This window comes from Burkholderia sp. Leaf177 (assembly GCF_001424345.1).
Taxonomy (GTDB): domain Bacteria; phylum Pseudomonadota; class Gammaproteobacteria; order Burkholderiales; family Burkholderiaceae; genus Caballeronia.
The window spans coordinates 112,775-170,445 of sequence record NZ_LMPF01000023.1; the positions used below are offsets into that span (position 1 = coordinate 112,775).

Below are 57,671 nucleotides of genomic sequence, written 5' to 3' on the forward strand. Positions count from 1 at the left end.
GCAAGGCCGCACAGCAGCGAACAGACGGTGAAAGCTGCAATGCAGATGAGGAAATAACGCTTGCGTCCCAGCAGTTTCGAGAAAAACGCGGAGATCGGCAACACGATGCCGTTGGACACCAGATACGCCGTCAGCGTCCATGTTGCTTCGTCGTAGCTAGCCGACATGGCGCCTGAAATGTGCGGCAGCGCGACGTTGACAATGGTGGTATCGAGCACTTCCATGAACGCCGCGAGCGTGACCACAACCGCGATCAGCCACGGGTTGGACTTCGGCTTCCAGTCGGCGCGCTCGCTCATTTCAGCATCACCTTCGGTACGACGGAAAGACCGAGCGGCAATGGCAAGTCGGGTTGCATGCCGTTATCGATCACGATTTTCACCGGCACGCGCTGCACGATCTTCACGAAGTTTCCCGTCGCGTTTTCAGCGGGAAATGCCGAGAAACGCGAGCCGCTGCCAAGCTGGATGCTGTCCACGTGACCGTGCAGTTTCAGGTCGGGATAAGCATCGACGGCCACGTCCACGGCGTCGCCCGGACGCATGCGCTCGAGTTGCGATTCCTTGAAGTTCGCGGTGATCCAGACGGTCGTGGTCACGAGCGAAAAGATCGATGTGCCCGCTTGCAGGAAGCTTCCGTATTGCACGTTGCGCTTCGTGACCCAGCCATCGGCGGGCGCTCGCAACTCCGTGTACGAGAGATTGAGCGCGGCTGCCTCAACCTGCGCTTCGGCTTGATGAACCTGTTCGCGGCGTTCGTCGACCGTAGCCTGCGCCTGGCTGATCTGCTGCGGCACGAGACTCGCGGTCTTGACCTGCGCGCGAGCTTGCGCCACGTTGGCGGCTGCGCTTTGTTGCTGCGCGGTCGCGGTATCGATGTTTTGCTGCGACGTTGCGCGCACGTCCACCGAACGCTGGCGCTCATAAGCCGCGCGGCTTTGCGTCAAGTTGGCTTGCGCCGATTGTTCCTGCGCCTTGGCTTGCGTCAATTGCGCCGGGAACTGCACCCGCGCGATAGCGAGCTGCACTTGCGCCGCGTTGAGCTGGGCCTTCGCCAGGCCAAGCTGCGCGTTGGCCTGATCGAGTTGCGCCTGATAGTCGCGAGGATCGATCTTGATCAGGAGGTCATTCTTATGGACGAACTTGTTGTCGCCCAGATTCATGACCACGACATAACCCGAGACCTTCGGCGCGATGGTGACCGCATCGCCGTCGGTATAGGCGTCGTCCGTGCTGACTTGATTACGGGTCGCGAACCACCAGATCAGCCCCGCGATAATGATAAGAATGACGATGACAGCCAGAATGATGAGCGGCTTTTTCCCGGGGCCTTTCTTCTTGCCATCCTTCTTTTCCGTGTCGTCGCCCTGCTTTTTATCGTTGCCGGATTTGTCCTTCGCGTCTTCGTTTTTATCGGCGGGATGCTCGGCGTCGTGGTCGGGTTTTTCGTCTTGATCAGGCATCAGGCTTCTCTCACTCGTTCAAACCTGAAGCGCGCAGGAGCAACTCCTCACGCCAGGCAAGAGGTCGACGGAATGGGTACTGTGCGCTGAAGATGTTCAGCCAAGTGGATCAGCGCCAAGCGCAGTGCAGTAGCAAACCTTATGCCTCGGCGGTGCGCATGCGACGCCTAATGCCACGAGCGTTCGAGATTACAGATAGTAAGCAGACCTGCGTGGTGCATCAAAGCGCCGACAAATGCGCGATCAGCGGATAGTGATCCGACGCAACGCGCGCCAATGCGCTTTTATGCACCTCGACCTTCACGAGACGCTCGCCCGGATGCACCCAGATCCGGTCTAGCGCGAACAATGGATATCGTGTGGGAAAGGTCTTCGGCGAACTTGCACGATAAAAATGCGAGACCAACCGACGCAGCGTGCGCCCATAAATAAACCATTCGTTGAGATCGCCCAGAAGAATGACGGGCAACTCGGGCGTATCGAAACGTTGCAACACTTGCTCCACTTGCGCGCGTCTTTCACTCGATGCCAGCCCGAGATGCGTCGCCACGACCCGCCACGTTTCCCCGCCGCAATCGATATCCGCATCCAGCGCGCCGCGCGGCTCGCGGCTCTTGAACGAAAGGTCGAGCGTGCGCACTGCGCGCACCGGAAAGCGCGTCAGCACGGCATTGCCGTAGCGCCGCGCGGGGGTATCGAGTGTGGGACCTTCCACCGCATGAAGGCCGGTAAGACGCTGGAGCAGCGTGAGCACGTCGGGTGAATCGCTGCCGCCTAAAGGCACTTCCTGGAGCGCGAAAATATCGGCGTCGATTTCGGCAAGCACGGCCGCGATCCGTTCCGGCGCGAGTTTGCCGTCCACGCCGACCGCGCCGTGCACGTTGTAAGTCGCGATCCGCAGGCCGCGTGTAGCGAGCGATGCCGAAGGCGGTTCGATACGAACCTCATGCATCGATGTCATTGACTCACCTCGCGTTGCGCTTCTTTCGGCGCTTCGACTTCCACATCCACAACGCGTTCATGCGGCGGCTGCACTGCGCGTTTGCGCTGGCGCTCGCCTTCCTCAGCGCGTTCCTTACGGCCGAGAAAGCGCTGCAACAGCACCGATATCGCCACGAGCGTCACGCCTATTCCGATCAGCACGCCAAACGACATGGCTGTCGGATGCTGCAGCGATGCCACCAGTTGATGCGCGAAGGCGACTGTCAGCAAGATTCCCGGCCCCATGCCGATCAACGTGCCGAGCATGAAATCCCGCAAGCCGATCATCGAAGCGCCGGCAACCAGATTCACGATAGTGAACGGCGCAACCGGCAAGATGCGCAGGATGACGACGGCGACCAGTCCGCGCTTCGCAACGCGCTCGCTGAGCTTGTTCACGCGCGCGCCGGCCACGCGGCGCACCACGTCGCGGCCAAGCCATTCGCCGAGCAAGTACGTGACGGCCGCCGCTACAAGCGTTCCAACGAGCGCATAGAAACTGCCCCAAGCGGCGCCGAAAACGAGGCCAGTGGTTGCGATCAGCAAAGTGACGGGTATCGATACAACCGCGGCAAGCACATACGCAAGCAGGATCCACAGCGGCGCAAGCGGCAGCGTATCGATACGACGCGTCTGGCGCGCGAGCGCCGCTAGGTTGAGATAGTCGCCGAGCGGCGTCCAGTGCCAGGCCGCGGCGAACCCTACGATCAGCAGCGCCAGAACGCCGAGCAACGCGAACCTTCCAATCAGCCGATGCGGTTTTTCCACCGGCACGAACTGTCCGACAAGTTGCTCGGCCTCGACCGGCTTCTCCGGATCGATCAACGCTTCCGGCGGCACCAGCCGGTCGACATCCGGCGTGACAGTCGGGTTCAAGCGCTCCAGCGTCCTGTGTTCGGCGGCGTCTTTCATCAGCGCCGCGATTGCGTCGTTCATGCCGTGGCGTGCGCCGAGTTCGCCCTCCAGTTCGCCGATCTCGCAGCCGAGATGTTCGGCGAGCAGCGAATTGCGCATGCGGGCAAGCGCGGCCTGGATGCGTGGATTACCGTTGGCATCGATCGCAATGTTGCATTCGGTGTCGAGCACCATCGAGCGGTTGTTGAGATTCGCCGATCCGACCAGCAACAAGTTGTCATCGACGATCATCAGCTTGCTATGCACATTCACGCAGCCCGAATCCAGCCCCGGCACGCTCGGCGACATCAAGCGGTATCGGTCGTGCGCATCGGCTTCCTTTAGCATCCGGTGCAGCCGCGCGCGCAACACGCCCATCGTCATTTCCTGGAGCCAGCCGCTTTGCATGCGCGGCGCGACGATGGTGATATCGGGACCATCGGGCTTTTCGAGCATCGCCTTCAACGCCCCGCCGATAGAACCCGCCGTGAAATATTGGTTCTCTATATAGATGCTGCGTTGCGCGCACCCGATGGCATCGAGATATTGCTGGCGGATTTGCTGCACGGCTGGCCGGCCGCTGAACGCGGGCTCGGTCAACGAAATCGCCACGTCCACATTCTCCAGATCGACCGCGCGCGACGGCGGCCATGGATCGCTGTCCGACATCGCCCGATGCGAGCGGATCGCAAACCGCCGCCCGCAAGCGCGCTGCCAGCGCTCGCGCGCGAGCAGGCCCATGGCGCGCGCGGCGTCGCCGTCGAACATCGTGTGGACGTCGTGAAACGGTTGATATGGCTCGCTGTTTGCGTCGCGACGCAAGGGGTCATCGGCATCGTGTCGCGGCGTGTCCCAGCGCGAACGCGTGAGATCCAGACCGCCGACAAACGCGAGCTTGTCGTCGATCACCACGACTTTCTGATGATGCGAGCCGCCCATTGGATGCTTGCCGTCCATCTGAAAAGCGACCCGCCGATGCGAACGCCAACCCATCTTGTAGACCGGCAGCCACTCACGCTCGAACGCATAAAGCATCGCGAAATCCCACGCGAGAATGTAGATGCGCAGCCGTTTATGCGTTGCCGCGACGTCGTGCAGGAAATCGCCGAGAGCATCGGCGTATCCGTCGTCGTTGCCTTCCGGCGTCAGTTTCATGCGGCTGTCGATATCCCAGCCGAGGATAAAAACCGTGCGCTGCGCGCGCGTGATCGCTTCGCGCAGCACGCGGAAGTAATCCGAGCCATCGATCAACAAGCTGAATCGATCGGCATGGCGAACGCTGTCGCAATTGTGGCCGGGCTGAGAAAACGCGGATGAATCGCTGGAGAGAGGGTCGGGGCGCATCGAAAGTTTTTTGCAAGCACCGTGCCCGGCATTGCACTGCGGCAAGAAGAGCGCCGAATTCTTAAGCACCGTATAGGAAATGATCCGCAAATCTGTACCGGTACTGTACCGATCCATTCTCATAAACTGGCGCAATTGATCTCGAAATTTTGCCCGACCAGGAAATGCCATGCATCTCGATGCCGCTTTGATGACCGCGCTGCCCGCCGCCCTCCTGTTCGCACTCGTGACGTCCATCACGCCTGGCCCGAACAACACCATGCTGCTGGCATCCGGCGTGAACTTCGGACTGCGTCGCACCATGCCGCATGTGTTCGGCATCAGCGCGGGCGTGGCCATCCTGATGATCCTGGCGGGTCTCGGCGTGGCGCAGGCGCTCGCGCATTTCACCTGGGCTTACACGTTGCTCGAAACGCTGAGCGTGGCGTATCTGTTGTATCTAGCGTGGAAGATTGCGACGTCATCGGCGGTGCAAGTACGCGACGGCGAGCGCCGCCCCATGCGTTTCATTGAAGCCGCCGCGTTCCAGTGGATCAACCCGAAGGCATGGATGATGGTCCTGACAGCCGCAACCACCATCCACTTGCACTCCAGCATTTCGATGAACGCCGTGCTCATGGCGCTGGTATTCATCGTGGTCGGGATGCCTTGCATCATCTTGTGGGCCGCGTTCGGTACGTCCATGCGCAATCTGCTCACCAACCCGCGCTGGCTGCGCGTCTTCAACTGGACCATGGCCGCGTTGCTCGTGCTGTCGCTTTATCCGATTCTTGAACGCGCATTTGTGTAGAGCGTGTAATCAGCGAGCCACACGTTGCAGCAACAGATTCCCGTTTCATTTTCAATATTAGGAATCAGCCTATTTTGTCTTAGGCGGCGCATACTGAACCTGCCTGCCGCCGCGCAAAATATGCAGCCTCATTGCAACTTTAGCCGTTCATAGCGGCAAGACTTGCGCCCATTCCGCCGTACCGGGGGATCGACAGGCATGTACGAAGCTTGCTTCCCGATCAACTCGCGCCCTGTTGGCGCGGCTTTGAAATCTCCCAAGGAGTCGCCATGTCTGGAGCTAACCGCCCGTCCGGTCCCGCAACACGCAAGTCCCTCGACCTCGCCGATCAAATTGAACGCGATGAACTCGAGAACAACCTGCCGGACGCGCTAAACAACGTCGACGAAGACGATCTCGACGACGAACCCGACACCGGCACGTCCCGCCGATAACACGCCCCAGCCACTTTACGCGCCCTGACCGGCGCGCCGCATCCGCCGCACTTGCGCAACGCAGTGCGGCTTTTTTGTACTTTTTTGTTCATGCTGCCCTTTTTATTGTTGTGAAGCGCTTTTGGGCACGAGGGTTGCTCTACCTTCGGCGCTGCAGGACACAGCGGCATTTCAAGCAATCAAAGCGGCCGGGCGTCAAGCCAGCACGCAAACCAATCCGATAAATCGACCCTTTGGAGGGCTTCATGCTTCGATACGCTGTCATCTTTTTCATCATCGCGATCATCGCGGCGTTTTTTGGCTTCGGCGGTATCGCTAGTGGCGCAACCGAGATCGCGAAGATCCTGTTCTTCATCTTCATCGTGATCTTCCTGGCAACGCTGCTGCTCGGCGTATTCAGGCGATGAAACCCCGGTGCCGCTGAATGCAGCGGCATCGTCGGGAATAAAAAAGCGCGAGCATGCTCGCGCTTTTTTTATGTGTTGGTGCTTGGGCAAGCACCTTCCGCTCATGCTTTAAACCGCCCTTTCATGCCTGCCAACGCCGGTTATCGGATCAATGAACGACGACCTGAATGTCTTGCTGAGCGAGCAATTCAGCGTGGGCACCCGAATGCTCATAGACGTTGTAAGTAACACCGCTCACCTGCGCAGTGCCGTGCTGCTGCCATTCGCCGTCAGCAAGCCCGGCGACATGTGCATTCGACAGATCGACAGTGTCGCCTTCCTTCCCATTGACAATCAGTTGCTGCTTGCCGTCCTTGTGGAAAAGATCTTGTTCGCCGGCGTTGAGCACATCGGCGAGCGAAAGTTTGAGGATGGCGTGCTGGCTTACACCGCTACTTGCTTCACCGTTTAGCGGCTTCGACTCGATTGGTTTGGCCGCGAACGAAGTCAGATCGATGATGCCGTGATCGCTCGTAACATGGAAAGCACTTGAAGCCTCGGTTGTACCCTCGCCTGGTGTCACCGCATGTACCGACGTTTCGTGTCCTGCTACGTTTGCAGTGTCGCTGTGATCGAGCACATCCGATATATGCATGCCCGACTTGAGTACCGGGGTTTCAATCAAGAACAGGAAGTGCTTGGACGTTGCACCCGGAACGCCAGCGCGGGTCAGTTCAATAGCGCTCAAATTATGCACATCTGCGCTCAAGGCCGCGGCTGGATGGACTGTCCAGTTTCCGTAACCGTCCACGTAGCTGCTGCCAATGAGCGTCGAGCCATCGTACACATTGACAAGATGACCCGGCTGACCGCTGCCGCTGATGACCGGCCGCGTCACGTCGGTGGTTCCGCCCGGTGCAATCAAAGACCCAAGCCCGTCTGAAACTCCGGTGATCGCAGGGGCTCCAGGCGTAGATGTGTCGATCGTGAACCAGTACAGCGATTTGGCCCAAGAGCTTTCCGTTCCCGCCGCGTTGGTCGCCATTGCACGAAAGCCTGGATAAGTACCGTCGGACATGATGGCGTCTGGCCGGACTGCCCATGTGCCATCAGCACCAACAACTGTTGAACCGACAACGGCCATACCCTGCAACAAGCTAATGACTTCGCCGGGCTGGCCCGTGCCAAACACTGTCGGACGAGAATCGTCGATGACGCTGAACCCCGCTACCAGACCCTGGACGGGCCCAACGTGATCCAGCATTCCCAGGATCACAGGAGCGGAGGGTGTCGAAGTATCGATGGTCAGCGCCACATGATTCGACTCCGCGCTATGCGCTCCAGCCGTATTTGTTTCGATGGCGTAGAAATCATGCCGGCCATCAACGAGTTCGTCGGGGGTTGTAACCGACCACTGACCCGAAACGTCGACTACCGCTGTGCCGATGAGATGCGTACCGTCGTACAACGAGATTGTGTCGCCTGATTTTCCCGTACCGCTCACGCTGGGTGCTGTGTCATACGTCGCGCCACCAATCGGAACAGCGTCGCCGTCCGAAGTCGCGATATGAGTCACAACCGGCGCCGGCAATGTTGCTGCACTAATTGCCACGTGCACAAGCGCTGACGAAGCCCCGAAGTTTCCCAAGGTATCGTGCGCAATAGCGGCGAATGAGTGCGAGCCGGTCTTGATATCCGCTACCGTAGCGAGTTCCCAATAGCCATTGCTGTCCGCCAGCGTCGATCCAAGTGGCCGGATACCGTCATATACCTCCACGATATTGCCCGCGTCCGCCGTCCCGGTGATTACAGGCTTCGTGCTGTTCGCTACGCCGCCGCTTGTTGCAGTTCCGACGGAAGTGATGACAGCGGTAGAAGGTTCGTAAGTTTGTAGTGTCATTTTTTGCCTTTTTATTTGCTTATGTGGGAAGCGTGGACCTGCCCCTACACGCTTGCTGGCAACTAAACACCGGTCAATATGGCGCTTGCTGCCAAATCCAGTTTGTCGGCAAAAGATGAAACTAACTACACGATTATTCCTAAATGCGAAACAGTCTTACAGATATGCCGTCGACTGGCCTCTTTAGAACTGAATTCCCGTCCGCAGGAAAGTTCTATCTCGAAATCGAATTTCATGAACTACAAAGTGAAGCCTTCCGTCGTTTGCTGGATTGCAAACATCAGCTCTCTTTCCACCTCCCAACAAACTCCCACAACGCGTCGTCCGTCGAATACGGCACGTTGAATCGAAACCACTCGCTTGCGGCATCGGCGGGACGGAAATAAGAGCCCGGAGCCAGCCAGATGCCGTCTTCCAGCGCCTGCGTCGCGAGCTCACTCGCCTGCGCCGGTTCAACCGGCAACCGCGCCCACAAAAACAGTCCGGCGCGCGGTCTGCAAAACACCTCGAGCCCCAGTGCATCCATGCGCTCCTCCACGCATAAATGCGCGTCCTTCAACTTCTCGGTCACCGCCTCCACGTGCCGCGCGTAGCGTCCTTCAGTCAGCACCTTCTCGACGATCCGCTCCGTTGCCGCCGATGATGTCAGCCCGACAGCCATCTTCGTGCGCGCAAGCTCGCGCAGCACATCGCGCTCGGCGATCACGTAACCGCAGCGCAGCCCCGGCGTGATCGTCTTCGAAAAACCGCCTATATAAAGGACACGGTTCAGCCCTTCCATCGCGGCCAAAAGCGGTGCGCCGGGAGGCGCGAGCTCGCGGCTGACATCGTCTTCCACGACCCACAAGCCGTGGCGCTCGGCAATCTGCAGCAGGCGAAAAGCTGCGGCCATGCCGAAGGTGGCGCCGGTCGGATTTTGCAGCGTCGTGTTGACGAAGATCGCCTTGGGCTTGTGTTCGAGCACGAGCTGCTCGAACACGTCGGTATCGATACCCGCCGGCGTGCGCGGAACGCCCAACACAGTCAGCCCGGAAAGCCGCAGGATCTGAAGCAGATTGCAATACCCCGGATCTTCGACCACGACCCTGTCGCCAGGACGCAAAAGGGTGCGCACGATCAGATCCAGCGCTTGCGTGGCGCCCGCGGTCAACAACACATTGGCAGCAGGGTCCGCCGGCAAACCGTGACGATCGAGCTGCTCGGCGATGCGTTCGCGTAGCGGCGCGAAACCATACGGATGCCCGTAGTCCGCCATGCGCGCGGCCGGCACGCGGCTCACCGATCGCAACGCGTGATGCAAGCCGCTTTCGTTCACCCACTCGTTCGGCAACCAGCCGCAACCGGCTTTGATGGGCACGGAATGATCCGCGAATACGTCCGACAACAACCACGTCGCGGTGAGACTCGGCGGCTGCCACGTCACGCTGCGCCGGGGCGCGGCAGCCGTGCGCGCCGCCACCCGGTAACCGGAGCCGCGCCGCGCGACCACGAGTCCCATCGACACAAGGCGTCCATATGCCTCGGTTACTGTGAACGTGCTGAGGCGTTCGGTCTGCGCGAGTTGGCGCACCGATGGCAGCAGCGCGCCGGCGCGCAACGTCTGCTGCTCGATCGCGTCGGAAAACGCGTTGACGAGTTGCTCGACGAGCGTCGCCTGCGTCCGGCCACGGTCCAATTGAAGTTCGATCATGAGTCGCGGAAAAGAGGATGATCAGATAAGTGCGCGTCCAGAGCAGTCTGCCGCATGCGCCGACGCTCGGCCGATACAGTTCTTGCCATTCTGCCAGCACAGTTCTTCACGCGACAGGACAACTGTCTATGCCGCGCGTTTTTATCGAGGAATACATTGCGTGTTCTAACAGGAGATTTCACATGACTTCGCGCCCCGTCATCGACGACCTTTCGTCGTTCTGGATGCCTTTTACCGCCAACCGGCAATTCAAAGCCGCGCCGCGCCTGATCGAAGGCGCGAAGGGCATGTACTACAAATCAACCGATGGCCGTGAAATCCTCGACGGGTGCGCCGGCCTGTGGTGCGTGAATGCGGGCCATTGCCGCGATGAAATCGTCGCCGCCATCCAGCAACAGGCCGCCACACTCGACTTCGCGCCGACGTTCCAGATGGGCCACCCGCTCGCGTTCGAGGCGGCCACGAAAGTCGCGGCGATCATGCCCGAGGGACTCGACCGGATCTTCTTCACGAACTCGGGTTCCGAATCCGTCGATACCGCGCTGAAAATCGCGCTTGCTTATCACCGTGCGCGCGGCGAAGGCCAGCGTACGAAGCTGATCGGCCGCGAGCGCGGTTATCACGGCGTGGGTTTCGGCGGCATTTCGGTGGGCGGAATCGGGCCGAACCGCAAGACATTCTCCGGCGCGTTGCTTCCGGGCGTGGATCATCTGCCGCATACGCACGCGCCCGATCACAACGCGTTTTCGAAGGGCCAGCCGGCGTGGGGCGCGCATCTCGCCGAAGAACTCGAACGTATCGTTGCGCTGCACGATGCATCGACGATCGCGGCGGTGATCGTGGAGCCGCTCGCGGGATCGACGGGCGTGCTCGTGCCGCCGCAAGGCTATCTGCAGAAGCTGCGCGAGATTTGCACGAAGCACGGCATCCTGCTCATATTCGATGAAGTCATCACGGGTTTCGGCCGTCTCGGCAAGGCGACGGCCGCTGAATTCTTCGGCGTGACGCCGGACCTGATGACGCTCGCCAAAGCCATCAACAACGCCAGCATTCCGATGGGCGCCGTGGCCGCGCATCGGAATGTGCACGACACCGTCGTCAACGCGGGCGCGGTGAATGGCATCGAGTTGTTCCATGGCTACACCTACTCCGCGCATCCGATGGCCGCAGCCGCCGCCATCGCCACGCTCGACCTGTATGCACGCGATCAATTGTTCGAGCGCGCGGCATCGAAGGCCGGGAAGTTCGAAGCTGCGGCCCATGCGTTACGCGATGCACCGCACGTGAAGGACGTCCGCAATCTCGGGCTGGTCGCGGGTATCGAGCTGGAATCCCGCGATGGCGCACCGGGCGCGCGCGCGTACGAAGCGTTCGTGAAATGTTTCGAAGCGGGTGTTTTGGTGCGATACACCAGCGATATTCTCGCGTTCTCGCCGCCGCTGATTATTGAAGACAATCAGATCGACCAGATCTTCAGCACGGTTCGCAAGGTGCTCGAAACGGTGAAGTAACGCGGCTTGCACGACAGCAGAAAGGCCGTTCCGGCGATGATCGGAACGGCCTTTTTCTTACCGAGAGTACCTCGCTTTAGCGTGCGTGACGTGCTGCGCCCGCCTTCGATGACGCCGTTTTACGCCGCGTGGCCCAGCCCTTTTTCGCCGATGCCGACCGGTCAGCCGCCGAACGCCGGCTCGCGCTTGCGTGCGTCTGCCGCGACAGCGCAGCGTGCGAAGCGGCCTTCGTGCCTTCACGCTTGAGCACGCGCGTGGACGTGGCCGAACGCTTCGCCTTCGACTCCGTGCTCGCGCTTCGTTTTGTCTTGTGCTGACCTGCTTGCGTATCCTTCGCGGCTTTCTTGCGCGTGGCTTCCGACGCCGTACCCTTCTTCGGCGCTTTCGCCTTCACACCCGATCTGCGCGCCTCCGACAAGCCAATCGCAATGGCTTGCTTCGCCGACCTCGCGCCATGCTTGCCTTCGCGCACGTGATCGATCTGCTCCTTCACGAACGCGCCGGCTTGCGTGCTCGACGACTTGCCAGCGCGTTTCGCCGCACGCGCTTGTTCGATGGTTTTCTTCTCCGGCATGATGAACTCCTTTGAAAACACCTCGTTGGTCCGACACGCTGAGCTTTGCAATGCTTATGCCAACGCAGTGGTCATATGGCCGCGAGATGGGCCACGCAATCCGCGTAAGCTATATGTTAGATTGATGGGTCATCAAATTTGAATCATTAAGGAGAGCCAATGTTGAAGAAAACAGGTATTGCGATCGCAACCGTACTCGCCCTCGCAGCAAGCAGCGCAGCCGTGGCGCACGATCAGCCGGGCGCGGACTGGATATCGAAGGACGCTGCCATTGCCAAGGTCAAGGCGCTTGGTTACGACGCAGTCCGCCTCGAAGCCGACGACGGACATTGGGAAGGCGAAGCCACCAAGCAAGGCCAGTTCTATGACATCCACGTCGATCCGCATTCCGGCGCACTGACAAAAAACCAGCTTAAGCCATGAGTCTGTTGTAGTAATTACAGGTCCGTGTGCACGGAGCGCTCGTCCAGACCCAACCGTTCCTTGAGACCTTCCCAGCCTTTGGGCGTGACCTGAACGGCGCGCGATGCCTTCACGCGCCGCATCCATTCCATCGAACAAAAACGGCTCATCAGGGCAACACCCAACGGCCCCGCAAGATGATGCCGACGCTCCGTCCAGTCGAGACATTGCCGCGCAAGTCCTCGCCGCGTTGCCTTGAGCGCGAGCACGTCCAGCCCCAACTCGCCGAACCATTCGATGCCATCCGGCGTGACTTCAAATTGTTTGTCCTCCGCCGTCACGATCAGCGCGCGCTCCTGCAATGCACGCGTCACAGCCACACCGAGGCTGCCGGCTAGATGGTCGTAACAGCATCGCGCGAACTGCAATTGTTTTGCGGGTTCGTCCCGCGGCATCCGGCGTATCGCGCCCGCGGGCGAAATCGATGCAAGGTTTTCGAGCGCCAGCGCGACGTGCGATCCGGCGAGCCTGTAATAGCGATGCCGTCCTTCCGTTTCCACCGCCACCAATCCGCCTTCGAGCAGCTTGGCAAGATGCGAGCTGGCCGTTTGCGCCGTCACGCCGGCCGCATGTGCAAGTTCGCCGGCTGGAAGCACGCGGCCGTCGGCGAGAGACATCAGCATAGTGGCGCGCGTCGGGTCCGAAATAAGAAACGCCGCCGATGAAACCGCGGGAAAACGAGACATGAAACCCTCCAGATGACCTCGCCATGATAGTCGCGCCGCGCGTCCGGATGCTTCGATACGCACCGAAGCTTCCAAGGCGATCGCAAATTTACACTGGCGTTCCCGTTTTCCCTGGAATGTCCGCCGTGTCCGATCATCAGGCGCTTCAGCGCCGCGTGCTTGCCGCGACCAGCATCAGTTATATCGTCGTGATTCTGGATACATCGATTGTCAATGTTGCGCTGGGAAGCATCGCGAACGCGCTTTCCACCGATACAGAAGGCCTTCAGTGGGTCGTCAACGCGTACACGCTCACGTTCGCGAGCCTGCTTCTTACAGGCGGCGCGCTGGGGGATCGTCTTGGCGCGCGCAACGTCTATTTCGCGGGGCTGGCGTTGTTCACGCTGTCGTCCGCGTTTTGCGGCGCCGCGCCCAGCCTTGCTTCGTTGACGCTCGCGCGGGTCGCGCAAGGCGTTGGCGCGTCGATGCTCGTGCCCTGCTCGCTCATGCTGATCAACCGCGCCTATCCTGATGCCGGCGAACGCAGCCGGGCGATCGGGTTATGGGCAGGCTTCGGCGGCGCGGCAATGGCGGGTGGGCCGCTCGTGGGCGGTATTCTGATCCATGCGTTCGGCTGGCGAAGCATTTTCCTGGCGAACGTTCCAGTCGGTCTGATCGGCGTGTGGCTGACGTCGCGAATAGCGCGCGATAAACACAAACCGGTTACCCGCCATATCGATCTAGCGGGTCAGGCAAGCGCCATTGTTGCGTTATGTTTGCTGATTGCGGTGCTGATAGAAGGCGCGTCTTTGGGATGGCGCTCGCCTTGGATTATTGGTGGCATCACCGCTGGCTCACTATCGGCGTTGGCCTTCATCGCGATAGAAGCAAGGCGAGCTCATCCGATGCTTCCTTTATCATTATTCAGGAATCCGACGTTTTCCAGCGCGGCCTTCATTTCGATGATTTCTGCCATGACCTTCTATGGCCTTCTCTTCACATTAAGCCTTTATTTCCAGCATATTCGCGCATATTCGCCGCTTTTTACGGGCCTCGCATTTTTGCCGTTGACCGCCCTCGTGACTATCGGAAGCATGTCGGCGGCGCGCGTTGTCCGAAGGTTCGGTGTGCGCGGGCCTGTCTGCATCGCACTCGGAATTTATGCAGGGGGCTTTTTGTGCATGTTGGGATCGATGGGTAATTCGCCGTATTGGGTGATCGCGCTTCCCATGCCCGCAATCGGATTCTGCGCCGGCATGATCACGCCGCTGGCCACGACCGCGCTGATGAATACCGTCGATAAAACCCGCGCCGGCATCGCGGCCGGCGTCCTGAATTCGGCACGGCAAACGGGCGCGGCGCTCGGCGTTGCGCTGTTCGGCGCCATGCTTGCCGCAAACCGCCAGTTTGAAAATGGCATGCGGATGGGTTTATGCGTGGCAGCGCTTGCATCCGCATTCGCCGCAGCGGTCTGGTGGCATGCGTCGAGAGGAAATGAAGAACGGGCGCAGCGAATGCAACGGCGCGATTCTTGTTAATGTGACGACTCCGTTCAAGCCAATTCATCGCACATGACCTCGATCACCTTGCGCGCCGCAACCGCAGCCGATTTCAATGCATCGTCCGAAAAGGTCGCCCGCCGTTTGATCGGCGCGATTTTGAGCGTCGATGGCGTCGGTGGCCGGATCGTGGAAACGGAAGCCTATGATCGCGAGGACCCGGCATCGCATAGTTTTTCCGGACCCACGCCGCGCAACGCCGTGATGTTCGGGGCGCCCGCGTACGCCTATGTGTATCGGTCGTATGGGATTCACTGGTGCCTGAACTTCGTGTGCCGGGAAGCCGGACATGGCGCGGGAGTGCTGATTCGCGCAATCGAACCGCTGACCGGACTCGATGCCATGCGGCAACGGCGTGGCGTGGAACCCACGAAACTCCTTTGCTCGGGACCGGGCCGCGTGGCGCAGGCGCTTGGCATCACGCACAAGAACAACGCGATGTCGCTGCTCGAAGCGCCGTTTTACATCGAAATGCCGGACGAAGAATATCCGCTGGTCACGGGACCACGTATTGGAATCACGAAAGCGATGGACGTGCCCTGGCGTTTTGGCCTTGCCGGATCGAAATTCTTCAGCAAACCCTTTCCAAAAGATGCGAAAGACGCAAACGACGCCACAAAGTAAAAGGGCTGCCAAACCTCGGCAGCCCAAATCATTCTTATAGTCGTTTTATAAATAACAGCAGCGAGCCGGCAGTCACCCCGTCAAAAAAACGGTCCTCGGGACTACTGGCGCCGCTCCCGTCAAGCAGCCTGTGCAATCAGGCTTTCTGTGCGCGGCTGTAGCATCGCCGCGTTTTCGAGCACCGTCGGTTCCGGCACTTCATTGGTCGATACCACACTCAACTCCACCAGCGCGGTCTGCTCGCTCGCCTGTCTGGCGGCCGCCGCTTTTTTGGTCTTCCCCGCGCGTGACGGCGGCTGGCAGGCCCCGCACACCACGTTTTCTTGCAAATCATGTTTGTGCGCAATGAACTTTCCAGTGCAGCGGCAGCATTTGGTCAACTGCAGCATGCCTGCATCGAAAAAGCGCACAAGGGTCCAGGCCCGCGTTAAATCGAGTACCGCCTCGACATCGCTATTCCTGCAATGTTCGAGATACAGCCGATACCCCTTGGTCAGTGCATCGAGGTGCGAGCAACCGGCTTCTTTCTTCAGGAACACATACGTGTTGTAGAAAAGCGAAGCATGGATGTTCGCGAGCCACGTCATATACCAGTCCGCCGAGAAAGGCAGCATGCCCTTCGGTGGCGAAACGCCCTTCACTTCGCGATACAACCGGATCATCCGGTCACGCGAGAGTGTCAGTTCACTTTCGAGCACCTGCATCCGCGCCCCGAGTTCGATCAGTGCGATCGCGCGGAAAACTTCTTGTGCATCTTCGGTGAGGCTCTTCTTAAGCATGGCGCGCTCTCGTGCTTAGACGAACTGTTCTGCTGGCTGGCCAGCCAGCAAGATGGCTGCGTGCGTCGGCGCAATATCCGCATGTTTCGCGGGCGCCGTCAGTGCAGTCAGCATGGCGTGATCGTTGAAGCGGAAGAAACACAGCAACTGGTCTGAAGACGCCAGTTTGACGACCTGTGCGAGCGTGAGCCCGGACAGTAGGTCGGCGAGTTCCTTTGACAACCCGAGTCGAAACATCCCGATGGCACGGTCGTCACGCAGCATGCGCTGCGCAAGCATGATGTACGACAAGTTGATTTCTCGAATCGAATCCAGCGTTTCGCGACCGTTCATGATGTTCCTGCGTTCGATATAAACCCCGAGCACCGTGCCGAATTTTTACCGGCTTATCTTTGCCTAGCCAAACGTTTGTTCTGTCGGGCTACATTCAAACTTGTTTCAGCGAGTTACATCTTGTAACAACACTGTGAAACGGATTGTAAGTAGCGTGCATCGGGAAATCAAGCGCATCTCAATAATAATTTTCCGTAAAACAACACTGACGATCGGTACTTATTTCTTAAGTTTGTAACAGGAAAAAGTGACCGGATTTTCGCGTCGTTTTTGCAGCGCTTCTTTTGACAGATAAATTGCTTGTCGATTGATTTTGTTAAGGAAAAAACGCACGACCCATTGAAGCGGTTGACAAGGTTTCACATTTAACAGGTTTATGTTTAGGGAGACTTTGTTACAACTTGCCGCCGAATCTTTGGAAAGCGCTGTCAGGAAAACCCGCATACCGCTTCTGTCGATCGGCTTACAAATCTTTAGTCGGGATTAACGTAAAAAAATTACCGAATCGGCTATGGGCGCACTTGTTACGAGGGGTTTGTAACAAGCCTCGAGCGTTTGGCGTATATGCGTTGTCGTTGAGGCCAAGCTTGATCGGGGCGAATGGCGGGCGCGTGAAGCGCCCGCGCGAATGAAACAATCGGCGATCTCAGCGCTGCGGAACACCTTCGCGCCATTCGCTCCAGTGCGTGGCAATGTCCTGAACCAGAGGATTGCCGGCTCGGTACAGATTTTCGATAGCCGGCGAAAAACCGCCTTGCGCGGCATAGTTCAGGAGGTTATCGGAGGCAGATTGGCCCTCGTACGGCCGGTCGAAATCCGAACCTGCGCGCACGGCGGCCACGCGGTTCAAATCCACCTTATGCGCGCTCGCCGCCCGTTTCAGCGCTTCGTACGTCGCGTTGTCCTCCTGTTGCGTCGTGCAATAGGTGCCTTTGCCATCGGTGAGCAATTTGGTCCAGTCACGGGCGCGCTCACCAATATATTTCCCTGACCACCACGTATCGCCCGCGAGCGTGTCGCACTGGATCACCTTTGGTGGCCGGTTGGCCGGCGCATAGTTGAATTTCGCGCGCGCGGCCTGCGCTTCGGCGCTATCGGATAGAACCACGTTCTTCGATAACGCAAACGCCGCATCGGCGAGCGCCGGGTTCAACTGGAACACTTCGGTCCTGTAATCGAGCGGCGGCTTTTCGCTCGGACTTTTCGTATTGATGCCGAGAAAACCGCTCGGCCAGCTATCCGGCTTTTCGCGGGCATCGAGTTCCCATTGAATGCCGAAGTCGACCAGATACTTGGCCCACGCCGCCGAGCCGACCGTACCCTGGATCGGATCGATGCCGGCAATGCCCGCGATCATGAAATACGTACGGCGTAGATCGAATTTATCGGAGAACGTGAGCGCCATCAGCGACGCCGCCGCGTTCGTGTGCCCCATGCCCGTGGTCATCACGCAGATCTCCTGGCGGTTGCAATGAACGACCGGATAGTCCGGCGAAAGACCCGGCACGCGGATCGTCTTCCAGGGACCGAGCTTGTCGAGCCATACCTGGCCCTCGGGCCCGAACATGGAGACGATCATGACCTTTACGTCCTGCCCTCCGCGATCGTTGCTGCTGCGAAAGTCATCGGAATCCTGCGCAAACGTTGACGCGCACGCGCTGAAGGCGAGCGTTGCGGCGACGGCGGTCAGACTCGATGTGGGAATGCGCACGCGCAGGCGCTTGGAGATGCGGGAGGAAGGCGAGGAAGGCAAGACAGGAAGATTTGATTTCATCTGGGCGGCACCGTAAGTGGAGGTGGAAACACAAGGTGAAACGCGAGGTGAATCGTGGAGGCTAATGATGATTGCAACTGGTGAAAGCACAAAGCGCGTGCCCGGTAAGACTATGTAAGGATCACGCGCTGACCGCATTATAGAAGCGCCGCGCGCGATACAAATTGCGGCAAGTACCAATTTCGCACTACCCTGCAGGGCATCGTCCACGCGCTCAAAGGATCTTCATGCAGGCAACCGCGGCTTCAAGAATGATCGATGCGTTCCATGCGAGCCATGTGGAAGAACGGCAAGAGGTCGAGATGTGGCTGGAAACAAACGGCGATTGCGCCGTCGCGCTCGAAGCGGTGTGGTCGGAAGGTGAGCATCATCGTGGACATGCGCGTGCGGCTATGGAACGGCTGGTTGCGCTGGCCGATCGGCATGGCGTGATGCTGTCGCTCGTGCCGAGGCCGTTGACGCCGAAGGGTCAAGATGTGGATCGCGCCGCGCCCGACGGCGCGGCGCTCGAAGCGTTCTACGAGCGGCTCGGTTTCGAGCGCTCCGGAGGCGAGTTCGAAGGCTCGCCGGTACTCGTACGGGCGCCGCGCTGAGTGGGTTGATCGGCATCGCTGTCGACGGCGGCATCGTTATAAGGATCACGCCCTGCGCTGTCCGTCGGCTGGGTCCGTGCAGGCGCGTTGAGCAACTCGCCGGATTCGTCGGCCTTTGAGCGCGCCTGCGTTTCCTCGCCTTCTGCACCGTTGAAGATCACGAAGTTGCGCTGCGGATTGGCAATTTCGATCCCGGCTTCCGTGAAGCGATCCACAATGCGGCGGTTGAATTCGCGCTGCACGCCCCATCGCGCGGTATCGCGGCATTGGATCTGGCCGGCGAGCGTGACCGTCGAACCATCGACCGCATCGACGCCCCAAAGGCTGAAGTCCGAGAGAATGCCGTCCTTGAAGGCATCGTCCTCACGCAACGACGCGCCGATCTCCTTGAGCGTATCCGACGCCAGCCCGATGTCCTGCCCCAGCGCAATGCTCACGCGAACCGCCGCATTCCCAATGCCGCGATTCGTGTTGTTCACCGTCGATACCGAGCTGAACGGCACGGTGAAAAGCGAGCCGTCGCCGCCGCGCAAACGCACGGTTCGGATCGACAGGTATTCCACTGTTCCTGACACCCCCGCGAGCGTGACGGAATCGCCGACCTGCATGGCGTTCTCCATAAGCAGGAAGATGCCGGTGATCAGGTCCTGCACGAGTTTCTGCGAGCCGAAACCCAGCGCCACGCCGAAGATGCTGGCGCTCGCCAGCAAAGGCCCGGTATTCACGCCGATCTCGCTCAAGCCCGTCATGACGACGACCATCGCGATCACGATAAACAGCGCCGTGCGCATCATGGGCAAAAGGGTTTGCAAACGCGCGGCGCGCAGGCGGTCACCGCTCGCGGTCCATCGTTCGAGCCGCTGCTCGACCAGCACGTTTGCGCCTTCCCATACGACCACGGCGAACAAAGCGGCAACGGCAATGGTGATCAACGCCGACGCCAGCCGATGCCCCACGCCGCCCGCCGAAAACAGCGCAAAGACGTTGAGGCCCCAGACCTGCAGCAGCGTCAGGATCAGGCCGATGACAATCAAGGTCCGCAAGATACGCCGCAGCAGCGGGTAGTATCGATATGCATGCCTGTGGGCGATCGACTTGTTGATCGGATTTTCATCTTCCGTGGCCGCATGAAAGATCCGCCCAAGCGCGCCGAACACCACGATCGCAATGACGCGCGCGGCGACCAGCACGAGCAGCGATACCCCAAAAAGATGGAACAGCGTGCGATAACCGTTGCGCACGTCGAGCGCCCAGACGAACCACAGCGCCATTACAAGGAACACCGCGGCGACCGCCCACATATCCGCAATCCAGTTGCCGAACAACACGAACGCACGGCGTCCGCGCATGCTGTCGCGAATCCATGCCGCGACCGTCGCACGGCATTTCAGTATCACGACGGCGATCAACACATGCACGACCAGCGCGACCGCTTTGATGATCGAATCGTGGGCGACGTCGGTCAGTCCGAGCGGCGCGGCGCCCTCCGCGAGCGCGATGCCAGCGCCCGCAACCGCAACAATCGCGACCAGCCAGCGATGCGTGAACGCGGCGGATTCGTCGCTCATCTGGATCAGGCGCAAACCCGGCGCGCGCGGTGCGAAGAAGAATCCACTCGCGATCACAATGCCGCGGCAGATCAGATAAACGTCGACCAGCGCGCCGACTGAACGGCCCTGAGGCGTGCCTTCATCGATGAAAATGGACATCAGCACGGCCGTCGCGACTGTGAAGATCACCAGCGGCAAGACCGCGAGCAAGCTGTGCAGCACGGCGCTCGGCAGACGCTGCAACAAGGTCCAATGGCGCGCGGCGTGGCGCACGCCGCGGGCGGTATCGACCTTGTGCTCGGCAATCTGGATGGCGACCTCGTTGCCGGATTGCTCCGCGACGACTTCAGCGCGCACGGCAGCACGCTCGTCGCTTTTGAGCTCGGGCTGGGTGTCGTCGACATCGACAATTCCCCGTGCCGCGATCCGCCTACGCAACCCGCGTACGAGCCGCGCGGTCAGGTATTCGAGCAGCAATGCAGGGAAAAGCGATATCAGGATGGCCCAGAACACCTGGCCGACCAGCGCCCGCCCGCTGTCGGTCGCGGTGCGCTGGCGCCACCACTGGATCACGGAACCATAGTCGAGCAGCGCCGTGACCGAGCGGCGCAAGCCGCTGCTGATTTCCACCATCCAGGAGCTGGCCTGATGCGTTATCTGCGATGCAAGTCCGTTGCTGGTCAGCGATTTCGCCAGCACGCCTGCGGCGCCGGATGCGCCTGACGCTCCCGATGCCGCCGACGCGTCGCTCGCGGCAGTTGCGTCGCTTGCCGATGCGGGCGCGGCGAGCGCTCCTGCTGCCGCAACGGCGCGCAGCGTGTCTTCAATCTGGCTGCGCCTGGCGGGATCGTTGAGTACGGCCAGAGCGTTGCGCGCCTGTTCGGGCGTCAATGCAACGGGCGCCGGTTTTACAGCGCTGGACGCCGCACTTGCTGGAAGAGATATCGCGCTGCTCAGGGCAAACGCGAAAAGAAGGGATACCAGGAAGACAATTTTGCGCATAGGCGGGACGAGGAACTCTGTTAGGGATTCCGCAACGGATGCGCTCGGACATCGAGCACGATTGAACCTGCGGTCATCGCAGCACAAGCTGGAATACTTCGTGCATTAAAAGTCTGATCAAAACCACCGGACCTTCGCATGCGAGTCCAGACCCAGCAAACTATCAGGATTTTTACGGCCGCCGCGCTGACAGCGGCCGGATTGGTTTTAGCACTTCTCGCGCCAGGGAAAGCCTTCGCCGCCCGTACGCCGGGCACTGAAAGGGCTTTGAAAACCACGCCGCCGGTGGCTGCGTCGGTTAGCGAACCTGGCAGCATGATGACACTCGATGAAGGCACCACGCAGCTTCCGGCAAGCGGCAATACGCAATTGCCCGATACACCCGATACCCCGCGCCCGCATCACGATCGCCCGCCGGCGCATTTGCCATAAGCGCTGTGCTCAAGCCCGGGCTTCGGTCCGGTCCTCGGTTTTCATTCCCGGCGCACGCGCGATGTCCGGCTCGAAGAACACCCAGCGCGCTTCGGGAAACGCGCGTTGCAGGTCTTCCTCGATCAGGTTGATGGCATCGACCATTGCCCGGCCGCTTTCGTATTCCACCATTTCCGCCTGCACGGCGACCACGATCTGCTTGCCCCATTGCAACGTGATTAGGTTGAGCACGCGTACGATTTCCGGACGCGCGCGCAAATGGGCATCGATCGCGCGACGCACTTCCGGACTCGCCGATTCGCCGACGATCATCGACTTGACCTCCCGCGCCACCAGATACGCGATCACCATCAGCAATACACCCACGCCGATGGAACCCGCGGCATCGTAGACAGGATTGCCGGTGATCATGGTCATCAGCACCGCGCAGAACGCGATCGCCAAACCAGCTAGCGCCGCGACGTCTTCGCCGGTCACGACGATCAATTCGGATTCGCGCGTTTCGCGGAACCATCGCCAGAGCGATTTGCTGCCCGATGTCTTGCGGATCTCCCTCAACGCGCCGGCAAGCGAAAACGCTTCGAGCACGACCGAAATTCCAAGCACGACCAGCGCGACAATCGGATTGGTGACAGGCTCGTTCGCCGAAATCCGGTGGATGCCTTCGTACACGGAAAACGCGCCACCGACAAAAAACAGCAGCAGCGCAACGAGCATCGAATAAAAGTAGATCTCGCGGCCCGAGCCGAGCGGATGCAAAACGTCGGCGGGCGCTTGCGAGCGCTTGAGGCCAAACAGGAGCAGAAGCTGGTTGCCGCAATCGGCGGTCGAGTGAATCGCTTCGGCGAACATGGAGCCGGAGCCCGTGAACGCCGCGGCGCCGAACTTGCAAACGGCAATGCCGAAGTTGGCGGCGAGCGCGTAGAAAATGGCCTTCGGCGATTCTTCTTTCATCGGGCTCCCGGCGAGTGTTCAGACGTTGTGAACGTTGGAAATCAGACCACTTCGACGCGACTTTCGCCGTTAATCATTTCTCCGATCACAGCAGCGTCGTCGAAGCCGTCCGCGCGGAAGATGGCGAGGACTTCGTCAACCGCTTCAGGCGCGCACGATACCAGCAGGCCGCCCGAAGTCTGCGGATCGGTGAGCAGGGTTTGTGCCACATCGTGCAAGGACGACGCGAGCCGGATGTCCTTGCCATAGGCCGTCCAGTTGCGTCCCGACGCGCCCGTGAACACGCCCGCCTTCGCGAATGCCTGGACGCCAGGCAGCCACGGAAAGTCGTCGAAACGAATCCGCGCAGTCAGCTTTGCGCCGCGGCTGAGCTCGAGCGTATGGCCGAGCAGGCCGAAGCCGGTCACGTCGGTGAGCGCGTGGACCGCGTCCAGCGCGGCGAGGTCCGCGCCCGGCCGGTTCAGCTTGGTCGTGGCGGCGATCATCGCGGCGTAACCGGCGGCATCGAGTTGATCCTTTTTTAGCGCCGCCGATAAAACCCCCACGCCCAGCGGCTTGCCGAGGATCAGCACGTCGCCGGCGCGCGCGGCCGCATTGCGCTTCACGCGCTTCGGATGGACCAGCCCGATAGCGGCGAGACCATATATAGGTTCGACCGAATCGATGGAATGGCCGCCCGCGACGGGAATGCCCGCTTCGGCGCAAATGGATTCGCCGCCTTTGAGCACGGCCGCGATCACATCGTGCGGCAAGACGTTGATCGGCATGCCGACGAGCGCGAGCGCCAGGATCGGCTTGCCGCCCATTGCATAGACGTCGGACAGCGCGTTGGTCGCGGCGATCCGGCCGAAATCGTAGGGATCGTCGACGATCGGCATGAAGAAATCGGTCGTGGCGACAATCGCCTGCTCGTCGTTCAGCCGATAAACCGCCGCGTCGTCCGCCGTGTCGTTGCCGACCAGCAGATCGGGAAACACGGCCATGGGCGTACTGCGCTTGAGCAGGTCGGCGAGCAGGCCCGGCGCGATCTTGCAACCGCAGCCGCCGCCATGGGAAAGGCTCGTCAGGCGGGGCGACGGATTGGCGTTCAGCTTGATTTCAGTCATTCGGAAGGTCCGGCAAAGTGGCGTGCGAACGACATTATGGTGCGTGTTGCCGATCGACGGGGAATGCGGTCCAACGCAAAAACCCACCCACTCCGCGTTTACCTTCACTTATAAAAAACATTTTCATATGTGAAAATTGGCGCAGAAATCGGACGGAATGCTTCGTTCGATCAAACCTGACAACGTGAAGGAGCGGATATGGTCAAGCGGGTCGAAGGCAAAAATGTGGTGGTGACGGCGGCTGGAAACGGTATTGGACGGGCCTCGGCGTTGATGCTCGCGGCCGAAGGCGCGAACGTCTGGGCCACCGATATCAACGAAGAAGCGCTTGCCGAACTCGCGCGCGATGCGGGCGAAGGTTCGACCTTGCGCACCGCGCGCCTGAACGTTCTCGACGCCGCCGACATTGCGGCGTTCGCTGCGAAAACCGGACCTATCGACGTGCTGTTCAACTGCGCCGGATTCGTGGCCGACGGCAACATCCTCAAGTGCGACGACAAGGACTGGGATTTCAGCTTCGACCTGAACGTCAAGGCGATGTACCGGACCATCCGCGCGTATCTGCCCGGCATGCTGGAATCCGGCAAAGGCGCGTCGATCATCAATATGGCGTCGGCGGCATCGAGCGTGAAAGGCGTGCCGAACCGCTTTGCATATGGTGCATCGAAGGCGGCCGTGATCGGGCTGACCAAATCCGTCGCCGCTGATTTCGTCGGTCAGGCAATCCGATGCAACGCAATCTGCCCGGGAACCATCGAATCGCCGTCGTTGCGCGGACGCATTGCGACGCAAGCCGCGGCGTCCAACGTGGACGAAGAAAAAGTCCGCGCGGCGTTCGTGGCGCGTCAGCCTATTGGCCGGGTCGGACGTGCGGAAGAAGTCGCGGCGCTCGTCACCTACCTCGCCTCCGACGAATCCGGTTTCACGACCGGCACCATCCACATGATCGACGGCGGCTGGTCGAACTGACCCGCGCTCCCATCAATAACAACTACACATAGAAAGAGACCACCCATGTCGGGATCGATTCCACTCGCCGGGAGCGCGGCAGAAGCCAGCGCGCTCGAAGAAAACGCGTATCGCAAGGCTGTCTGGCGGATCGTGCCCTTGCTGATCGTCTGCTTCATCTTTGCGTACTTCGACCGCGTCAATATCAGCTTCGCCAAGCTCCAGATGCAGGGCGATCTCGGCCTCTCGAACGCGGCGTATGGATTCGGCGCGAGCATCTTCTTCGTGGGTTATTTCATCTTCGAGATTCCGAGCAATCTGATCCTTAGCCGCGTCGGCGCGCGAGTCTGGATTGCGCGCATCATGATCTCGTGGGGCATTGCGTCGGCGGCGATGATGTTCGTCACGTCGGAGACATGGTTCTATGTGCTGCGCTTCGTGATCGGCGCGACCGAAGCCGGGTTTTTGCCCGGCATCATTTTGTACTTCACGTACTGGTTTCCGGCGAAACGCCGCGCGCGGATCAACGCGCTTTTCATGACTTCCATATCGATATCCGGCGTGATCGGCGGCCCGTTGTCGGGCTTCATCATGACGCGCTTCGCGGGCGTCGGCGGACTTGCCGGATGGCAATGGCTGTTCTTGCTCGAAGGCCTGCCGACGGCGCTGCTCGGCCTGCTCGTGCTCGCGATTCTCGATGACCGCATCGGCAACGCCAAGTGGCTCACCGCCGAAGAAAAAGCCGTGCTGCAGGCGAATATCGATCGTGAAGACACAGGCACGTCGCACAGGTTTATCGATGCAATGCGCCAGCCCGGCACCCTTTTGCTCTCGCTGATCTATCTCTTCATGCTGATGGGTTTGTACGGCCTCACGTTCTGGATGCCGCAACTGATCAAGAACACCGGCATTACGAGCCCGATGACCATCGGCTTGCTGACCGCTATTCCTTATGCGGCAGCGGGCATCGGCATGGTTGCGCTCGGCAAGAGTTCGGACCGGCATGGCGAGCGTCGCTGGCATCTCGGGCTCGCGGTGGCCGTGGGCGGAATCGGCTATGCATTGAGCGCGTATTTTGCGCACGACACCACGCTCGCCATGGTCTCGCTCGTGATTGCGTCGGTTGGTGCGATCGGCTGCTTGCCGGTGTTCTGGACCTTGCCGCCGGCGTTTCTGAGCGGCACGGCAGCGGCCGGCGGCATTGCACTGATCAACTCAATCGGCAACCTGGGCGGCATCATCAGTCCGTATCTGGTCGGCAAGGTAGTCGATCTCACCGGCGCCACGTCGGGCGGTCTTTACGCCATTGCGACCGTGCTGATTCTTGCCGCATTGCTGATCCTGTTCGGCTTGCCGGCGCGGATCGCGAACCGGGATCAGGCGCTTTGAAATTTTCTGACTTGCCATGAACACCGTCCTCAAGCCATCGAAAAATGCATCCGCCGATAACGCCGAAAGCCCGCGCTACGCCGCCCCTGCGCTCGAAAAGGGACTCGATATTCTCGACGTTCTCGTCGATACCGCCGACGGCTACACGCTTAACGAACTTTCGATGAAGCTCGGGCGCACGGTCAGCGAAATCTTTCGCATGGTCGTGACGCTCGAGCGGCGCGGTTATGTGCAAGGCGATCACAACGACCGCTACACGCTGACGCTCAAGCTGTTCGAAATGGCGCACCGGCAGCAGCCGATTCGATCGCTGACGGCCATGGCCCTTCCCTTGTTGCGCGATCTTGCAAACGTGACGCGTCAGTCGTGCCACTTATCGATTTATCACAGCGGACGTGTGGCAGTGATCGCGCAAGTCGACAGCCCGGAGCGATGGTCGTTCGGCTTGAAAGTGGGCGCGGTCATGGGCTTGACGGATACATCGTCGGGCCATGTGCTGATGGCGTTTCGCGATCCCGCCGAGCGTGAGCGCATGCTCGCGGCGCATACGCGCGTGGAAGGCGAAAACGATGTCGAGCCGTCCGCGCTGCTTGCATTGCTCGATGAAATCCGCGCCGCCGGACATGAGATCGTGCCGAGCCGGCAAATGCGCGGCGTGACTAATGTCGCGTTTCCCGTGATCGGCAGTAATGGCGATGCGATCGCCGCGGTCAACGTGCCTTACCTTGAACGCATCGATCAAAAGCTCAATCCGGAATTCGACGACGTCTGCAGAATGGTCGGAGAAATGGCATCGCGTTTGTCGGCGCTAATGGGCTTTAGCGGCTACAACCTCGAAGGTGAATGAGCGGCGCTCTTTTTAAGCAAGCACGGGGAAATAAATAAAATAAATCGTCGGCGCTTGGCTTTGATTTAATCGCGTTGACGAAAAAAATTCCCATCCGTATAAGAGTCGCACCAGGCAACCTCCGGTGACGACATCATGAACACGACGAAAATATCCATATGCCTGCCGACGTGCAACCGGCCCGAGTTGCTTGTGGAATCGCTGACGTCGTGTCTTGCGCAAACGCACGAGAACATCGAAATATTGATTGGCGATGATTCCTCGGATCACCGCACGCAAGCTTTGATCGATTCGACTTATCTGCATGAACCGCGCGTGATCTACGTGAGGAATGAACCCGCGCTCGGTCAGGCGGACAACATTGCCAGCCTCTTCGATCGCGCAACGGGCGACAAGATTTTGTTGATCCACGACGACGATGCGCTGAAGACCGATTGCATAGAACGCTTGTTGTCGGCTTGGGATGTTTATCCGGATCTCGAGATTGCGTTCGGCGATCAATATCAGATGGACGACCACGGCGTTGTGGATATCGACGCCAGCAAAAAGCTCAACACGGACTATCACCGCACGGATGCCGTGGTCGGATTGCAAACCGATCCGGGCAGAACCGGCCTCGTTCAAATGATGCCGAATAATGGCTGGCTCGCGAACGCCGATCTGGTCAAGAAAATCAGCTACAGAAAGCAATACGGCATCGGTTGCGAATACGTATTCGGGGCGCAGATTTGCATTGCAGCCAGGCAGGTCTATTACCTCAAGGAATACGTATCGTATTACCGCAAGACAGATGTATCAATGTCAAAGACAACCGCGCGATCAACAACCGCGGCTGCCGTTCTTGCATACGATTTCCTCAAGTCGCTCAAGCTCGACAAGAGCCTTGAACCTGCGCGTGAACTCGCGCTCAAGCGAATTGTGCCGATTGTGGTTTCCGTTTATGCGCGAAACCATCAACCGGCACTGGCGCTTGGCATCGCGCTATCGCATTTATATGCTTACGACTACGGCCTTAACAAACGTCTTTATTTCCATTTGATGCTCGTCCTGAAAGGACTCGCCGCTAATGGAAATCTCAAGAGCAGCACGCAGAACGGCTAAGCGCGCACTAAAACGTTTCTTCCTCGGGATCGGGGCCGCGCGTCGCACCTTGCGGCTTCGATATTTTTACCACGCGTCCTGTCCGCGCCGATTCATAGATCGCGTCCATGATCCGCTGATCCTGCAAACCCTCTTCGCCAGGCGTGTGTGGGGTCTTGTCGTTGATCACGCAAAGCGACATGTGATCGATTTCGCGCGCGAACTGATTGTTTGGATCGATGGTAATTTCCGTGCTCGCCGTCTTGCCTTCCACAAGCATGCCATGACGCATGCGCAAGCCGTTATAGCCGAACGCCGGGTCCATTTCCGCCCAGCCATCCGTTCCCTGCAAACGGAAAAAACGTGACTCGTGACACGCGTAGCTCGCCATGCACGTCGCCGTGAAACCGCTCGGAAAACGCATCAGGAAATGTACCGATTCTTCGACTTCCTTGAAGCGTGGATCGGCAGCGGGTTGCGTGAGCGTGGCCGAGACCTCGAAAGGTTCTTCGCCGCTCAGGAAACGCGCGGCGTTAAGCGCGTATAGACCGATGTCAGGCAACGCGCCGCCGCCTGCAAGCGCCTTGTTCAACCGCCATTGCGATGGATCGCTTTGATTCTGCGAATTGCCGGCCATGAATTCGCGCAACGGACCGAGCTTGTTCTCCTTCGCCATCTTCGCGATCATGCGGTCCATCGGCTCGTACTGGCTTCGGTACGCGATCATCAGCTTCCGATTGTTCTTGCTGCATGCATCGATCATCGCTTGACAATCGGCCACGCTGGTCGCCATCGGCTTTTCGCATAACACGTGCTTGCCGATCTTCGCGGCCCTCAGCGTGAACTCCTTGTGCATGCCATTGGGCAAGACGATATAGACAACGTGAACGCGCGGGTTATCGGCGAGACGCTCGAAGCTCTGGTAATCGTGGACGTCGGTTTCACGCACGCCGTACTGATGCGCGATCTTCATCGCCTTGTCGCGATCGCCCGAGACGAGTGCCGCCACGCGCGAATACTTGCAGTTCGATAACGCCGGCAATATCTGATCGAGCGACAGACGTCCCAAGCCCACGATTGCATATCCGATGCGATCATCGGGCGGCAAATTCGCGTCCGGTGTCTCTTCCTTTTGCTCGGTTTTCGGATCCTGAATCAGCGAAAGCTTGACGGAATTCGCCGCTGCAGCGGGCGCTCCCGCGGCCCATGCCGTGCCGGCCGCGCCCGTTGCGAGCGCCGCTGCGAGGCCCGCGCTGCTGCGCTGAAGGAACGTGCGGCGTCCGGGCTGCGAAGCGGGTTTGTCGTCGGAAGTAAGGTCTGAAAGAGGTTCTTGTGATTCAGGTTGGTCCACGCGGTCCATATGTGCTCCTTGCACGCCAGGCTATCGGTCAGGTCGATGGCAACAAAGCATTTGCCATTCCTCACCTGTCCATGACCTGCGTGCACGCACATAGACGCCTTCGTCACAAGCCGGCGAGCGTATCGCGTTTGAGCTTCTTTGCGAGTGACCACTTATGTACTTCTGTTGGACCATCGTAAATACGAAACGCACGGATCTCGCGAAACACTTGCTCAACAATCGTATCCCGCGATACACCCGTGCCGCCCATGACCTGCACGCAGCGATCCGCGACACGGAACAGCGCGTCGGCAACGGCGACTTTCGCCATCGAACTTTCCGATGTCCCGAGCGATCCGCCGTCGAGCACCGCCGCGCACCAGTCGATCATTAGTTCTGCCTGCTGCAGGTCGATCGCGTTCTCGGCCAGCATGAAACCAACGCCTTCATGGTCGATCAGCAACTTGCCGAACGCGCGCCGCGTACATGCATATTTCGTGGCGATTTCGTGCGCGCGTGTGGTCGCGCCATGCCAGCGCATGCAATGCGACAGGCGCGCAGGCGACAGCCGGACCTGCGCGTATTTGAACCCTTCGTGTACCTCGCCCAACACCTGATCGACCGGCACGCGCAGACCCTCTATGCGCACGACCGCGTGACCACCCGGCATGGAACTGTCGATTGTGTCGAGGATTCGTTCAAGACGGATGGCCGGATTCGGCAGGTCGACGAGAAACATGGTCGCCTTCACCTTGTCGCCATCTTCGTGTGCGTTGCTGCGCGCCATGACGATGCCGACCGACGCCCCTTCCGCCCCCGTGATGAACGCCTTCGTTCCATCGATCACCCAATGATCGCCATCGCGCCGCGCCGAGGTCTTGAGCATCGACGGGTCGGAGCCTGCGCCACCGTCTGCTGCCGGCTCGGTCATGAAAAATGCCGAGCGCGCATCGCCCGCGACCAGTGGCGCAAGAAAGCGCGCCTTCTGTGCTTCCGTTCCTATCTTGCCGATCAGCAGCATGTTGCCTTCGTCCGGCGCTGCCGTATTGACGGCAACCGGACCGAGCGGCGACAAGCCTGAACACTTCAAGACCGTTGCCGTTTCAAGCTGCGTGAGATGACTTCCGTCGGCGAGGATATGCGGCGTCAGCACGCCCGCCGTCCTGGCCTTGCCTCGCAGTTCGCGCACGAGTTCTTCACTCGGTCCGTGGCTGCCGCAACGCGGATCCCGTTCGTAAGGGACGACGACTGTTCGCACAAACGCCTCTACACGCGCTGCAATTTCCTTGGCGCGTTCCGTTTGTACAACGTCCATGCTGCTCATGATTTTTTCCTTTTCCAATGCCTGGTGATCCGGGACCGCATAACGTGGGCTGGCTCAATGATGCCCCATTGCCCCGCGTTTGAACCATAGCGACAAGCACGGTGCCGGCAAACGTATGACTGATTCCGCGGTCTCGGACGTTCGATACCCCACGTCGAAATTCGCCATTTTCGCGGAGCCGATCGCCAAAACGAACCGAAAGGAAAATCCGGTAATTCATTCATTAAATGTCGATGCTACGCTGCGAATACGGTAAATTCCGGACCACGGGAGACAGCAGTGCATGCGCCGATATCCAGTTCGGGCGGGTCGTTACCCGCGCTGACGAGCATCCGTTTTATCGCGGCAATTACTGTCGTGATCTCGCATTACTCCGAACTCGGCTTGCTCGATCTGCCGACGCAAATCTTCAATTTCATCGATGGCGGCCGCCCCGCAGTGTCGCTGTTTTTTGTGCTGTCGGGATTCATCCTGACGTTCACTTATCGCGATCAGCTCGCCGCAAAAGGCAACGCAGCGTTTTATCAGGCGCGTTTCGCACGCATCTATCCGGTGGTCTTGCTGGGTCTTGCCTTATGCGTGCCGACGACCATTTATTTGCTCAATGGCGACAACCCGTCCTTGCTGCTGCAGTGGTATGCGCTCAAAAGCTCCGTGTATCTCGCATTGGGCGCGAGCCTGATTTGCCAGTTGCTGCTCTTGAACGCGTGGTTCCCGTTTGCCGCGATCAACCAGCCATGGAACGGTCCGTCAGACAGCGTGTCATGTGAAGCCTTCTTCTATCTGCTGTTTCCGCTCATGCTGCGCAAGATGCTATCCACGACCATGACGCGGCTGACCTTGGCTTGCATTACGTTCTTAGTGCTGCAAGGACTATTAATCCTCTTTCTGCAAAACTTCCTGCCTGCATCGCGAAGTGGTTTCCTGATCGTCGGACTTCCGCTCACGCGCCTGTTCGAATTCGTCGCGGGAATCTATTCCGCCATCCTCTTTCTGCAACTGCGCGAAGCCCGCGCGGACCGGCATGCGTTAGCGCTCAAATTGATCAGCGGGTCGTTGGCCGCGCTGGTCGTGCTTGCGTTGTGGCAACCGTTTTCTCCGGTGTTTTATCTGGCGTCCCCGCTATTCGCCGCGTTGATACTCGGACTCGCGCTCATGGAGCGTCCGGTGATCAACGTTCTCAATCGACGCGTGATGATCAAGCTAGGCGAAGCAAGCTATTCGCTGTACCTGATTCATGTGCCGATTGCATATCTTGCTTATCTGGCAGGCTTCCGGCAATCGAACGGCTGGCTGGTGATCGTGTTCGCCGTCGCTGCCAGCGTGGTGATCTTCAGGTTCTATGAAGAGCCCTTAAGAAAGCGCTTTCGCGCACGATTCGCCCGGGCTTCGTTAGCCGAAGACATCATCGACAATCAGGCGGGCGCAATGCCGCAACGCTAGTCCTGACTCGCGGAACTCCTCCCTTCCATCTCTATCCGACGAATTCGATCGCACCAGTGCATGGCGCAGACGCGCATGCGCGGCGTATAGTTAGCCCTCGGTTTGCTCATCGTTCAAGCTGGCTGGCCCGGCTTGAGCAGCTCACGCCTTCGATTCAATCGTCCATGGAGAGATGCAATGACGTCCGTCTTATTCAGGAACGGCTCGCTGCTGGACCCGACACAAGCTGAGCTTCTCAGCGGCCACGAAGTACTCGTGGAAGACGGGCTGATCAAGGAAGTCTCCGACCAACCCATCATATCGAGTAGCGCCCGCGTGATTGACCTGAAGGGCCGCACGCTGATGCCCGGGTTGATCGACTTGCATGTTCATGTCATTGCCGTGGAATTCAACCTGCCACGCGTGGCGACACTGCCCAACGTGCTCGTCACGCTGCGCGCGGTGCCGCTGATGCGCGCGACGCTACGGCGTGGTTTCACGACCATTCGCGACGCTGGCGGCGCAGGATATCCCTTTAAACAAGCGGTCGAAGCAGGACTTGCCGAAGGCCCGCGCATGTTCGTGTCCGGACGTGCGCTGAGCCAGACCGGTGGTCACAGCGACATGCGCGCGCGCACCGACTACATGCCGCCCGATGCACCCTGCGGCTGTTGCGTGCGTGTCGGCGCGCTTGGCCGCGTGGCGGACGGCGTGGATGAAGTGCGGCGTGCCGTGCGCGAAGAACTGCAGATGGGCGCGGACCAGATCAAGATCATGGCATCGGGCGGAGTCGCGTCACCGACCGATCCCGTTGGCGCGTGGGGCTATTCCGAGGACGAAATCCGCGCGATCGTCGCCGAAGCACGCGGCCGGCAAACCTACGTGCTCGCGCACGCTTACACGCCCGAAGCCATTTCACGCGCGGTGCGTTGCGGCGTACGAACCATCGAGCACGGCAATCTTATCGATGAATCCACCGCGCGGCTCATCGTAGAACATGACGCGTTCGTGGTGCCGACGCTCGTAACGTACGAAGCGCTGGCAAGCGTCGGCGGCAAATATGGCTTGCCCGAAGCCAGCCTCGCGAAAGTTGCGGACGTGCATCAGGCCGGCCTGCGATCGCTTGAAATCATGAAACGTGCAGGCGTGAAGATGGGATTCGGCACTGACCTGCTCGGTGAAGCACAGCACATGCAAAGCGATGAGTTCCGGCTGCGCGCCGAGGTGCTCTCGCCTGCGGAAGCCATCGCCTCCGCCACGCTGGTCGGCGCCGAAGTGCTCGGCATGACCGACAAACTCGGCCGCATCATGCCAGGCGCATTCGCGGACGTACTCGTGGTCGACGGCAATCCGCTGAAGTCCGTCGACTGCCTGCTGGGTCAGGGCGAACACATTCCGTTCGTGATGAAAGGCGGCCATGTCCATTTCGATGAACTCGAACGTGCCTGATCCAAGAGTCTAAGCAGCACCGCAAACACACGATAACCGCAACTCCTGCCAGCGAGGCGTGCAAGCATGTCGACGATTTCCGCCCGTATCGAGCGTATGCCGTTTTCCTCGTTTCATAGAAAGCTGCTTTTGATGGGTGGACTCGGCTACACGTTCGACGCAATGGACGCCGCTGTTCTCGCCTTCCTTCTCCCAGTGTTGCGCAAGGAGTGGGCGCTCACCAGCGTACAGACCGGCGTGCTCGGCAGCGGTACGTTCATCGGGTATTTTCTCGGCGCGATGCTGGCGGGCATTCTTGGCGACCTGATCGGCCGCAAGCGCGTGATGATGTATGCGCTCGTGATCTATTGCGTCGCGTCGCTTGCGAGCGCCGTCGCGCACGACTGGACGTTCTTCCTCGCGACGCGGATTGTCGCGGGGCTCGGCACGGGCGCGGAAAGCGCGATCGTGGCACCGTTCCTTTCCGAGTTTGTGGCGCGGCGTTATCGCGGGGCGTTCACGGGCAGCCTCGCAGGATTTTTCTCGTTCGGTTTCGTGGCGGCTGCGCTGCTCGGTTATCTCGTGATTCCGCTTTCGCCCAACGCATGGCGCTGGGTCATGGTGATCACGGCAATGCCGATCGTGATGTTGCTCTGGTGGCGGCGAGCATTGCCCGAGTCGCCGCGCTGGCTGGTCGCGCGCGGCCGGCACGATGAAGCCGAAGCGATCGTGGCAAGAGCCGAGGCCGAACTGATGGCGGCGGGCGTCAAGCTGGAGCCGCTGCCGGAAACCGACCCAGCCGCTGATTCCGTCGTGCCAGTCGCGACACAACGCGCGTCCGCGCTGGCGAACGTAAAGGCCTTATGGTCGCGAAAACTCGCACGCATCACGGCGATGACCTGGCTGATGTGGCTCTCCATCACCTTCAGCTACTACGCTTTCTTCACATGGATTCCCAGTTTGCTCGTGCAGAACGGCATGACGATCACCCGCAGTTTTTCGTATTCGCTCGTGATTTATATCGCGCAGATTCCGGGCTATTTTTCAGGCGCGTACCTCAATGAAAAAATCGGCCGACAGGCGACCATTGCATCGTATATGGTCCTTGGCGGCATCTCCGCGCTCGGCCTTGCACTCACGCGTAGCGACGCCGGCATCATGGCGTCCGGCGTGTTGTTGTCGTTCTTCATGAACGGTACCTATGCCGGCGTCTATGCGTACACGCCTGAAGTATTTCCAACGGACGTACGCGCGACAGGCGCGGGCATGGCTTCATCCATCGGGCGGCTAGGCGCAATCGCGGCGCCAATCCTTGTTGGTTATGTTTATCCCATACTCGGATTTGGCGGCGTGTTCGGTGCGACAACGTTCGTGCTGGTGATCGGCGCGCTGGCAGTCGTGCTAATGGGCGTGCCAACGCGCGGGCGCTCGCTCGAAGACATCGCGGCCACGCAATTGCGCAGTTAGACCCTAGCTTTAGATGGATGAACTCGCGCCGCCATCCTGCGACTCATAGGATGGCCGCAAGCACGATTCCACTTAGCATTGGCGTCTAAGCGAATCGTCTTTCAAAGGAATCACTCATGGCTCTCGTGCTAGGGCGGACGGAACTGATCCGTTCCAAAAATTTCATCGATGGACAATGGCTTGCCTCCTCGAGCGGTGACCGATTCGCCGTCACCAATCCGGCGACCGGCGAACTGATAACAGAGGTCGCGGACAGCGGCCCCGACGATGCACGCGCAGCCACCGACGCCGCCGCGCGCGCACTGCCCGCGTGGCGCGACCTGTTGCCGAAAGAACGCGCCGCGATCCTTCACAAATGGAACGCGCTGATCCTCGCGCATCAGGACGACCTGGGCGCGCTCATCTCGCTCGAGCAAGGCAAGCCGCTCGCCGAAGGCCGCGGCGAAGTGGCGTATGGCGCGTCCTACGTTGCATGGTTCGCCGACGAAGCCACGCGCATCTACGGCGACATCATTCCGCAGCAGCAACGCGGCAAGCGCATGACGGCGGTGAAAGAGCCCATCGGCATTGTTGCCGCGATCACGCCATGGAACTTTCCGCTTGCGATGATCGCCCGCAAGATCGCGCCGGCCTTGGCTGCGGGATGCACCGTCGTCGCCAAACCTGCAGAGGACACGCCGCTGACCGCGCTCGCGCTGGTTCTGCTTGCGTTTGAGGCAGGCGTCCCGCCGGGCGTGCTGAACCTGATCACTGCATCACGCGAGAAAGCGGTGCCGGCGGTCGCCGACTGGCTCGACGATCCACGCGTGCGCAAGATCACCTTCACCGGTTCCACGCCCGTCGGAAAATATCTCGCGCGCGAATCTGCGAACACGCTGAAGAAACTGTCGCTCGAGCTTGGCGGCAACGCGCCGTTCATCGTCTTCGATGACGCCGATCTCGACGCCGCCGTGACCGGCCTGCTCGTCGCGAAATTTCGCAATGGCGGACAGACATGCGTGTGTCCGAATCGCGTGTACGTGCAATCGGGCGTCTATGCGAAGTTCGCGGATCTGCTGAGTCAGCGCGTCGGGCAACTCAAGGTCGCGCCCGCTTCCGATCCCGCCGCGCAGATCGGCCCCATGATCAATTCACGCGCACTCGACAAGATCGCGCGGCATGTCGACGATGCAAAATCCCACGGCGCGAGCATCCTTGCGGGCGGCAAACGTCTGCCCGAACTCGGTCCCAATTATTTTGCGCCGACGGTGATATCGGACGCGACTTCCGACATGTTGCTGTGCTCCGAGGAAACCTTCGGTCCGGTTGTCCCGCTGTTTCGTTTCGATGACGAAGCCGAAGCAATCAAAGCCGCCAACGACACACCGTTCGGGCTGGCATCGTATTTTTATAGCCAGGACGTCAAGCGTATCGACCGCGTTGCGCGGGCTTTGGAAGCCGGCATTGTAGGCGTCAACGAAGGCGCGCTTGCCAGCGAAGCGGCGCCGTTTGGCGGCGTGAAGGAATCAGGTTATGGTCGAGAGGGCTCGAAATACGGCCTGGACGATTACCTCTCGATCAAGTACGTGTGTCAGGGTGGATTAGACTAGCGGATCAATTTCCTTTAGCTAGATTCTTATGAAACTCACCGACTTTAAGGCACTGACATTCGACTGCTACGGCACGCTTATCGACTGGGAAAGCGGAATCATGAATGGCTTGCAACCGCTGATAGAGCGTGCTGGCCATCCGCTTACACGCGACGTGGTGCTCGAAGCCCACGCACGCCATGAGTCATCGCAACAACTTTATACGCCGGCGATGCGCTATCGCGATCTGCTGCCTATCGTCTACAAGCGGATTGCCGAAGAATGGAACGTGCCGGTCACGCGCGAAGAATGCGTGACGTATGGACAGTCGGTTCAACACTGGCCCGCGTTCGAGGATTCCGCGGAGTCGCTGCAATACCTGAAGCAGCATTTCAAGCTGGTGATCCTGTCCAATATCGATAACGAGAGTTTTGCCTATAGCAACGCCAAGCTCAAAGTGGCGTTCGACGCCGTGCTTACCGCCGAGGACATTGGTTCGTACAAACCGTCGCCGCGCAACTTCGAGTACATGCTGGATAAGTTAGGCGGCATGGGCATTGAGAAGAATACGATTCTGCATACGGCCGAGAGCCTGTTTCATGACCACAAGCCGGCGAATGCGTTTGGATTGGCATCGTGCTGGATTTATCGGCGGCATGCGCAGCAGGGCTTCGGCGCAACGATGAATCCGGGCGAGCAGCCGCGCATCGATTTCAAGTTCACGAGCATGGCCGAGCTTAGCAAGGCGCATCGGGAAGCGTTGGCGAAAGGTTGATCGACTGACAAACGGGCCGCTGCCGCGCAAACGGCCCGTTCAATAAACATCTCGCACGTAACGCTTTTCCTTGATCATGCGGCTCACGTAGTCTTGCGCCTTGTCGTCGCTCAGGGCGCCGTGCTGGCTCACCACGGATCGCAAGGTTGCATCCACGTCCTTCGCCATCCGGCTCGCATCGCCGCAAACGTAGAAATGCGCTCCTTCTTCAAGCCACTTCCACAACTCCGCGCCCTGTTCTTGCATCCGGTCCTGCACGTAGATCTTGTCGGCCTGATCGCGCGAAAATGCCAGGTCGAGACGACTTAGCAATCCCTTGCGACGCATTTCATCGAGTTCATCGCCGTAGTAATAATCGGTCGCCGAATGCTGCTCGCCAAAGAACAACCAGTTGCGGCCGCTATCGCCGCGCGCCGCACGTTCATGCAGGAAACCTCGGAACGGCGCCACGCCCGTGCCGGGACCGACCATGATCATGGGTGCATCGCTATTGCGTGGAAGGCGAAAGTGCGCCGACTTTTGCACGAACACGGGAACGTTGATATCGCCTGCGCGATCGGCGAGAAAGGTCGACGACACACCCTTCCGATGACGCCGCCCATTGTTATAACGGACCGCCGAAACCGTGAGATGAACCTCGCCCGCATGCGCCTTCGGACTCGACGCAATGGAATACAAACGCGGCTGCATGCGCTTCAACATTCCGGTCAATTCGTTCGCGGAAAGCTTCACCGGAAACTCGTGCAAGACATCGGCCAATTGCTGACCCCAAAGCCACTTCTTGAGATCGGCCTTGCGATCGTCTCCGAGCATGTCCTTCAAGGCGCCGTTCTCCGTACGCGCCGCGATGAACGCCAACGCATCGGCGCTCGGCCGCGCAATCTCGTAATGCTTGCCGAGCGCATCGGCCAGACGCATTTCGCCCGCGCCCGCCACCGTCACCGGCGCGTCCGCTGAAAGACGACTCAAGCTGATGAGTTCATCGACGAGTTCAGGACAGTTGCTCGGCCACACGCCCAATGCGTCGCCAGCTTCGTATTCAAGACCCGCATCCTTCGATGCAAACGAGAAATAACGCGTGTCCTTCGTTGCGCCCTGCTTGTTCAGCCGCAAGTTTGCAACGAGCCGCGAAGCAGCCGGATGCGACTTCGAAGCAACCGTTCCGGGCAGGACGGCGGGAATCATTCCATCGGCGGCGACGGCGTGCAGCGCTTCATCTTCCGCCTTGATACGGGCGACGATCCGTTCGAGCCACGCATCGGCATCGCGTTGATATTCGACGTCGCAATCCGCGCGTTCCGCCAGACGTTTCGCGCCCCGTTCCAGCAAACGCGCATCGAGCTTGCGGCCGTGTCCGCAGAACGCATCGTAGTTTCGATCGCCAAAAGCGAGCACTGCGTAATGCACATTGTCGAGGCGCGGGGCGTTCGCGGCTTGCAGATCGGTCCAGAAAGCCTGGCCGTTGTCGGGTGCGTCGCCATCGCCGAACGTGCTGGTCATCAGCAACACGTATTGCGCTTTCTCCAGACCCGATACCGCAAAATCATCCATGCACGACGTGCGGATCTCGAAGCCCGACTCCATCAGTTGAGTTGCATATTGCTCCGTCAATGATTCGATGTTTCCCGTTTGCGATGCCCACAGCAACGTCACTTTCGGCCGCGCTCTCACGATGCGTACCGCTGATTCGTGTATCGGTTGCACAGCAGAAACAGGAGCGCCGATCTCCGTGCGGCTGAACATGCCGGCAAGCAAGCCATCGAACCATAGACGGGTCTGCGGAGCACAAGGCGCACCGACAGGCAGCACGGGAACACCCGGAGCCGACCGGCCACCATCAGAACGCAAACCCTTCATGAATCCGGCGATGTACAAACGTTCCGCGTCGCTGAGTTGCGGCGCCGGCGTTTCCCGAATGCCGAGCAACGCGGACAGATTATCTAGACGGGACATGTCCGGTTCCTGAATGGTGCTGGCATGATCGACGGTTCGAGCATCGGTGGATTCATCGTGCGTATCGGGCAAGACGTCGCTGGTTTCCGGCGCCACACGGCTCAGGGCAACGGGGCAGAACTTGAATTCGGGTTGCTGCGATATGGGATCGATTGCATCGTTGGTCACGGCATTGATGCACAGCTCGTCGCCGTAGGCATCGTTCCAGTGCATTGGCGCAAAACAATTTCCCGCGCGAACACGGTCGGTCACGACGGCGGGCAGGACGGCACGACCGCGAAGGGATTTGATCTCGACGGAATCGTTCGTTTCTATCCCCAAAGCCGCCGCGTCTTCCCGATGAATCTCCACGAATGGTTTCGGATTGAGCTTGTTGAGCATTGCAACCTTGCCGGTCTTCGTCATGGTGTGCCACTGGTGCTGCAAACGTCCCGTGTTCAACACGATCGGCCTCTCCACATCCGGCATCTCGGCGGGCGGCACATGCGGCCGCGCGAAGAACACGGCCTTGCCGCTGGCGGTCGGAAACACGAGTTGCGGGCGAGTGCCATCGGCCAGAACCTTCAGCGTTTGATGCACACCATTGTTGATGTAACGAACAGGATTGCGATCAGATAAAGCAGCTTGTTCGACGGGCCATTGCAACGGCGATTCGCGAAGCCGTTCATGGCTCGCGCCGCGAAGATCGTAACCGGTCTTCACGTTCGAGGTCCGCACGATCTCCGCAAAAACCTCTTCAGCCGATGCATAGCTGAACGCATCGGCGAAACCCATCTCGCATGCCACTCGCGCCACGATCTGCCAGTCTGGCATGGCCGTTCCGGGCGGTTCGATTGCCTTTTGCGTGAGCGTCATATTGCGCTCGGAGTTGATCATCACGCCTTCGGCTTCGGCCCATAAAGCGCCAGGCAGAAGGACGTCCGCGTATCGATTGGTCTCGGTATCGAGGAAAGCATCCTGCGTGATAACGAGTTCAGCCGCCTGCAATCCCGCTATCACGGTCTGGCGATTTGCCACGCTCGCCACCGGATTCGTGCAGATGATCCAGCACGCCTTGATGCTGCCGGCGGCCATGCGCGAGAACATATCGACGGTGCCGTTCCCCAACGATGTCTTGAGCGTACCTTCCGGAATTTTCCACAGGCCCTCGATGAACTTTCGGTCTTCGTCTACAAGTACCGAGCGCTGCCCGGGCAAACCCGGACCCATATATCCCATCTCGCGGCCGCCCATGGCGTTGGGCTGGCCGGTGAGTGAAAACGGGCCACTTCCGGCGCGGCAGATTCTGCCCGTGGCAAGATGCAGATTGCAGATGGCGTTCGTGTTCCACGTGCCGTGTGTGCTCTGATTAAGCCCCATCGTCCAGCAGCTCATCCACTCAGGCGCTTCACCGATCCATTGCGCGGCACGCCGGATATCGGCTTCGGCAATGCCGGTGATCGCGGCTACTTTTCCGGGCGTATAGTCCGCGAGGAAGGCGGGCATGGCGTCCCAGCCTTCAGTCGCTTCATGTATGAAAAGCGCATCCGTATGACCGTTTTCGTGCAGCAGATGCAGAAGCCCGTTGAGCAGCGCGAGGTCCGTGCCGGGCTTGATCTGCATGAAGAGATCGGCTTTATCGGCGGTGGCGTTGCGGCGCGGATCGACCACGATCAGCTTCGCGCCCGCTTTCACACGATCCATCATGCGCAAAAAAAGGATCGGATGGCAGTCGGCCATGTTCGCGCCGATCACGAAAAAGAGATTGGCTTTATCGATGTCCTGATACGAACCCGGCGGTCCGTCCGCGCCCAGCGAAAGCTTGTAGCCGCTGCCCGCGCTCGCCATGCAAAGCCGCGAGTTCGACTCAATGTTGTTCGTGCCCACGAACCCCTTCGCGAGCTTGTTGACGAGATACTGCGCTTCTATCGACATCTGCCCGGACACGTAGAACGAAAGTGCGTCGGGGCCGTGTTGATCGAGTATGGCGCGCAGGCGGCGAGCGGTATCGGACAGCGCCTGGTCCATTGGAAGTGGCACCGGGTCCTGGCCGCGCGCATGACGAATGAATGCGCTTTCCAGGCGGCCCGACTTGCGCAACGCGACATGCGCGGATTGCCCTTTCGTGCACAGACGCCCGAAGTTGGCGGGATGTTCCTTGTCGCCCGATATCTTGACGACTTGCCCGTCCTCGACGTGCAGGACCATTCCGCAGCCGACGCCGCAATAGGGGCAAACAGACTTGACGCTGCCAGCATTCATATCAGCCTAGACCGCAACCCATACGTGTCCATCTTCAACACGCGTGGCGAAAGCATTGACCGAGTTTGCGGGAATTTCGAGGCACTCGCCGGTGCGCAAATCGAAGTGATGTTTGTAGATCGGCGATGCAACCACGATGCGATCACCCAGGTTGCCGATCAGTCCGCGCGAAAGCACGGATGCCTGCGAGCCCGGATCGAAGTTGTCGATGGCGAACACGCCGCCGTCGCCATCGGCGAGATGGAACACGGCCACTTGTGCACCGTTGATCAGCGCGCATACGCCGGTGTTCGGCAAGATATCGCTAAGCGCGCAAACGGGCGCCCACACTGGCGGAATTCGGTCGATGTTCATCAGGCTCTCCATCAAACAGTTTCGACGACAACGGGTATGCCGATCAACTTGCGCTCGGCTGGCGTGGCAGGACGGATCTGTCCGCGCTCCTCGACAAAACTCACGTTGTTGTCGGACGCGTCGCTATTCACGAAGTGGCGGAAGCGTTTGCGCGTGTCCGGATCGGTGACGGCTTTTTTCCACTCGCATTCGTAGGTATCGGCAACGTGCTGCATCTCCGCTTCGAGTTCGGCGGCAAGGCCGAGCTTGTCGTGCACGACGACATCGACCAGATAATCGAGACCGCCTTCCAGGTTGTCGCGCCATACGCTCGTGCGCTGAAGTCGATCAGCTGTGCGCACATAGAACATCAGGAAGCGGTCGATATACTTCACGAGCGTCACTGCATCCAGATCCGACGCGAGCAACTCGGCGTGGCGCGGTTTCATGCCGCCGTTGCCGCACACATAAAGATTCCAGCCCTTCTCGGTCGCGATGATGCCCACGTCCTTGCCTTGCGCTTCCGCGCATTCCCGCGTACATCCGGAGACGCCGAACTTGATCTTGTGCGGCGCGCGCAGGCCCTTGTAGCGGTTCTCGATATCGATAGCCAGGCCAACCGAATCGCCCACGCCGAACCGGCACCATGTCGATCCCACGCATGACTTCACGGTACGCACCGACTTGCCGTACGCGTGACCCGATTCGAATCCCGCTGCAATCAACTCTTCCCAGATGAAAGGCAATTGCTCGACTCGCGCGCCGAACAGATCGACGCGCGCGCCGCCCGTCACCTTGGTGTAAAGCCCATACTTTTTCGCGACCTGTCCAACGGCGATCAGACCATCGGGCGTCACTTCGCCGCCTGCCATGCGCGGCACGACGGAATACGTTCCGTCGCGCTGAATGTTCGCGAGGTAGTAGTCGTTCGAATCCTGCAGGCTCGCGTGTTCTTTCTTCAACACGAACTCGTTCCAGCACGATGCAAGGATGCTGCTGACCGTCGGCTTGCAGATATCGCAACCGAGTCCATGTCCATGTTTGGCGAGCAATTCACCGAAGGTCTTGATACGCTCCACGCGCACCATGTGGTAAAGCTCCTGCCGCGAAAACGCGAAGTGCTCGCACAAATGATTGTTGACCGCGAGCCCTTGCTTTTTCATCTCGGCCTTCATCACTTGCGTGACGAGCGGCACGCACCCGCCGCACGAACTGCCCGCCTTGGTCGCAGATTTCAATGCGCCGATACTCATCGCGCCCGCACAAACGGCCTCGCAAATCTTTCCCTTCGATACATCGTTGCACGAGCAGATTTGCGCCGATGCCGGCAGCGCGTCGACGCCAAGGCCGGGCTTCTGCTGGCCATCGGAGGAAGGGAGAATCAGGAACTCCGGCGACTCCGGCAACTCGATGCGATTCAGCATCATTTGCAGCAACGTGCCGTATTCGTTCGCGTCGCCAACCATCACGCCGCCGAGCAGAAACTTGCCGCAATCGGACACCACGATCTTCTTGTAGACCTGCTTGCGTTCGTCGCTGAACTGGTACGCGCGGCTGCCCGGCGTCTTGCCATGTGCGTCGCCAATGCTCGCAACGTCCACGCCCATGAGCTTGAGTTTCGTGCTCATGTCCGCGCCCGCGAACGCATGCGCTTCGCCGAGCAATTGCTTCGCGACCACGCGCGCCATGTCGTAGCCCGGCGCAACGAGGCCGAACACCTGTCCTTGCCACAGCGCGCATTCGCCGATGGCGTAGATGTTTTCGTCGCTCGTCACGCAGTTGTCGTCGATCACGATACCCCCGCGCGCGCCCACTTCGAGGCCGCTGATACGGGCAATTTCATCGCGCGGACGAATGCCGGCCGAGAACACGATCATGTCGGTATCGAGATGCGTGTCGTCGGAAAACTGCATGCGATGCGTGGCCGCTTCGCCGTCGACAATTGCCACCGTGTTCTTCTGCGTGTGAACGGTCACGCCAAGCTCTTCAATCTTGCTGCGCAGCACGCGCGCGCCGCTGTCATCCACTTGCACGGCCATCAGGCGCGGCGCAAATTCGACCACATGCGTCTGAAGCCCGAGATCGCGCAGCGCCTTCGCGCATTCGAGTCCCAGCAAACCGCCGCCCACGACCGTGCCAATCTTCGATCGCGCGCCGCATTCCTTCATGGCTTCGAGGTCTTCAATCGTTCGATACACAAAGCAGTCGCCCCGGTCGTTGCCCGCAACCGGCGGCACGAACGGATAGGATCCCGTAGCAAGCACGAGCTTGTCGTAGCCGAGAACCTCGCCGCTCGATACGGTCACCGTTCTCGCCGTACGATCAATCGATACCGCTTTCGCATTGAGTTCGATTCGCACATTCTCGCGCTCGAAGAATCCTGCCTCGACCAGCGACAGATCCTGCGCGGTCTTGCCGGAGAAAAATTCCGAGAGATGCACGCGGTCGTAGGCCGGCCGCGGTTCTTCGCAAAGCACGGTGATATCGAGTTCATGCCCGGCTTTCTCAGCGATGCATTCCAGAAGCTTATGCCCCACCATTCCATGCCCGATGACGACGATTTTCATGATGTTGAACGCTCTCAGTTTGCAATGCTGTTGTTGATGCCCAATGCATCCGCGCGCAATTCGGCTTCGCGTGCCTTGTGCTCGGTGCTGAAGCGCACGGCCAGCGCGCACAACGCGGAGATCGAGACGAGCACGCCGAGCATTGCCAGCGTTTGCTGAACGTTGCCAAGGCCTTTCATCAGGAATCCTGCGGCAACCGCGCCCACGTTTCCGCCCGCGCCGATGATCCCGGCCACGCCGCCAAGCGCCTTCCGGTCGATGAACGGCACTAGCGCATACGTCGCGCCGCAAGCCATGTGCGTGAACAGGCCGAAGCAGAGCATCGCGACGATAGCCAGTCCTACGCTGGTTTCATGCGAGAACCAGAACAAGCCGAGACCTTCGCCTGCGATCAACACGAACAGCAAGGTCGAGCGCACATCGAGTCCGCGGCGCGCTGCGAACTTGTCCGAGAGCCAGCCGCCCAATGCGCGCGCGAAGAGCGCCAGCAAGCCGAAGCTACCCGCTGCAAGTCCCGCCGTTTTCAGCGAGAGATGGAAATGATTGACGTAATAGATCGCAGCGATGTTATGGATGAACACCTCGACGCCAAAACACGCGGCGTAGGTCACGAACAGCATCCATACGCGGTAGTTGGCACACGCCGCGCGAAAGCTCGCCCAGCCGCCTTTCTTGCCGCCATCGATGGTTATTCCCTGCGCGCGCAATTCATCGAAATTACCTTGCGGGCAATCTTGCGTGAGACGCCAATAGAACACTGCCATGAGCGGCATTGCGAGGGCCGGGACCACGAGCGCGTAGCGCCAGGCGGATGCATCGCTTGCACCGAAGGCCAGCATTGCCGCTAGCAACAATGGCACCAGCGCTTGCGCGGCGCCCGCGCCGGCGTTGCCCCATCCGGCGCTCGTCGCGTTGGCGGTGCCGACCACGTTCGGCGCAAACATCACCGACGTGTGGTACTGCGTAATGACGAAGCTCGCGCCTACTGCACCAATTCCGAGGCGCGCAAGCAGGAAGCTCGTATAACCGCCGGAGAGCGCGGCCGCGAGCACGGGAAATGCACCTAATACAAGCAGCGCTGTATAGACCTTGCGCGGGCCGTATCGATCACACATCGGGCCGATGATCAGGCGTACCAGGATCGTCGCCGCGACCGCTGCAATGTTGATGTTCGCGACCTGATCGATCGACAAACCGAACTCGCGCTGGATTAACGGCATTAGCGGCGCGCATGCGAACCACGCGAAGAAGCACACGAAGAACGCCATCCACGTGAGGTGGAACGCGCGCATCGGCGCCGTGCGAAAACTGAAGAGGTCGATCCGTGTTGCTTTATCTGACATGGCCGTTCCACAAAAACAAAAAGGCGTCCCGTGAGTCCAGCCAGTTGACTGAAATCAGGGGACGCCGTTGTCCAGGAAGCCCGTTAGGGCCGCTGCAATAAGGTGATATTCGAAACAAAGAGACGGGATCGTCGTTGATCCGTTGCCGACATTAAATGCAAGGCGTATGCCATGCGAGCTTCTGCAAGGTGCGGCGTGGCTTTGCGCGATTTCGTGTCATTTCCAGCGACCAGGCGCCGACGCTTTTTGATGCAGCGAAGCACAGGCACGGTGCGCCGCAGCACTGCGCACGTGCGAGCCGAAGATCAATCAACGACTGGTGCATGAGCCCGTATTGCGCCACATGTCATGGCCTGGATATTGCATTTGCATAAGAGCGCCTGGCAACGATGTCGAGCGCTGACCCTCTTTCGGCGATCCAGGACAACGGCGTCCCTTCGTGCACGAGCACGAGCGGATGCCGTTTTGTTTTGGAACCGCCAAAGGACATCAACATGACTACCGGCAAAGTGACTCTGCTCAGCGCAGGCCCGGGCGACCTCGATCTGCTCACCATCAAAGCCGCGAAAGCGCTGGCACTTGCCGATATCGTCCTGCTCGACGATCTCGCGAATCCCGAGATCGCTTCTCTTGCGCCGAACGCGCGCGTGATTCGCGTGGGCAAGCGCGGCGGATGCAAGTCGACGCCGCAGGCTTTCATCGAAAGGCTGATGCAGCGATACGCGTTGAAAGGCTTGCATGTGGTGCGCGTGAAAGGTGGCGACGCGCTGTTGTTCGGCCGCGCTGGCGAAGAGCTCGCTGCGTTGCGACGCGCGCACATTCCGGTCGATATCGTCAACGGGATCTCGTCGGGCTTCGCGGCGGCGGCGAGTCTGGGTGTATCGCTGACGCATCGCGAGCATTGCCAGGGCGTGACCTTCGTCACCGCACACAAGCAGGACCACGGCGAACCGGACTGGGCCGCGTTGGCGGCGACCGGTACGACGCTCGCCATCTATATGGGCATGACGCGCATCGAAAGCCTTTGCGTTTCGCTCATGAGCGCGCTGCCCGCATCCACGCCCGCGGCGGTCGTCCAGTGGGCAGGAACGCCCGATGAACGCCGTTGGCTCGGAACGCTGGACAGGCTGGCAGTCGATGCGGTTGACGCCGGCTTGAGCAGCCCCGCGGTGATCCTCGTTGGCAACGCAATTGGCGAAGCGGCGCAGTGGATCGAGCAACCGGCGCGCGATGTCCAGCGTGCCGCTTGATCGGAGTCGAAGGGATTTGCCGTTGAAGTGCCTCCGTTGTTCCTGAATAAATAATCCGGCACTTGTGAACCGACCCCATGCTTCGCGTGCTTCTCGTCACCGACACCGACAAACCCATCGGCGATTTGCGCCAGGCGCTTGCACGCCTCGGCTACGACATGCTCGCCGAAGTCGCGACGCCCGCCGCGTTGCCGAGGGTCGTGGAAGAGCAGCGGCCGGACGTGGTGATCATCGATACGGAATCGCCTTCGCGCGACACGCTCGAACACCTGGCCGTCATGAACGAGACCGCGCCGCGCCCTGTCCTCATGTTCAGCAACGACGCCGACCAGCAGCTGATCCGCGATGCCGTCGGCGCCGGCGTCAGTGCGTATCTCGTCGAAGGGCTCGAAGCGGAAAGGCTCGCACCGATTCTCGAAGTGGCGCTCGCGCGTTTCGCACGCGAAGTGCAATTGCTCAAGCGCCTCGCCGACGCCGAGACGGAACTCGCGGACAGGAAGCTCATCGACCGGGCCAAGCGCCTCCTGATGGATCGGCGCAAGATGTCCGAGCAGGACGCGTATGCCATGCTCCGCAAACGCGCAATGGACCAGGGGATGAAGCTTGCTGAAGTCGCCCGGCAGTTGGTATCGATGGCCGATCTATTAGGGTAGCCCGCACGACATGAACACTCCCTCGCCCTCTTCTTTCGCCGGCAAGCCCGAAAAAACGCATATCCGTCTCGGCTTCGTGGCATTGAGCGACGCCGCGCCGCTCGTCGTCGCGAAAGTGCTCGAGTTCGGTCATCGTCATGGGTTGACGCTCGAACTGTGCAGGCAGCCGTCGTGGGCCGCGGTGCGCGACAAGCTGCTGTCGGGCGAGATCGATGCGGCTCATGCGCTTTACGGGCTCGTATGCGGCGTGCAGACGGGCATTGGCGGGCCTCAGGGCGACATGGCTGTGCTCATGGTGTTGAACCGTAACGGGCAGGCGATCACGTTATCGAACCGATTGACGCACGCGCTGGAACAGCACGGCAATCTGCAAGGCGCGCTTGCCACGCTCGGCCGGCGTCCGGTGTTCGCGCAGACTTTCCCGACCGGCACGCACGCCATGTGGTTGTACTACTGGCTCGCGTCGCAAGGCGTGCATCCGTTGCGCGATATCCGCAGCGTCGTGATCCCGCCGCCGCAAATGGTCGATGCATTGATCGACGGCGAACTCGACGGCCTGTGTGTCGGCGAACCGTGGAACGCGGTGGCCGAAGCGCGCGGTGCCGGCAAGACGGTCGCGGTGACCAGTCAGATCTGGCCGGAGCATCCGGAGAAAGTGCTCGCGAGCCGGCGTGATTTCGTTGAGCACTATCCGCGGACATCGTGTGCGTTGATCCAGACCATGCTGGAAGCTTGCCGATGGCTCGACAACCCGCAACATCGGACGGATATTTCTGCCTGGCTCGCCGCACCCGATGTGGTCGGCGCGCCGCAAGAGCTGATCGCGCAGCGGCTGCTCGGCCAATACGACGCGGCGCGATTCCCGATTCAGCCGCCAGGCGTCAACTTTTTCAGCGAAGGCGCCGTGAATTATCCGCGCGCGTCCGATGCGCTGTGGTTCCTCACCCAATTTCGCCGATGGGGAATGCTTCAGGGCGATCACGACGATGCGGCCAGCGCCGCCGCGCTCTGCCAGACGGCGTTGTACCGAGAAGCGGCGGCGCTGATGAATGTGCATGTGCCAGAAGGAAAGCGCGCTGATGTTTTTATCGATGGCCGTGTGTGGGACGGGCAGAATCCGGCTGCTTATCTCGATGGGTTCACGCTGCGATATTTACCTTCTGCCAAATAATCTCCGCCACGCGTTGCTTCGCTGATAATTACCGCTAATCATCTAATTAATACAAAAACGCGGTAGTGAGCGGCTAAAGTATCGCGGGCGCGTCCGCAACGACCTCCAGCTCTTCTCGGCAACCGGTGGAACGCAACGTGCTCCAAGGCATTACAAACCGTCAGATCTGACTATCAAACGAATTTGGGGCTGTCATGAGCACGATGTCGACCGAGAAACTCCAGGCTGTGGTCAAGAAGGACGCGTCCTGGGTCATGGGCGCTCTCAAGAAATTCGGCGAGGACCGGTGCGCGGCAATGGCAGCGAGCATCGCGTTCTACTCCGCGTTTTCGCTCGCGCCGACGCTTGTCATGGTGATCGCAGTCGCCGGCTGGGTGTTCGGCGCGGAAGCGGCGCGCGGACAGCTATTCCATCAAGTCAACGGCATGCTCGGCGACCAAGCGGCCGCAAGCGTGCAAAGCATTGTTGAAAATGCCCATCGCAGCGGAGGGACGGGCATCGCGGCTGTCATCTCGTTTGTATTGCTGGCGGTGGGTGCATCGGCGACGTTTTCATCGCTGAATACCGCGCTGAACCTCGTCTGGCCGCTCTCCGGCGAGCCGAAGTCGAGCGTATTCGCCATGGTGCGCGTCCGGCTGATTTCGTTCGGCCTCGTGCTGGGCGTGGCTTTCCTGCTGATCGTCTCGCTCGTCCTCGATACCGCCATCCAGGCTGTCGGCAAATGGCTGTGGGGCGATTCGTCTTTCGTGATCATTGGCGACGTGGTTCAACTTGCGGTCGGCCTCGTCATTTTGTCTCTGGCGTTCGGCGCCTTGCTGAAATTCCTGCCCGATGCCCGCGTGCAGTGGCGCGACGCGTTGGTAGGCGGTCTGGTCGCGGCCATCCTGTTTTCCGTCGGCAAGAAACTCTTTGCTTTCTACCTGACGCATGCGGGAACGGCCAATTCCTTCGGTGCGGCCGGCTCTCTCGCGGTGTTGCTGATGTGGCTGTACTTCTCGGCGGCGGTCCTGCTGCTCGGCGCGGAGTTCTCAGCCGCACGCGCTCGCCTGCACGATCCACGCGGCGCGTGGGGTCAGCAAAGCGGCCGCGTGCCGCCGGGCAGCCGCGCCAAGATTGGATCGATGCTGGCTGGATCGACAATCAGCGGACGTCCGGACGACGGCATTGCAGCCACGCTGGAAACATCCGCAGTCGTACCCGGACCATCCCGTACATCGATAGAACAACGCGCCGGGCGCTCGCAAAAACTCACGCAACAAGCACGGAAGAAGGTTTCCGCTCTGAGCACGGCGCTCACGCTCAGCCGGAAACTGGCTCAAGCCGAAACGACAGCCACGAAGGCAACGGCTCAGGCCATGCTCGGCTGCGGTAGAAAGGCCGTGCAAGCAAACGACCTGGTGCGGCGTCATCCATGGCGCGCCGTGTTGCTCGCGGGCGGTGCCGGCATCGCGCTCGCACTCCTCTCCGGGCGCGACCAGCCGCCGCGCATTGATTAAAGACAGCGCAGCCCGCCCGGGCTGCTCTTTCGCCGGCACTCAAAAAGCCCGCATCTGGTAATAGCTCATAACGTATTGCTATATCGCCGAATTAGTAAAAATCTAATAAAGATTCGAGCGAAATCCCGTTGACTATTCATTAACGGGAACTTTGTCCAGAAGAGTATGTCGCTCTCCTTTCAATAGATGAATCCCGCGCTAAACCCTTGACAGGCTTGACCGCAACGCCATTTCGAGATGACGTGCAAAAGTGTCTGATTTTTGAGACAGGTTTTATTTTCTGGTTCTTCCCTTTTGTAACGCTGCGTTATTCTCTGCGCCGGCAACAACGAATTTAAATCTTCGCGTGGAGAACTCGATGAAACGTTTCGCACTGACTTCCCTTTCGCTGGCACTGCTCGGCACAGCTGGCGCAGCCCAAGCGCAAAATAGCGTGACGCTGTACGGCGTGATCGATTCGGGCATCGGCTACGTGCACAACGCACAAGGCAATCAGAAGCTGGTCGGCATGATCAACGGCAACCTGTCGGGCGATCGTTGGGGCTTGAAGGGTCAGGAAGACCTGGGTGGCGGTCTTAAGGCGATTTTCCAGTTGGAAAGCGGTTTTGACATCGGTACGGGCCGTCTGGGCCAAGGCGGCCGCGAATTCGGTCGTCAAGCGTTCGTTGGTTTGACCGCTGACCAGTACGGTACGGTCACCATCGGTCGTCAATACGACCCGCTGGTCGACATGGTGCAAGGCATCACGGCTGACAACTATTTCGGTTCGGCCTTCGCAACCCCGGGCGACGTAGACAACTACGACAACAGCTTGCGTACGTCGAACGCTGTCAAGTACGTGTCGCCGAACTGGGCAGGCCTGCAAGTCGAAGGTTTGTACGGCTTCAGCAACCTGGCTGGCACGACGGGCCAAGGCCAGACGTGGTCGGGCGCCGTTGCGTATAACAACGGCCCGTTGGGATTGGCTGCTGGTTACTTCTACTCGAGCAACCCGAGCGCTGGCCGCGGACCGGCATGGAACAGCCCGTCGTCGGATTCGCTGTTCGACGGCCCGATCAACAACGGCTACACGACCGCTCACTCGATCGGTATCGCTCGCGCTGCTGCTCAATACGCAATCGGCCCGGTAACGGTCGGCGCGTCGTACAGCAATGCGCAGTACGCACCGGACGGCAATTCGGCCTACACGTCGACGCAGAAGTACAACATCGGCAACGCGTTCGTGAACTTCCAGGCTACGCCGGCTCTCTTGTTGGGCGCAGGCTACACGTACGAGAAGGCAAGCGGCGATACGTCGGCCAAGTACCATCAGGCTTCGCTCGGCGCGGACTACTCGGTGTCGAAGCGTACGGACTTCTACGCTGTAGCGGCTTATCAGCACGCAAGCGGCACGCAAGCTACGTACACCACGAACGCTGCAGGCCAGACGGTTCGTGTCGATCAGGCTGCGCAAGCTTCGATCGGTTCGTACGGCTACGCTGGTACGAGCAACCAGGAACTCGTGATCGTCGGTATCCGTCACAAGTTCTAAAGCTGGATCTGAAGCCGGTTACGGCTTCGATTCAAAAACAGCCATCGGCTTCACGCGATGGCTGTTTTTTTATGCGCGATGACCTCAGCACGAAGAAAAGCCCGCTGTCTTTCGACAGCGGGCTTTTTCATTTCGGCTTGGTTCGCGAAAAACCGTGCAGAGGAAAACCTACTGTTGCGATCGCCCGGTATCCGGCTGCATGAGCGTTTGAAACGGCGGCACCGATGTATCCGGCTGCGTCAGCGCGTCGCCGTGCACCACCCGCGGCACGCTCGATACCGTTTCGCGCGCCCGCAGCGGAACGTTCGCCGGATCGGCCCAAGTCGGATTTGGAATCTCGCCGAAAATCTGCCGCAGCCGCTCGCCCCACGTGCGATGAATCATCTGGAAATACTGGTTGTCGTGATCTAGCGTGGAAAAGCGCGTGACCCGCAGCGAGTCTTTCTCGTAGACCAGCAGATCGAGCGGCAATCCAACGGACAGATTGGAACGCAGCGTGGAATCCATGGATACCAGCGCGCACTTTGCAACTTCATCGAGCGGCGTGGCAGGCGTAATCACCCGATCGATAATCGGCTTCCCGTACTTCGATTCACCAATCTGGAAATACGGACTCACCTGCGACGCTTCGACAAAATTCCCCGCCGAATAGATCATGAACAACCGCGTGTTCGCGCCGCGAATCTGTCCGCCGAGAATGAAACTGCAGTTGAAGTCGACGCTGAATTCCGCAAGCGTCGCCGCGTCCCGCCGATGAACCTCGCGCACGGCATCGCCGACCAGCCGCGCTGCATCTGCCATGGAAGGCGCGTTGTAGAGCGTGAGTTTGTCTTCGGGAGCCGGTTCCGATAACAACTGCATGACGGCCTGCGTCAGCGCCAGATTGCCCGCGACGAGCAACACGAGAACCCGTTCGCCCGGTTGTTCGAAAACCGCCATCTTGCGGGCCGCACTGACGTGGTCGACCCCGGCGTTCGTGCGTGTATCGGACAGGAAAACCAGCCCTTCGTCAACGCGCATTGCCACGCAATAAGTCATCCGTGAATCCCTGAAAGAAGCAAAGCAGTATTGTAAGCGCGCTCTCGCCGGACCGGCCAGAAAGGTGCTGAGAAAACGTGTGCTCGAACTCACCGTTCGTCTACTTCCGACATAACGGCAAATCCGCGCTGCGCTTGAACAAAACCGTCGCGTTACTGATCGGCCATTGCCTGCACCGATACATCCACGCTCATTCGCTCCTCTTTCCCGCCCACGCGCGAGCCGCGTACCGGCGCTGCTGCTTCGTAGTCGCGCGCGACGGCCAGGCGACAGTATCGGCCGCTGGCGAACGCAGCGTGCGTCACGTCCACGGATACCCAGCCATCGTCGATCCACACATCCACCCACGCGTGGCTCGCGGCATGCGGGACATCGCCCGGATCGATGTAACCGCTCACATAACGCGCCGGCACGCCGCGCGACCGGCAGCAGGCGAGCATCAAATGTGCGTGATCCTGGCAAACGCCATTGCCGAGTCTCAGCGCTTCGGCCGCGGTGCTCGTAACGGCTGTCACGCCCGTCTTGAAATGCACTTTCCCTTCTATATTCTCAGCCAGCGCAATCAAGGCCGCCGGCGAGTCGATCTTCGATACCGAATGCGCAAGCTCGCGGATCGATGCATCGGCTTCGGTCAGCGCCGTGTGACACGTGTAGTGCTGCAGCGGGATCCGGCCGGGACCGTCGTTGAGGCGGCCGCCATCGAGCAAGGTGGTCTCGACCTGCCCCGTCACCGACAAACTGATCTCCGTGTGCGGTTTGGTCAGCACGAGCGTATGCAGGGTGTTGGAATAAGCGTCGCGCGTGACGTCGAGCTTGCCGATGGTATCGATATGCCAGCGCCGCACCATCTGCGCCGAGCCGTTCGCCGGCGTCATGCGCAGTTGCTGGATGGAATACTGCACGGGCACGGCGTAGCGGTAGCGCGTGTGATGCCGAATGGTCAGAAGCATGATTTTTCCCAGTACGGATGCGTTCAGGCGAGAGGCAACATGAGGAATGTGCGCATGACACGCACGCCCAGCTCATCGACCCGTTTCAGGAATTGCGTCAGATAAGCGTGCACACCCGTTTCGAGAATCTGGCGGATATCCGTGTACAACACGTCCGCGCGCAACTTGCCGGCGAAGCGTTCGCAATCGTTCGAACCGTCCGTGCGGAGTTTGTCGAGCGTTTCGCAAACGCCATCGAGCGACGCCAGCAGCGAACGCGGCATCTGCGCGTTGAGGATCAGCAACTCCACCACGCGCGAAGGCGTCACAACGTCCCGATACACCTTCCGGTAGATTTCCAGCGCGGACACCGAACTCAATATCGATGTCCAGTAATAGAAGTCTTCCAGTTGACGCGCGGCTTCGCGGGAATTCGGTTCGGCATCGGCGAATCGCACGTCCAGAATGCGCGCCGTGTTGTCCGCGCGCTCCAGGTACATGCCGAGCTGGATGAACCAGAAGGCGTCGTCGTGAAGCGCGGTGCCGACCATAACGCCACGGCACAGATTCGAGCGGTATTTGACCCATTCGAACAGCGTATCCGGACTGTTTTCGAGTTCTCCGGCCGCGAGCTTTTCGCCGAATTCGAGCCACGTGAAGTTGATGGTTTCCCACGCTTCGGTGGTCAGCGTGCCGCGCACCGCGCGGGCATTTTCACGCGTTGCATGCAAGCACGAAATGATGCTCGACGGATTGCCCGAATCGGCAACCATGAAGTGCAGCATGTCTTCGAGCGAATCAGAGCCCGGGAAACGCTGCTCGAAAAATGATTCGAGTTCCGAAATACGCAGCACGGAACGTTGCGAGCGCGCGATCTGCTCCGGCGTCTGCGGCAGCAGCATGCCCTTCAGGTTGATGTCGAGCATGCGCGCGGTGTTCTCTGCCCGCTCCATGTATCGGGCCATCCAAAACAGGTGATCGGCAGTACGGCTTAGCATCATGATGGCGTTCCGTTGTTATGCGGCGCTTTTGAACCAGCGCCGCGCTCGAGGCCTTGGCCTTCCGAGTGATTAATCCACCATCCAGGTATCTTTCGTGCCGCCGCCCTGCGACGAATTCACGACGAGAGAACCCTCCTTCAATGCCACGCGCGTGAGGCCGCCGGCGGCCATCGTCACTTCCTTGCCGGACAGCACGAATGGACGCAGATCGATATGGCGCGGCGCAATCCCCGATTCCACGAAGGTCGGGCACGCGGACAGCGCGAGCGTCGGCTGCGCGATATACCCATCGGGCCGCGCGATCAGCCGCTCGCGGAACGCTTCGATCTCGGCCTTGGTCGACGCCGGACCGACCAGCATGCCGTAACCGCCCGCGCCGTGAACCTCTTTCACCACGAGTTCCGGCAAATGCGCGAGCGTGTACGCGAGGTCGTCGGGCTTGCGGCACTGGAACGTCGGCACGTTGTTCAGGATCGGCGTCTCGCCAAGATAGAACTCGATCATGTCCGGCACGAACGGATAGATGGATTTATCGTCGGCAATGCCCGTGCCCATGGCGTTCGCCAGCGCAACCCGTCCCGCGCGATACGACGTCAGCAAGCCTGGTACGCCCAGCGCCGAATCTGTACGGAACGCAAGCGGGTCCATGAAGTCGTCGTCGAGCCGCCGATAAATCACGTCAACGCGCTTCGGCCCTTGTGTCGTGCGCATGAAGACGTAGTTTTCATCGACGAAAAGATCCTTGCCCTCGACCAGTTCCACGCCCATTTGCTGCGCCAGGAACGAATGCTCGAAGTACGCCGAGTTGTACATGCCGGGCGTCAGCACGACCACGTTGGGATCGTCCACACCCGCCGGCGCGATGGAGCGCAGCGTCTCCAGCAGCAGATCCGGATAGTGCGCCACTGGCGCAATGCGGTTCTGCACGAAGAGTTCGGGGAAAAGCCGCATCATCATCTTGCGGTTCTCGAGCATGTACGACACGCCCGACGGCACGCGCAGATTGTCTTCCAGCACATAGAACTCGCCGGCGTCACCGGCGCGGACCACATCGACGCCGGCCACGTGAGCGTAGACATCCAGCGGCACATCCACGCCCTGCATTTCCGGCCGATATTGCGCGTTGGTATAGACCTGTTCGGCCGGAATTTTCCCCGCCCGGACAATGTCGTGATCGTGATAGATATCGCGGATAAACATGTTCAGCGCGCGCACGCGCTGCCTGAGACCCGCTTCGAGCTTGCGCCATTCGTCGCCGGGAATGATGCGCGGAATCATGTCGAAGGGAATCAGGCGCTCGGTGCCGGACAAGTCGCCATTCACGGCGAACGTGATCCCAACGCGCCGGAACAATAGATCCGCTTCGGCGCGTTTGCGCGTGATGGTTTCGGGGCTTTGCGTTGAAAGCCACCGTGAGAATCGTGCGTAGTGCGCCCGCACGGTTTCTTCGTGACGCATTTCGTCGTAGATCTGCATCTGTGCGTCCTTTTTTGATCGCGGCGCGAATGCCGCTCGTGGGTGATTTGACGACACCGCTGCTCGTCGCCCTGCCACGCCTTTTGTCCGACGCTCTCGTAGTTTCAGTATCCTCAATAAAGCAACAGCCGTGCCATTTTTTTAATACTTGTTTTTACTCATTGTTTTGGCGGGGTATGCAAGGTGGCTGCTTCAAATGGGTGCGGCAGATTTTCGCTAATGCCAAGCGCGATCCGCACGATGCCCCCATGTGGTGCACGGTAGGTTATATCGCGGGTTGGATCAATGGGGTATTTGAGATGCAATGCGACGCGCGGCGCGGCTGTAAAGCGCGCCGCCTGCGGTTCGATGCAAAATCGCGTTTGGTCGCGGGGCTAGTTACGTGCCGCAAGACCTTCGAGCAAAGCTTTGTGGAAAGCCTTCGGATCCTGCATCTGCGGCGCATGTCCGAAATCCGGAAACTCGACCAATGTGGCGCCGGGAATTGCCGCTGCGGCCTGCTTTGCAAGTTCGGGATATCGCCCGAGCGTCGGCCGGATATCCGGTGGCGCGAGATCCTTGCCAATGGCGGTCGTATCTTTATCGCCGATAAGCAACAGCGTCGGCGTCCGGATCTGCCCGAATTCATAAACCACCGGCTGCGTGTAGATCATGTCGTAGAGCAGCGCCGAATTCCAGGCCACAATATCTTTCCCGGGCCCGCGATACATCCCCGCCAGCATCTGCACCCACGGTTCATAACGCGTGTCCCAATGACCCGCGTAGTACGTGGACTGCTCGTACTTGCGAATACCGTCGGCGGTCGTCTTCAACTCGCGCGTGTACCAGTCGTCGATGGAAATCGACGGCACGCCCTTCGCCTTCCAGTCCTCGAGGCCAATCGGGTTCACCAGCACGAGCTGCTCGGTGTCTTGCGGGTACATGAGCGCGTAACGCACGGCAATCATTCCGCCCGTGGAATGCGCAACGAGGGTCGCCTTCTTGACGCCGAGCGCTTCGAGCAGCGCGTGCGTGTTGCGGGCAAGTTGCTGGAATGTGTATTGATATCGCGTGGGTTTGGTCGATTTGCAGAAGCCGATCTGATCCGGCGCGATCACACGATAACCCGCGTTCGTCAGCACATCGATGCTCTCCTTCCACGTCGCCGCGCAGAAATTCTTGCCGTGGAGCAGGACCACCGTCCGGCCGTTCGGGTTCTTCGACGCTACATCCATGTAAGCCATGCGCACGATCTGCCGCTGCGATGAAATCGCAAAGCGGCCGACGGGATACGGATAGTCGAAGCCCTGCAACTCGGGACCGT

48 protein-coding genes (2 of these 48 running past the window's edge) are annotated in these 57,671 nt (G+C 59.9%); 23 read left to right on the plus strand and 25 right to left on the minus strand.

Annotated features, from left to right (window positions below):
* The 4 genes from ASG35_RS21615 to ASG35_RS21630 form a co-directional block, all read right to left on the minus strand.
* Positions 1-299, minus strand: the 5' portion of a protein-coding gene (locus ASG35_RS21615; RefSeq protein WP_056362475.1) for a DHA2 family efflux MFS transporter permease subunit. Its footprint begins 1,270 nt before the window's first position; the window shows 299 of its 1,569 coding nt (coding positions 1-299); the start codon lies at positions 297-299; its stop codon lies beyond the left edge, outside the window.
* Positions 296-1,462, minus strand: a complete 1,167-nt coding sequence (locus ASG35_RS21620; RefSeq protein ID WP_056362478.1) for an HlyD family secretion protein — start codon at positions 1,460-1,462, stop codon at positions 296-298. The genes ASG35_RS21615 and ASG35_RS21620 overlap by 4 nt, the downstream gene beginning before the upstream one ends.
* Before the next feature lie 220 nt (positions 1,463-1,682).
* Positions 1,683-2,423 carry an endonuclease/exonuclease/phosphatase family protein gene (locus tag ASG35_RS21625; protein ID WP_056362481.1) on the minus strand — a complete coding sequence of 247 codons (741 nt, stop codon included), beginning with the start codon at positions 2,421-2,423 and terminating at the stop codon, positions 1,683-1,685.
* Positions 2,420-4,681: a VTT domain-containing protein gene (locus tag ASG35_RS21630; protein ID WP_082508576.1), complete on the minus strand. Its 2,262-nt coding sequence runs from the start codon at positions 4,679-4,681 to the stop codon at positions 2,420-2,422. Before ASG35_RS21630 ends, ASG35_RS21625 begins: the two co-directional genes overlap by 4 nt.
* Before the next feature lie 169 nt (positions 4,682-4,850).
* On the opposite strand from ASG35_RS21630, the gene ASG35_RS21635 reads away from it, so the two are divergent.
* The 3 genes from ASG35_RS21635 to ASG35_RS31035 all read left to right on the plus strand — a co-directional run bounded on the left by ASG35_RS21635 (position 4,851) and on the right by ASG35_RS31035 (position 6,312).
* Positions 4,851-5,471, plus strand: coding sequence for a LysE family translocator (locus ASG35_RS21635; protein WP_056362484.1), 621 nt, complete (start codon positions 4,851-4,853; stop codon positions 5,469-5,471).
* Positions 5,472-5,740: 269 nt separating this feature from the next.
* Complete coding sequence (locus tag ASG35_RS31610) at positions 5,741-5,905, plus strand: hypothetical protein (protein ID WP_156393311.1); 165 nt, start codon at positions 5,741-5,743, stop codon at positions 5,903-5,905.
* A 245-nt stretch (positions 5,906-6,150) separates the two neighbouring features.
* A complete protein-coding gene (locus tag ASG35_RS31035) occupies positions 6,151-6,312 on the plus strand; it encodes a DUF1328 family protein (RefSeq protein WP_031363615.1) in 162 nt (53 codons plus the stop codon).
* A gap of 148 nt (positions 6,313-6,460) precedes the next feature.
* On the opposite strand, the gene ASG35_RS21640 is transcribed toward ASG35_RS31035, so the two are convergent.
* Entirely contained in the window at positions 6,461-8,191 is a 1,731-nt protein-coding gene (locus ASG35_RS21640) for an Ig-like domain-containing protein (RefSeq protein ID WP_056362487.1), read from the minus strand.
* A gap of 280 nt (positions 8,192-8,471) precedes the next feature.
* Entirely contained in the window at positions 8,472-9,881 is a 1,410-nt protein-coding gene (locus ASG35_RS21645; RefSeq protein ID WP_056362489.1) for an aminotransferase-like domain-containing protein, read from the minus strand.
* A gap of 182 nt (positions 9,882-10,063) precedes the next feature.
* Between ASG35_RS21645 and ASG35_RS21650 the strand changes: the two genes are divergently transcribed.
* Positions 10,064-11,392, plus strand: coding sequence for an aspartate aminotransferase family protein (locus ASG35_RS21650; RefSeq protein ID WP_056362492.1), 1,329 nt, complete (start codon positions 10,064-10,066; stop codon positions 11,390-11,392).
* A 76-nt stretch (positions 11,393-11,468) separates the two neighbouring features.
* Here the strand turns inward: ASG35_RS21650 and ASG35_RS21655 are convergent, their stop codons facing one another.
* On the minus strand, positions 11,469-11,966 hold the full coding sequence (locus tag ASG35_RS21655; RefSeq protein WP_056362495.1) for a DUF6496 domain-containing protein: 498 nt from the start codon (positions 11,964-11,966) through the stop codon (positions 11,469-11,471).
* 159 nt (positions 11,967-12,125) lie between these two features.
* Between ASG35_RS21655 and ASG35_RS21660 the strand changes: the two genes are divergently transcribed.
* Positions 12,126-12,389, plus strand: coding sequence for a PepSY domain-containing protein (locus tag ASG35_RS21660; RefSeq protein WP_056362498.1), 264 nt, complete (start codon positions 12,126-12,128; stop codon positions 12,387-12,389).
* A gap of 14 nt (positions 12,390-12,403) precedes the next feature.
* On the opposite strand, the gene ASG35_RS21665 is transcribed toward ASG35_RS21660, so the two are convergent.
* Positions 12,404-13,114, minus strand: a complete 711-nt coding sequence (locus tag ASG35_RS21665) for an ArsR/SmtB family transcription factor (protein ID WP_056363724.1) — start codon at positions 13,112-13,114, stop codon at positions 12,404-12,406.
* 116 nt (positions 13,115-13,230) lie between these two features.
* On the opposite strand from ASG35_RS21665, the gene ASG35_RS21670 reads away from it, so the two are divergent.
* The gene (locus tag ASG35_RS21670; RefSeq protein WP_056362500.1) at positions 13,231-14,631 is read left to right on the plus strand and encodes an MFS transporter; all 1,401 of its coding nucleotides are present in this window, start codon (positions 13,231-13,233) and stop codon (positions 14,629-14,631) included.
* A 33-nt stretch (positions 14,632-14,664) separates the two neighbouring features.
* A complete protein-coding gene (locus ASG35_RS21675; RefSeq protein WP_056362501.1) occupies positions 14,665-15,276 on the plus strand; it encodes a DNA-3-methyladenine glycosylase in 612 nt (203 codons plus the stop codon).
* 119 nt (positions 15,277-15,395) lie between these two features.
* Here ASG35_RS21675 and flhC read toward each other — a convergent pair whose 3' ends face one another.
* The 3 genes from flhC to ASG35_RS21690 form a co-directional block, all read right to left on the minus strand.
* Positions 15,396-16,055: a flagellar transcriptional regulator FlhC gene (flhC, locus tag ASG35_RS21680; RefSeq protein WP_056362504.1), complete on the minus strand. Its 660-nt coding sequence runs from the start codon at positions 16,053-16,055 to the stop codon at positions 15,396-15,398.
* 15 nt (positions 16,056-16,070) lie between these two features.
* Entirely contained in the window at positions 16,071-16,388 is a 318-nt protein-coding gene (flhD, locus tag ASG35_RS21685) for a flagellar transcriptional regulator FlhD (protein WP_056362507.1), read from the minus strand.
* Positions 16,389-17,034: 646 nt separating this feature from the next.
* A complete protein-coding gene (locus ASG35_RS21690) occupies positions 17,035-18,162 on the minus strand; it encodes a purine-nucleoside phosphorylase (protein ID WP_082508543.1) in 1,128 nt (375 codons plus the stop codon).
* Positions 18,163-18,389: 227 nt separating this feature from the next.
* On the opposite strand from ASG35_RS21690, the gene ASG35_RS21695 reads away from it, so the two are divergent.
* On the plus strand, positions 18,390-18,755 hold the full coding sequence (locus tag ASG35_RS21695; RefSeq protein WP_156393312.1) for a hypothetical protein: 366 nt from the start codon (positions 18,390-18,392) through the stop codon (positions 18,753-18,755).
* Here the strand turns inward: ASG35_RS21695 and ASG35_RS21700 are convergent.
* Positions 18,680-21,307 (minus strand): mechanosensitive ion channel domain-containing protein, encoded by a 2,628-nt coding sequence (locus ASG35_RS21700; RefSeq protein WP_056362513.1) that lies wholly within the window; start codon positions 21,305-21,307, stop codon positions 18,680-18,682. The two genes, ASG35_RS21695 and ASG35_RS21700, sit on opposite strands and share 76 nt — an antisense overlap.
* 138 nt (positions 21,308-21,445) lie before the next feature.
* Here ASG35_RS21700 and ASG35_RS31615 point away from each other — a divergent pair, with 138 nt between their 5' ends.
* Complete coding sequence (locus ASG35_RS31615; protein ID WP_156393313.1) at positions 21,446-21,739, plus strand: hypothetical protein; 294 nt, start codon at positions 21,446-21,448, stop codon at positions 21,737-21,739.
* Positions 21,740-21,748: 9 nt separating this feature from the next.
* On the opposite strand, the gene ASG35_RS21705 is transcribed toward ASG35_RS31615, so the two are convergent.
* Both ASG35_RS21705 and selD read right to left on the minus strand, forming a co-directional pair.
* Positions 21,749-22,693: a cation diffusion facilitator family transporter gene (locus ASG35_RS21705; RefSeq protein WP_056362516.1), complete on the minus strand. Its 945-nt coding sequence runs from the start codon at positions 22,691-22,693 to the stop codon at positions 21,749-21,751.
* Between the two features lie 41 nt (positions 22,694-22,734).
* Positions 22,735-23,799, minus strand: coding sequence for a selenide, water dikinase SelD (gene selD, locus ASG35_RS21710; RefSeq protein WP_056362519.1), 1,065 nt, complete (start codon positions 23,797-23,799; stop codon positions 22,735-22,737).
* A 198-nt stretch (positions 23,800-23,997) separates the two neighbouring features.
* On the opposite strand from selD, the gene ASG35_RS21715 reads away from it, so the two are divergent.
* The 4 genes from ASG35_RS21715 to ASG35_RS21730 all read left to right on the plus strand — a co-directional run bounded on the left by ASG35_RS21715 (position 23,998) and on the right by ASG35_RS21730 (position 28,084).
* Entirely contained in the window at positions 23,998-24,768 is a 771-nt protein-coding gene (locus ASG35_RS21715; protein ID WP_056362522.1) for an SDR family oxidoreductase, read from the plus strand.
* A 45-nt stretch (positions 24,769-24,813) separates the two neighbouring features.
* Positions 24,814-26,136: an MFS transporter gene (locus ASG35_RS21720; RefSeq protein ID WP_056362525.1), complete on the plus strand. Its 1,323-nt coding sequence runs from the start codon at positions 24,814-24,816 to the stop codon at positions 26,134-26,136.
* A gap of 16 nt (positions 26,137-26,152) precedes the next feature.
* Positions 26,153-26,983, plus strand: coding sequence for an IclR family transcriptional regulator (locus tag ASG35_RS21725; RefSeq protein ID WP_056362528.1), 831 nt, complete (start codon positions 26,153-26,155; stop codon positions 26,981-26,983).
* A 135-nt stretch (positions 26,984-27,118) separates the two neighbouring features.
* Positions 27,119-28,084, plus strand: a complete 966-nt coding sequence (locus ASG35_RS21730; protein WP_056362531.1) for a glycosyltransferase family 2 protein — start codon at positions 27,119-27,121, stop codon at positions 28,082-28,084.
* Positions 28,085-28,091: 7 nt separating this feature from the next.
* Here ASG35_RS21730 and ASG35_RS21735 read toward each other — a convergent pair whose 3' ends face one another.
* Together ASG35_RS21735 and ASG35_RS21740 are read right to left on the minus strand one after the other, a co-directional pair.
* Entirely contained in the window at positions 28,092-29,423 is a 1,332-nt protein-coding gene (locus tag ASG35_RS21735) for a Gfo/Idh/MocA family protein (RefSeq protein ID WP_056362534.1), read from the minus strand.
* A gap of 103 nt (positions 29,424-29,526) precedes the next feature.
* Positions 29,527-30,717, minus strand: a complete 1,191-nt coding sequence (locus tag ASG35_RS21740) for an acyl-CoA dehydrogenase family protein (protein ID WP_056363728.1) — start codon at positions 30,715-30,717, stop codon at positions 29,527-29,529.
* A gap of 288 nt (positions 30,718-31,005) precedes the next feature.
* Here ASG35_RS21740 and ASG35_RS21745 point away from each other — a divergent pair, with 288 nt between their 5' ends.
* From ASG35_RS21745 to ASG35_RS21765, 5 genes are all read left to right on the plus strand, one after another.
* Positions 31,006-32,169 (plus strand): acyltransferase family protein, encoded by a 1,164-nt coding sequence (locus ASG35_RS21745; protein ID WP_056362537.1) that lies wholly within the window; start codon positions 31,006-31,008, stop codon positions 32,167-32,169.
* Positions 32,170-32,346: 177 nt separating this feature from the next.
* On the plus strand, positions 32,347-33,597 hold the full coding sequence (locus ASG35_RS21750; protein WP_056362540.1) for a metal-dependent hydrolase family protein: 1,251 nt from the start codon (positions 32,347-32,349) through the stop codon (positions 33,595-33,597).
* Positions 33,598-33,663: 66 nt separating this feature from the next.
* Positions 33,664-35,043 carry an MFS transporter gene (locus tag ASG35_RS21755; protein WP_056362543.1) on the plus strand — a complete coding sequence of 460 codons (1,380 nt, stop codon included), beginning with the start codon at positions 33,664-33,666 and terminating at the stop codon, positions 35,041-35,043.
* 116 nt (positions 35,044-35,159) lie between these two features.
* Positions 35,160-36,632, plus strand: coding sequence for an NAD-dependent succinate-semialdehyde dehydrogenase (locus ASG35_RS21760; RefSeq protein ID WP_056362547.1), 1,473 nt, complete (start codon positions 35,160-35,162; stop codon positions 36,630-36,632).
* Between the two features lie 28 nt (positions 36,633-36,660).
* On the plus strand, positions 36,661-37,386 hold the full coding sequence (locus tag ASG35_RS21765) for a haloacid dehalogenase type II (protein ID WP_056362551.1): 726 nt from the start codon (positions 36,661-36,663) through the stop codon (positions 37,384-37,386).
* 39 nt (positions 37,387-37,425) lie between these two features.
* Here ASG35_RS21765 and ASG35_RS21770 read toward each other — a convergent pair whose 3' ends face one another.
* Genes ASG35_RS21770 through ASG35_RS21785 form a run of 4 tightly spaced genes read right to left on the minus strand, consistent with a single transcriptional unit; the run spans position 37,426 to position 45,823 of the window.
* Complete coding sequence (locus ASG35_RS21770) at positions 37,426-41,580, minus strand: sulfite reductase subunit alpha (protein ID WP_056362553.1); 4,155 nt, start codon at positions 41,578-41,580, stop codon at positions 37,426-37,428.
* A 6-nt stretch (positions 41,581-41,586) separates the two neighbouring features.
* Positions 41,587-41,934 (minus strand): nitrite reductase small subunit NirD, encoded by a 348-nt coding sequence (nirD, locus tag ASG35_RS21775; protein WP_056363730.1) that lies wholly within the window; start codon positions 41,932-41,934, stop codon positions 41,587-41,589.
* A gap of 11 nt (positions 41,935-41,945) precedes the next feature.
* Entirely contained in the window at positions 41,946-44,480 is a 2,535-nt protein-coding gene (gene nirB / locus ASG35_RS21780) for a nitrite reductase large subunit NirB (protein ID WP_056362557.1), read from the minus strand.
* A gap of 14 nt (positions 44,481-44,494) precedes the next feature.
* Positions 44,495-45,823: an MFS transporter gene (locus tag ASG35_RS21785; protein ID WP_056362560.1), complete on the minus strand. Its 1,329-nt coding sequence runs from the start codon at positions 45,821-45,823 to the stop codon at positions 44,495-44,497.
* Positions 45,824-46,311: 488 nt separating this feature from the next.
* Between ASG35_RS21785 and cobA the strand changes: the two genes are divergently transcribed.
* From cobA to ASG35_RS21810, 5 genes are all read left to right on the plus strand, one after another.
* Positions 46,312-47,073: a uroporphyrinogen-III C-methyltransferase gene (gene cobA / locus ASG35_RS21790; RefSeq protein ID WP_056363731.1), complete on the plus strand. Its 762-nt coding sequence runs from the start codon at positions 46,312-46,314 to the stop codon at positions 47,071-47,073.
* Between the two features lie 77 nt (positions 47,074-47,150).
* Positions 47,151-47,726, plus strand: a complete 576-nt coding sequence (locus ASG35_RS21795) for an ANTAR domain-containing response regulator (protein ID WP_056362563.1) — start codon at positions 47,151-47,153, stop codon at positions 47,724-47,726.
* A gap of 10 nt (positions 47,727-47,736) precedes the next feature.
* Entirely contained in the window at positions 47,737-48,897 is a 1,161-nt protein-coding gene (locus ASG35_RS21800) for a CmpA/NrtA family ABC transporter substrate-binding protein (RefSeq protein ID WP_056362566.1), read from the plus strand.
* Between the two features lie 194 nt (positions 48,898-49,091).
* The gene (locus ASG35_RS21805) at positions 49,092-50,393 is read left to right on the plus strand and encodes a YihY/virulence factor BrkB family protein (protein WP_056362569.1); all 1,302 of its coding nucleotides are present in this window, start codon (positions 49,092-49,094) and stop codon (positions 50,391-50,393) included.
* 358 nt (positions 50,394-50,751) lie between these two features.
* Positions 50,752-51,924: a porin gene (locus ASG35_RS21810; RefSeq protein WP_056362570.1), complete on the plus strand. Its 1,173-nt coding sequence runs from the start codon at positions 50,752-50,754 to the stop codon at positions 51,922-51,924.
* Between the two features lie 168 nt (positions 51,925-52,092).
* On the opposite strand, the gene ASG35_RS21815 is transcribed toward ASG35_RS21810, so the two are convergent.
* The 5 genes from ASG35_RS21815 to ASG35_RS21835 form a co-directional block, all read right to left on the minus strand.
* Positions 52,093-52,962: a proteasome-type protease gene (locus tag ASG35_RS21815; protein WP_082508544.1), complete on the minus strand. Its 870-nt coding sequence runs from the start codon at positions 52,960-52,962 to the stop codon at positions 52,093-52,095.
* A gap of 152 nt (positions 52,963-53,114) precedes the next feature.
* Positions 53,115-53,912: a transglutaminase family protein gene (locus ASG35_RS21820; protein WP_056362574.1), complete on the minus strand. Its 798-nt coding sequence runs from the start codon at positions 53,910-53,912 to the stop codon at positions 53,115-53,117.
* Positions 53,913-53,935: 23 nt separating this feature from the next.
* Positions 53,936-54,889: an alpha-E domain-containing protein gene (locus tag ASG35_RS21825; protein ID WP_056363733.1), complete on the minus strand. Its 954-nt coding sequence runs from the start codon at positions 54,887-54,889 to the stop codon at positions 53,936-53,938.
* A 72-nt stretch (positions 54,890-54,961) separates the two neighbouring features.
* The gene (locus ASG35_RS21830; protein WP_056362577.1) at positions 54,962-56,368 is read right to left on the minus strand and encodes a circularly permuted type 2 ATP-grasp protein; all 1,407 of its coding nucleotides are present in this window, start codon (positions 56,366-56,368) and stop codon (positions 54,962-54,964) included.
* Between the two features lie 374 nt (positions 56,369-56,742).
* Positions 56,743-57,671, minus strand: partial view of an alpha/beta fold hydrolase gene (locus ASG35_RS21835; protein ID WP_082508545.1) — the 3' portion only. It continues 154 nt past the right edge of the window; only the last 929 of its 1,083 coding nucleotides appear in the window; the start codon falls outside the window, past its right edge; it ends in the stop codon at positions 56,743-56,745.

Excerpts from the sequence above, each read along its gene's own strand:
- ASG35_RS21625 (WP_056362481.1), bottom strand. The coding sequence starts at position 2,423 with ATGACATCGATGCATGAGGTTCGTATCGAACCGCCTTCGGCATCGCTC.
- ASG35_RS31610 (WP_156393311.1), top strand. The coding sequence starts at position 5,741 with ATGTCTGGAGCTAACCGCCCGTCCGGTCCCGCAACACGCAAGTCCCTC.
- nirB (WP_056362557.1), bottom strand. The coding sequence starts at position 44,480 with ATGAAAATCGTCGTCATCGGGCATGGAATGGTGGGGCATAAGCTTCTG.
- ASG35_RS21740 (WP_056363728.1), bottom strand. The coding sequence starts at position 30,717 with ATGGACGTTGTACAAACGGAACGCGCCAAGGAAATTGCAGCGCGTGTA.
- ASG35_RS21730 (WP_056362531.1), top strand. The coding sequence starts at position 27,119 with ATGAACACGACGAAAATATCCATATGCCTGCCGACGTGCAACCGGCCC.
- ASG35_RS21785 (WP_056362560.1), bottom strand. The coding sequence starts at position 45,823 with ATGTCAGATAAAGCAACACGGATCGACCTCTTCAGTTTTCGCACGGCG.
- ASG35_RS21620 (WP_056362478.1), bottom strand. The coding sequence starts at position 1,462 with ATGCCTGATCAAGACGAAAAACCCGACCACGACGCCGAGCATCCCGCC.
- ASG35_RS21635 (WP_056362484.1), top strand. The coding sequence starts at position 4,851 with ATGCATCTCGATGCCGCTTTGATGACCGCGCTGCCCGCCGCCCTCCTG.
- selD (WP_056362519.1), bottom strand. The coding sequence starts at position 23,799 with ATGACTGAAATCAAGCTGAACGCCAATCCGTCGCCCCGCCTGACGAGC.
- nirD (WP_056363730.1), bottom strand. The coding sequence starts at position 41,934 with ATGAACATCGACCGAATTCCGCCAGTGTGGGCGCCCGTTTGCGCGCTT.
- ASG35_RS21695 (WP_156393312.1), top strand. The coding sequence starts at position 18,390 with ATGCAGGCAACCGCGGCTTCAAGAATGATCGATGCGTTCCATGCGAGC.
- ASG35_RS21815 (WP_082508544.1), bottom strand. The coding sequence starts at position 52,962 with ATGACTTATTGCGTGGCAATGCGCGTTGACGAAGGGCTGGTTTTCCTG.
- ASG35_RS21800 (WP_056362566.1), top strand. The coding sequence starts at position 47,737 with ATGAACACTCCCTCGCCCTCTTCTTTCGCCGGCAAGCCCGAAAAAACG.
- ASG35_RS21760 (WP_056362547.1), top strand. The coding sequence starts at position 35,160 with ATGGCTCTCGTGCTAGGGCGGACGGAACTGATCCGTTCCAAAAATTTC.
- flhD (WP_056362507.1), bottom strand. The coding sequence starts at position 16,388 with ATGAACGGTCGCGAAACGCTGGATTCGATTCGAGAAATCAACTTGTCG.
- ASG35_RS21660 (WP_056362498.1), top strand. The coding sequence starts at position 12,126 with ATGTTGAAGAAAACAGGTATTGCGATCGCAACCGTACTCGCCCTCGCA.
- ASG35_RS21720 (WP_056362525.1), top strand. The coding sequence starts at position 24,814 with ATGTCGGGATCGATTCCACTCGCCGGGAGCGCGGCAGAAGCCAGCGCG.
- ASG35_RS21630 (WP_082508576.1), bottom strand. The coding sequence starts at position 4,681 with ATGCGCCCCGACCCTCTCTCCAGCGATTCATCCGCGTTTTCTCAGCCC.
- ASG35_RS31615 (WP_156393313.1), top strand. The coding sequence starts at position 21,446 with ATGCGAGTCCAGACCCAGCAAACTATCAGGATTTTTACGGCCGCCGCG.
- ASG35_RS21825 (WP_056363733.1), bottom strand. The coding sequence starts at position 54,889 with ATGCTAAGCCGTACTGCCGATCACCTGTTTTGGATGGCCCGATACATG.
- ASG35_RS21640 (WP_056362487.1), bottom strand. The coding sequence starts at position 8,191 with ATGACACTACAAACTTACGAACCTTCTACCGCTGTCATCACTTCCGTC.
- ASG35_RS21805 (WP_056362569.1), top strand. The coding sequence starts at position 49,092 with ATGAGCACGATGTCGACCGAGAAACTCCAGGCTGTGGTCAAGAAGGAC.
- ASG35_RS21735 (WP_056362534.1), bottom strand. The coding sequence starts at position 29,423 with ATGGACCGCGTGGACCAACCTGAATCACAAGAACCTCTTTCAGACCTT.
- ASG35_RS21795 (WP_056362563.1), top strand. The coding sequence starts at position 47,151 with ATGCTTCGCGTGCTTCTCGTCACCGACACCGACAAACCCATCGGCGAT.
- ASG35_RS21675 (WP_056362501.1), top strand. The coding sequence starts at position 14,665 with ATGACCTCGATCACCTTGCGCGCCGCAACCGCAGCCGATTTCAATGCA.
- ASG35_RS21650 (WP_056362492.1), top strand. The coding sequence starts at position 10,064 with ATGACTTCGCGCCCCGTCATCGACGACCTTTCGTCGTTCTGGATGCCT.
- ASG35_RS21645 (WP_056362489.1), bottom strand. The coding sequence starts at position 9,881 with ATGATCGAACTTCAATTGGACCGTGGCCGGACGCAGGCGACGCTCGTC.
- ASG35_RS21690 (WP_082508543.1), bottom strand. The coding sequence starts at position 18,162 with ATGAAATCAAATCTTCCTGTCTTGCCTTCCTCGCCTTCCTCCCGCATC.
- ASG35_RS21715 (WP_056362522.1), top strand. The coding sequence starts at position 23,998 with ATGGTCAAGCGGGTCGAAGGCAAAAATGTGGTGGTGACGGCGGCTGGA.
- ASG35_RS21770 (WP_056362553.1), bottom strand. The coding sequence starts at position 41,580 with ATGAATGCTGGCAGCGTCAAGTCTGTTTGCCCCTATTGCGGCGTCGGC.
- ASG35_RS31035 (WP_031363615.1), top strand. The coding sequence starts at position 6,151 with ATGCTTCGATACGCTGTCATCTTTTTCATCATCGCGATCATCGCGGCG.
- ASG35_RS21765 (WP_056362551.1), top strand. The coding sequence starts at position 36,661 with ATGAAACTCACCGACTTTAAGGCACTGACATTCGACTGCTACGGCACG.
- ASG35_RS21755 (WP_056362543.1), top strand. The coding sequence starts at position 33,664 with ATGTCGACGATTTCCGCCCGTATCGAGCGTATGCCGTTTTCCTCGTTT.
- ASG35_RS21700 (WP_056362513.1), bottom strand. The coding sequence starts at position 21,307 with ATGCGCAAAATTGTCTTCCTGGTATCCCTTCTTTTCGCGTTTGCCCTG.
- ASG35_RS21810 (WP_056362570.1), top strand. The coding sequence starts at position 50,752 with ATGAAACGTTTCGCACTGACTTCCCTTTCGCTGGCACTGCTCGGCACA.
- ASG35_RS21670 (WP_056362500.1), top strand. The coding sequence starts at position 13,231 with ATGTCCGCCGTGTCCGATCATCAGGCGCTTCAGCGCCGCGTGCTTGCC.
- ASG35_RS21820 (WP_056362574.1), bottom strand. The coding sequence starts at position 53,912 with ATGCTTCTGACCATTCGGCATCACACGCGCTACCGCTACGCCGTGCCC.
- ASG35_RS21665 (WP_056363724.1), bottom strand. The coding sequence starts at position 13,114 with ATGTCTCGTTTTCCCGCGGTTTCATCGGCGGCGTTTCTTATTTCGGAC.
- ASG35_RS21655 (WP_056362495.1), bottom strand. The coding sequence starts at position 11,966 with ATGCCGGAGAAGAAAACCATCGAACAAGCGCGTGCGGCGAAACGCGCT.
- ASG35_RS21830 (WP_056362577.1), bottom strand. The coding sequence starts at position 56,368 with ATGCAGATCTACGACGAAATGCGTCACGAAGAAACCGTGCGGGCGCAC.
- ASG35_RS21705 (WP_056362516.1), bottom strand. The coding sequence starts at position 22,693 with ATGAAAGAAGAATCGCCGAAGGCCATTTTCTACGCGCTCGCCGCCAAC.
- ASG35_RS21750 (WP_056362540.1), top strand. The coding sequence starts at position 32,347 with ATGACGTCCGTCTTATTCAGGAACGGCTCGCTGCTGGACCCGACACAA.
- flhC (WP_056362504.1), bottom strand. The coding sequence starts at position 16,055 with ATGCTTAAGAAGAGCCTCACCGAAGATGCACAAGAAGTTTTCCGCGCG.
- ASG35_RS21725 (WP_056362528.1), top strand. The coding sequence starts at position 26,153 with ATGAACACCGTCCTCAAGCCATCGAAAAATGCATCCGCCGATAACGCC.